The sequence below is a fragment of the Actibacterium sp. 188UL27-1 genome, assembly GCF_016901225.1.
Taxonomy (GTDB): domain Bacteria; phylum Pseudomonadota; class Alphaproteobacteria; order Rhodobacterales; family Rhodobacteraceae; genus 188UL27-1.
The window spans coordinates 561,569-602,505 of sequence record NZ_JAFEUL010000001.1; the positions used below are offsets into that span (position 1 = coordinate 561,569).

The following is a 40,937-nucleotide window of genomic DNA, read 5'->3' on the forward strand; positions in this document are numbered from 1 at the left end:
CTGGAATGTAGCGCCGCTTGGTCAGGACAAGGCCGGCGATGATCAGGGCATTGGGCAGCCAGATTACTGGCATCTGGGCGGTTACGGCATTAAAGGCGTGGCTGGCGATGCTGAATGCCAACACTATGGTGCAGATCAGCCCGATGCGCAGGGGTCGTTTCATCTTGCGCAGTTCAAGAACGCCCCAGTATCTGTCCTCGCAGTTCGGCAAGGTATGTCCCCCCAACGGCTGACCTGTTCGTGTTAGCCGGTTGCACAGCGCAGCGTGTTCCCAAACCCTTACCAATTGATTAACCGTTGGTGAGGTAAAACGAAACCGGCCCCGCGAAGGGGCCGGTCGGTCTTGGGATTAAGGGGTTGGTTGGGCGGGTGCCGGTGGCGGGGTCTTGTCAGATCCGAACCAGCGCCGCTTAGGCCGCTCGGGGCCGTACCAATCCTCGTTCCGGGTGGCGTACATCGTACCGGCCAAGGCTGCGAAGGCCAGACAGGTGCCCGCCAGCAAGGCGTAATCTGCGCTGCGCAGGATCAGGTACAGGACCGCATAGAGCACAGCCAGCATCGCCCCCAGGACAAAGACCCGCTTGCCAAGTTTCAGTGCAGTGGCCCCGAACATCACCAGAATACCGATCGTTGCGGCACTGGCCAGGGCATAGGCCGCGCCGAACCCGATCTGCTCTGCAAAGGCCACCATCATGAGCACGAACATCGACTGGGCCAACCCGATCAGAATGTATTGCACCGGGTGGGCCGGGCGCCGCGTGCGGTCCTCAACCAGCAGGACAGTCAGGAAAGTCAGCGCGATGTAAAGGATGCCATAGCGCCCGGCGCGATAGGCCTTTTGGTAGAAATCATTGGGCTGAAAGAACGCCACGCCAAAGGTCTGGGAGCGATCGATCCCGGTCGCTGCCTCCGTCCGCTGTACTTGCGGAATGGGACGCGCGAGGTGCGGGATGGACCAGTTGGCCTCAAACCCGGCCTCGGTGATGGTCGACCCGTTGGGCAGGAATGCCCCCGTAAAGCTGGGATGCGGCCAATCGCTGACCATATTGACGGTGGTGTCACGCCCGGCGGGCACGATGTGCAGCGACTGTGCCCCGTTAAAGCCCAGCGTCATGGCAAATGTGTCGCGCTGCCGCGGATCGCCGATCTCGGCCCGCACACCGCCTTGGCCATGGCCTGCCGGGGCCAGGGGTTCCAGGGCAAGCGTTTCCTTCCCGTGGGTCAACGCCGCTGTCCCGCGCAGGGATCGGTTGGAGCCAAGGCTCATCTGCAATTCGGCCTTTTCCCAGATGATCCGCTCCTTGCCCGTCAGGACGCTGGCGGCTTTGTCCGTGGGAAAGTCGAACGTCATCTGTGCCTCCGCCGCATAGACAGGCACTTCGAAAATACCCCGCTTGCGGATCTCTGACGTGCTGTCCAGCGATACGTTGAACTGACCGGGCTGCAGTTGGATGGCGGGGCGATTGACCACAACCGTCTCATCGACCCAATCCAATAGCCACTTTCCTTCGGCATCCATGACCTTCTCTCCGGTCTCGGGGTCCAGCCGGTGGCGCCGCTTGCGCTCTGTCACCTCTTCCTCGACCGGGATCACCAGGACAGGCCCGCCAATGGTCTGCGCGCCGCCCCACTCCTGGCTGACCGTCCGCACGGTATCGCGGCTATAGCTCGATCTGTCGTCAATCACCGCGCCCACGAAAAACAATGGGATGAACATCAGCAGGGCCAGCAACCCCACGATACAGAATTTTAGTCCGGCAGAGCGGGACATTGGCAAATCTCCTTTGCGTCAATTGATTGGGCAAAGGATTAAGGGCCGCTGGTGCAGATGCTCCGGTCAGGATGTGCAGGTTTTGTGCAGGTCAGGCCGCCTGGTTCAGCGTCTCGACCGGCAGGATCGTGGGCAGGTGTCGCGCAATCTCATCCCAGGTTTCGCCTTCATCGCGGCTGTCAAAGATCGATCCGCTATTTGTGCCAAAGTAGAGGCCTGCCTGCGCGTCGGTCGCCATGGCCTGCCTCAGAACCGTGAAGTAGCAGTTCTGCTCTGGCAACCCAGCCTGTTTTTTCTGCCAATGCGCGCCCCCGTCGCAGGATTTCCACACAGCGACAGAGGCATCGGGCGGATAGCGGCCCGCACTGTCGCCATTCAGTGGAATGGTCCAAATCATCTGTGGATCACGCGGGTTCAGCGCAATTGGAAAGCCAAAGGTCGACGGCAACCCGTCCGTGATATCATCCCAACTGCGCCCGACGTCGCGGCTGCGATACACGCTGTGGTGATCTTGTTGATAAAGCAGATGGCCTGGCCCCCGCGTGATGTTACGGACGCGATGTCCGGTCTCGCCATCACGCGGCGCGGCGGGATGGTCATGGTGCCCGCAAGCCCCGGCATAAAGCACCCTGTGGCCATAGCCCAATGATCAGACCTGGGCGATCTCCTCGTCGAACGGAGGCTTCGAGGCCTCCCACCCGATCATCTTGGCAAAGACCGGGTCAGTCGCGGTCCATTCATCGCGTTTACCCTTTGAGAGCTGCACCACATCCCAGGTGGCACCCCTAGTCGCCTTTTGGCCAAATCGCGCGGATCGGATCAGACATGGCGTTCCAGCATCATCTGCTTGATCGAGGCGATCGCCTTGGCGGGGTTCAGACCCTTGGGACAAGTCTTGGCGCAGTTCATGATCGTGTGGCAGCGATACAGCTTGAACGGATCTTCCAACTCATCCAATCGCTCACCCGTGGCCTCATCGCGTGAGTCGATCAACCAGCGATAGGCGTGCAATAACGCGGCCGGGCCGAGATACCGATCACCGTTCCACCAATAGCTGGGGCAGGAGGTCGAACAGGATGCACACATCACGCATTCATAAAGGCCATCCAGCTTCTGCCGGTCCTCGATGGATTGCTTCCATTCATGCTCGGGTCGTTGGGTCTTGGTCTCCAGCCAGGGCATGATACTGGCATGCTGGGCGTAAAAATGGGTCAGATCCGGGATCAGGTCCTTGATCACCGGCATATGGGGGAGGGGATAGATCTTCACATCGCCTTTGATCTCGGCCATCCCGTATAGGCAGGCCAGTGTGTTGATCCCGTCAATGTTCATGGCGCAGGACCCGCAGATCCCTTCGCGGCAGGACCGGCGAAAGGTCAGGGTCGGATCAATCTCGTTCTTGATCTTGATCAGTGCGTCCAGAACCATCGGCCCGCAGGTATCCAGATCCACGAAATAGGTATCGACCTGGGGGTTCTTTTCATCATCCGGGTTCCAGCGATAGATCTGGAACTTGCGCACATTGGTGGCACCATCCGGCTTGGGCCAGGTCTTTCCCGTTGTGATGCGGGAATTCTTGGGCAGGGTCAGTTGTACCATTGTGCGGCTCCTATCCTAAACGGCTGATCACGAGCGGGGTCAGCCCGTCATTCAGCAAACATGTCACGGTTTCTTGCCGGGTCGCGACCCGGACGATCAGATCGATATCCTCGGCCTCGGGGCCCGCGACACCAGCTCGGGCCAGTTGCAGGATCTCACCAGACGAGGCGTTGTCGATAATACAATCCGCCGCAGGCTCGACCGGGACACCTGGGAACCGCGTGGCGAGCACTGGGTAAACGGCTTGCTTGGCCTGCTGGCGCGCCACCTGATCGGCCACTCCGCCGGGGCCACAGCTTGTCATCAGCATACCGATAGTGACCACGGCGCACAGACCGCGCGCCGTGAGAGGGATGTTAACCAATGTCACCACCCTCGCCCCCGAAGGACCGGGCCACTGGCCGTGGAGCGATGCGCCAACCAAGATCGGGCCAAAAGGCCATCAAAATGCGGGAGGCGCAGGCGCATCTGTCAGTCAGCCAGCAGGCAATACAGGTTGCCGCGATAGAGGTACGGCGCATTGTCGACACAACCAACCTTTTTGATGGGCACAAACGTGAAACCGGCATTGGTCAGCTGGCGTGGCGGGACAGCGCTGTTGCCACCATTGCGGTTGGCGCAGTCATTCACGGCCGCGGCCCGCTCGGCCGAAACGCCGCGGCCTGGGTTCAACCGGGCATAGCTGACCCCGTTCACAAAGGCGGTTTGGGTGATCCCCTGGCTGTTGATACCAGCCCCCCGGGCGCAGGATTCCAGGACATCTTCAACAGTTGCGGCAGAGGCCGCGCTCGCCAAGGCGCCAAAGGCGCAGGCGATCAGTAAGGTCTTCTTCATCAGTATACTCGTGCTTTGGGTGCGATTTTTTTCAGATCGATCCCGCCTTCATTATGCCCGAGCAGCGGGTTGAGGTGAACCGGACGGTAATCCAGCTCAACTTGCCCATTAACATAGGCAAGCGTGTGTTTGCGCCAGTTTTCGTCATCCCGGTCGGGATAATCCTCATGCGCATGCGCCCCCCGGCTTTCCTTGCGCGCCTCGGCACTGACCACGGTGGCCAGGGCATTCGGCAGCAAGTTTGACAATTCCAGCGTCTCCATCAGATCGCTGTTCCAAATCATCGACCGGTCGGTCACGCCCACATCGTCGAAAAGCGCATCTACCTTCTGCACCCGCGCCACGCCCGATTTAAGGCTATCTTCTGACCGGAATACGGCAGCATCCTCTTGCATGGCCCGCTGCAGCGACAGGCGCAGGCTTGCGGTCGAGGTCGCCCCCTTGGCATGGCGCAGCGCATCGAACCGGCCCAATGCCTTGTCCAGGCTGGCCTTGTTCAGCCGCGGATTGGGCGCGTTGGGGTCCACGACCTCTCCCGCCTTGATCGCGGCGGCCCGGCCAAAGACCACCAGGTCGATCAGGGAGTTTGATCCCAACCGGTTCGCCCCGTGCACCGACGCACATCCTGCTTCGCCTACTGCCATCAGGCCGGGTGATATACGATCCGGGTTGTCCTGTGTGGGGGCCAGCACCTCACCCCAGTAATTGGTCGGAATGCCGCCCATATTATAGTGAACCGTCGGCAAGACCGGGATCGGCTCCTTGGTGACATCGACACCGGCAAAGATGCGCGCGCTTTCCGAAATGCCGGGCAGTCGGGTTTTCAACGTCTCGGGCGGCAGGTGGTTCAGGTGCAGATGGATGTGATCCTTCTCTGCACCAACCCCTTTGCCATTGCGGATCTCCATCGTCATGCAGCGGCTGACCACGTCACGGCTGGCGAGGTCCTTGTAGGTTGGCGCATAGCGTTCCATGAACCGCTCGCCCTCGGAATTGGTCAGGTAGCCGCCTTCGCCCCGTGCACCCTCGGTAATTAAGCAGCCTGCGCCGTAAATGCCGGTGGGGTGGAACTGGACAAACTCCATATCCTGCAGGGGAAGCCCGGCCCGGGCCACCATTCCGCCGCCATCGCCGGTGCAGGTATGGGCCGAGGTCGCGCTGAAATACGCCCGGCCATAACCGCCCGTGGCTAGCACCACCATCTTGGCATTGAACACGTGCAGTGTGCCGTCATCCAGTTTCCAAGCCAGAACGCCCTGGCACTGGCCATCCTCCGACATGATCAGATCGGTCGCGAAATATTCGATATAGAATTCGGCGTTGTTCTTTAGAGACTGCCCATAAAGCGTGTGCAAAATCGCGTGGCCGGTCCGGTCTGCCGCGGCACAGGTGCGCTGTACCGGGGGGCCTTCACCATATTGCGTGGTATGGCCGCCAAAGGGACGCTGGTAGATCTTGCCATCCTCTGTCCGGCTGAACGGCACGCCATAATGTTCCAGCTCATACACCGCCTTGGGTGCCTCACGCGCCAGATATTCCATCGCATCGGTATCACCCAGCCAGTCCGACCCCTTGACCGTGTCATACATATGCCACTGCCAGCTATCGGGGCCCATATTGCCCAGACTCGCGGCAATCCCGCCTTGGGCTGCCACGGTGTGGGACCGCGTCGGGAAAACCTTCGTCACGCAGGCCGTCTTCAGCCCCTGTTCCGCCATCCCCAATGTCGCGCGCAGACCGGCACCACCGGCCCCCACCACCACAACATCATATTCGTGGGTCTCATAATCGTAAGCAGCAGCCATGGGTTACGTCTCCATTTCGGGTGGCGTCTCGGCGCCGACAGATCTCAACTCAGGTAAAGTCAGCGATTACAGAGCCAGCTTGACCAGTGCGAACAGGCCCGTTGCCATGGCACCATAGCTGACACAGACCATCGCAATGATCAGCAGCTTGCGTGTCAGGCCATGGCTGTAATCCTCGATCAGCACCTGCACACCGCTGCGAAAATGCTGGAAACCGACGATGATCATCAACGCCGTAACAATTGCCGGGAACGGCCGGGCGAAATGTGCGACCACATTCGCATGGCTTTCGCCGACCATCGGGCCGAACGCGATCAGGAACAGCGGCACCAGCAGCAACAACGCATAAGAGCTGATCTGCATATGCCAATGATGTTCGGTTCCGGTCTTGGCCGATCCCAGCCCGACGGCGCGCTTGCGATCCGTTACATAAGCCATCCGTCGCTCCTACAGCAGAATTACGGTGAAAATCGTCAACAGGACCGACCCGCCAATGACGGCCCACCCCATCTTTTCGGCCATCTCGAACTCCAGCCCATGGCCCGCATCCCAGATCAGGTGCCGCAGCCCAGCCAGCGAATGATACCAAAGGGCCCAGATCGAACCCAGCATGATCAGTTTGCCTAGGATGGATGTCATGAACCAGTCGGCGGTCGCAAAATAATCCGGTCCCGTCGCCGCAGCCAGCAACCACCACACTACCATCAACGCCCCCAGCAGCAGTGCATTGCCGGTCAATCTGGTGAGGATCGATGTCATCGAGGTCAGTTGCGGGCGATAAATGCTCAGATGCGGTGACAGCGGGCGATTGCCCCGGTTCACATCGGCCATGGCGGCTCCTTCCGGCGATGGCGCAATGTTGCGCCGTATTGGCTGACACACTGATATCGCATTTTGTGGGGGAGTCACGCTGTCAGACAGCCCAAAACCGCGGTCTTTTGGCGCAATTTGATTGATCATGCATATTTGTGATCACGCCAAATTTTTTTGTGATCACGTTTTTGCCAAGATATCGCCGTGGCAGCTTTGCTCCGGTTCTATTGGCAAGACCCGGATGGCGACCCTATTTACGGTTCGTATTATTCTCGACCGATTATTCCGATCTTTAAGACCATTTTGACCCAGTTATCGACCGTTTTGGTCAATAGATCCGGATTGCCCATGTCCCGACTATGCGTCACCACCGATCAGATTTCGACCGCTCAAACCGGGATGCTGTCCCGCTTTGATGAGCGGATGGCCCGGCATCTATGGCCGTTCTACGGGGCACCGCGCTCTATCACGGGCCCGGCTTTTACCGAATTTGTTACCCAATTCCGGCAAGCGGCCCAGGCCCGCGGGTTTCGCCATGAGCGCCATCTCCTTGATCTGGTCGAGGCCTATATGCTGAATGGATGGGCGCTTGAACTGCAGCCAAAATTTGAACAGATCGTTGCGGCCCCCATGCTCACAGCAGAGGAAAAGGCCCGCCGGATCAGGCAGATTTTCGTATCAGCCCACCCGGATTACCAGCCCGAGGCACGGTCCGCATGAATGACTTCAGCACGATCCAGTCGCCGGATGCCCCGGTGCAGACCTGCCCGAACAACTGTGCCGAAGCGATGGCCATGGCCAACCAGGAGGTTGATCTGGTCCGGCGGATCGATGATCCGATCCAGCGCAATGTCGGCATCACCGAAGCCTACCGCGATCTGGGGGAGGCGATGCCCAACAACTGGTGGGTCCGTCTGGCGGGCTATGTGTCGACCCAAGGGGGATGTGCCATGCGCCGCACCCAGCAATGGGATGCGCAGAGTATCGGCCGCTTGATCGTCAACCCCGAACAGGCGATGGAGGCGCTGAAAGACGCCAATATCTCTATCTTTTCCAGCGTCTATCCCCCCAACAAGTTCATGCATGAATGCGGGTTCGAGCGGCTCAAGGAATGCGTCGATGCAGGCGAGATCGAGGTGGACGAGACATTGATGGCCGGGCTTGAAAAGCTTAACAATGGCGATTTGCAGGGGGCCGCCGACCTGCTGGCGCAGCATGAACAGGTCGAGGTCGTCCAGCCCGTCTATGACCGGCACGCCGAAACCTTTGACGATCTGGGCAATGCCGAGGCCATGATGCCCGGTGATCAGACCAGCATTCCCATCGCCTATGAATGCACGCGGGACAATCTCGTCCCCCTCGGTGATCTTGATATCGAAGATCCCTTTGATCGCGTGAGTTATTACCACCGCCTCATGGATCGCATGAAACAGATCGAGGGGTTGCCGTGACCCGCACCCTTGTCGGTCTTGCCGCCGTCGCGGTGGCCCTCGTGTTGATTTGGAGCACCATCGTCATGACCACTCCCACCCCCGAACGGCCTGTGATCACGGTCAAGACCCACATCCTGGACAGTGTTCACGATTACCTGCGCAACAACGATCTGGCGGCCAATGAACAGCGGTTTCGGGACCGCGCGACCCCCGACGACTTCCCGGCCGATTATATTGTGGCCCGTGCCGGTGACCGCCATACCGACGATCCCGGCGGTGTCATCCTGACCTATGATGCGGGGTCCTGCCCGATCACGCTGCCAGCCGGTCGGCAATTCGCATTCAGCTATATCGGTGGCTACCTCGACAATATCGATGCCATCTTCCCGTTGGAGCCGATGCCATGGGACGAGATGCAGGAGATGGTCGCCCAGGTCACCGCGCAATTCGATGCGGCGGGCTGGCGTGCCGACGGTGATCGCCCGGCCCTGACGCCTGAGCAGTTCCTAAAAGGCGGGCCCGGCACGAAATGGGCTCGCGTCGGACACTGGCGTGCCTGCGATGCGCCCTTCGTGACGGCCTATGTTCAGGTCCGGCATTATAACTCATCCGCGCCGGGCTCCTTCACGCCGCCCGCTGGCTTGACGGCGCCCTTGCCTGACGATGCGCCGGACCGGTTTCTGATGCGCATCTGGTTCTACATCAAGGACAAGCCCGAGGTGGAGGCCGAACTGACGGCCCTGCGCAACGCCCGCCGGGTGGATGCCTCGGGCAAGGCGACTCAGGCCTTACCGGTTTCGGTCTGGATCGATGATCCCAACTGGCGGCCCGAAGATTGGTCAGGCACCTATATCGATTAGGTGCCTCGGTTTCGTGGTCTGCTTTATGGCGGAAACTTTGCAACCGTCTGCTGGGGGAAACCGGATTGTGCCGGTATTTATCTGTATATCGGCTAACTTTGAGATAAATGCCTGCCCCTCGAAACCAGATTGAGCGTGCAGTGACCGACTGAAGCAAAAAGAAAAAACCAACAAGTTGGTTATTCATATCAATACGTCCGAGCGTGACTGCTTCGCCCCCCTTTTGTGATGATCTGGATACCAGTACCGCAAGGGAGATCCGCGGCTTCCTGGTGGAACATGGTGACAAAGGCTGAACGCCCGGATATCTGAAAAAGGTGAAAAAGCTTTGAAAAAAGCGGCTTGGGCCGCTGGCCCTCGGTATTTGGCACCGGGGGCCATTACGCTACCTGATGATGGGGGCGTCCGGCATTTGATAGTGCGAGACTGACTTCGCCGTCTCCCGGATCAGCTTTTCGCGCATCCGCTCGGCATATTCCTCGAACCCGTTCGCGGTCACCACAAAGGCTTCGGGGCCGACAATCACATTCTCCCAAAAATAGGCGGTCAGGTCCGGCTCGCTGCCTTCGATGACGAGGGCATTCACGGTGATATCGGCGCCCATCAAGACCTTATGCGTATCGACCGGCACGATCCCTTCGTTGGAACTGCCATCGCCGGAGACATCGATGATCCGCCGCTTGCAGTCCGGGACCGCGGCGAATGTGTCATGGGTAAAGGTCAACGCTTCGCCAATGGCGGTTGAAAAATTGCGCCACTTGCGGCTTGTGTCCCCGATGGTGACGGCAAGGGCCTCCAACTCGTCGAAATCCCGCACCCGGGTCCACGGCACCGACACGACCTGGCGGGAACTGCCCGTCCACTGGATCACCGTCACCGCCGCTTCGGCCTGGACCAGCGCCTCCGACACCACTCCGTCCCGCAGCCCCTCCGCCAACCCATCCATCTGGATCTGGTATTCCTCCGGACTGACCGAGCCCGACACATCCACCGCCAGCGCCAATGCCAGGTCACAGGCCAAAGCCATGCCCGGAGCAAACGCGGCAGTGGAGAGCAGGAAAGATCGCATTACGCAAGGTTAGCAGGAAGTGCGGCCCACACCACAAGGATCAATCACCGCTGCGATAAAATAATCGCGGGCGGCTGCAATCGCGAACCGCTTGCCGGACACTGGACCTTCCAAGACGACCTGGAACTGGTCGACCAAGCGGGCAACTTCGACAACATCCAACCGAACGGGACTGCGTCGGTCTCGAATGGCGCCCTTACCGTCGCGGGTAGCGGAACCCACTCCACGGGATACCGCGCCGCAGGCACCTATGACGGTCCCATGCCGAACGATAAATCCCATGTGGTTTGGCCGCAGCTCAACGGCCTTTACCATATCGCCGAAGCGGGCGCGGCCACCTCCCTTGACGGTCGACCGGTTCGACACGGTGGTTTTTTCCGAGATTGACCAAGGCGAGCGGTTTGTAGGCAGCCCTTTCGTCTGGCGCACAATAGCGGCAGACTGCCCGACAATCAGCCAGGGCCGGTCTTGCCAGAAACAACCACTGGGCAATTGCTGCAACTGGCATTTACCCATGATGACGTTGATGATGCGATAGTCGGCAACACGCAGATCGCATTTTACTGAAATGATATCCTGGCCGGTTCCTACATGACCGCCAACTCTAAAGCGTTCGATGACGCAAATGATGGAGAGGCCTTGTTCGGGGTCCGGTACAAAATCAACGGCAATCCCGTCGGCGCAATGAACGCCTCGGTCTTGGAAGCAAAGATTTTCGACACAACCCTAACCCAAGCGAAGATCAACGCCCTTGAGATGACGCCGGTCGCGCCCGTACCGCTGCTCGCCGGTTTGATCTTGCTGTTGGCGGGTCTTGGTACTGTTACCCTGCTGCGCCGCCGCCAAGGTTGATCAGAACTCTAGGGGAAATCCGAAAGGGGCCGCTATCTAGCGGTGCTGTCTCGTTTCCAGAACATGACCGGACCGTTCGGTGCGTATGCATGGTTTATGCATAGGATGTGCATGGATCATGTATGCGCGGTGCGGGCCCGTTTCAGACCGCGATCACCGCGGCATCAGCACCCAGTAATCAAGGTCCAGCAGAACGTCGGGCAGGTACTTTCCGTCCTCCCCCCGTAGTGTCATCGGCGTGCCCTTGGTCGCGACCAGCCGCAATCTCAGGGCACCGATGCTGGGACTCGCGGTCTCGGCTTTGTCCAAAACCTCCGACCAGGCACGGATCGTGTCCCCCGCAAAACAGGGGTTTGCATGGGCCCCGCCATTGATCGCCACGATCATCTGGGCGTTGGCCAAGCCGTTGAAAGACAACCCCCTTGCCATCGAGATCACGTGACCGCCATAGATCAATCGCTGCCCGTCATCGCGGTGGGTCGCGTCAAAATGCACCTTGGCCGTGTTCTGCCACAGGCGCGTGGCCATCATATGCTCGGCTTCCTCAACCGTCACGCCGTCCACATGGTCGACCATCTCGCCCACGGCATAGTCGCTCCAGCGGTGACTTTCTCCTGCCACGGCGTCATTATATTCCGTAAAATCAAGGCCCTGAGGAATGTTCAGATCCTCGGCCAGAACGGCATCAGAAAGCTCCGGAACGATCGGATCTGGGGCAGGGGTCGCCACATCGCCTTTGCGCACCATGACCCAACGAACATAGCTCAGCACCAGCTCGCCCCGTTGGTTGCGGCCCTCGGTCCGTACCCAGACTATGCCTGTCTTGCCATTTGAATTCTCTTTGATCCCAATGACTTCTGATGTGGATGACAGCGTATCGCCGGGGTAGACGGGCTGCAGAAACCGCCCCTCGGCATAGCCCAGATTGGCGACGGCATTGAGGGAGATATCAGGCACCGTCTTCCCAAACACCGTGTGAAACGTGATCAGGTCATCCAGCGGTGACCGGGGCAGCCCGCAATTGCGGGCGAATTCATCCGAACAGGCCATCGCGTGCCGCGCCGGATAAAGGGCATGATACAGCGCCCGCTCCCCCTCCGTCACCGTGCGGGGCACGGCATGGGGCAGGGTTTGGCCAATGGTGTAATCCTCGAAATAGTGGCCTGCGAAGGTCTTGCTCATCCGGATTTTCCTTGCTCACCCAAGGGCTTGTTTGGATCGTAGGGTTGGGTTGCACCCTTGGTGACCGCCTGCCCGCAGCGCATCACGCCGTTGCTGGCATCGAACGCATAGGTCGGATCACCATAAAGCTGCCAGCCGTCGTTTAGCGCCGCCGTAACCTTGTGACAAAAGGCCGAGGTGTCGTCTGCGGTCAGGAACCGGTAGAGCATCGGGTTATCCAAAAGGGTTCACCCCCAGCCAGATGTGGATGCCCGCAATCACCGCGTAGACCACGACCGAGATCACGGCGAGTTTGATGTCGCCCTTGGCCTCGCCCGGGGCGGGCCTGTCCCACGGTCCGGCGCGATTTATGAGGATCACCTCGCTCACCGCCCAAGCCAGCATGCCGCCGAACAGCAGGATCGAGGCCAGGTCCCCATTGACCAACAAATGCGCCAGCGCCCAGACCTTGACGCTGGCCAACATCGGGTGACGCATCTTGCCGCGCAGGCGGCCGGTCGTCGCGCTCATCCCGAACAGAATGACAGCGGCGATCATCAACAGGTTGTTGATATGCGTTAAGAAACCAGCAGGGTTCCAGACGATGATAAAATCCGCCCAGCGATAGCCAAAGATCATCAACAGCAGCCCGGCGACGATGCCCAGGGCCACCAGACCCTTGCCAGGATCGCCCAGCCGCGCCCGCGTATCAGGGGCCAGTCGTTTGAAGTAGTGGGCGCCGCTCCATGCAGCGATCCCAAGGATCAGGAAGATAAATCCCATCAGGTTGTCTCCGCCTCCAACGCGGCGATGGCCCGTGCCTTGGCCAGCGTCGCCTCTGCCGTCTCAATATGCAGATTTTCGACGATGGCGCCATCGACAACGGCGACCCCTTGGCCAGCTTGGCGGGCGTCTTCGAAAGCGGCGATCTGGCGCACGGCCAGGTCGATCTCAGCCTCGGTCGGGGCAAAGGCCGCGTTGGCGATGGCCACTTGCGCGGGGTGGATCAGCGTCTTTCCATCCATGCCCAGATCGCGGCCCTGTTCGCATTCGGCGCGCAACCCGTCATCATCCTTGAATGCGTTATACACACCGTCTATGCAGATGATCCCGGCGGCGCGCGCGGCCAGCAGGCAGGTTTGCAAGGCCGTCTGCAGCGGCAGACGATCCGCCCGGAAGCGACAGTTTAGATCCTTGGCCAAGTCGTTGGTGCCCATCACAAAACCAGCCATGCGCGGTGCGTTGGCCAGGGCAGCGGCATTCAGGATGCCGGCAGGTGTCTCCATCATCGCCCAGATCTGGGTGGCCGCGCAGTCCGGGTTTATGTCGAGCGTGGCGGCGACGGTGGCCACTTGCGCCACGGTCTCCACCTTGGGCAACAAGACGGCCTGCGGAGCGATGTCCATCACGGCATTTAGATCCGACGCGCCCCAGGATGTGTCCTGACCGTTCAGGCGGACGATCTGGGCCCGCCCACCATAGCCACCTTTGCCGAGTTCAGACACAAGCAGCGCGCGGGCATTGTCCTTTTCCTCAATAGCAACCGCATCTTCGAGGTCAAAGATGATCGCGTCCACTGAAAGGGTGCGCGCCTTGTCGAGGGCCCGTTCCTTTGAGCCGGGAATATACAGGGTGGACCGGTAGGGGCGGGCGTTTGCTGCCATGATTCTCTTCCTCGCGCGTTCCCCGCGGCTTCAACCATGGTCGCTGCCTCTGCGCAAGTTCATATCGCTGCAATGCGGCATTGCGCAATATTTGTGCGCCTTATCAAGGGCGCATGGGGGTTTGCAACACCTGCCGGGCGGGCCGTTAACCTCATTTAAGGTCTTAATGGGCACCATTTGTTCCAGTGTCGGGCTCTGACGGGCCATTCGGGCAAAACGTCCGGATTGAACATGAAACACACATGTCCGGCCGAGCAGATCCACGGGGCAAAGCTCCGAAACGGAAAGGAACGGACTATGAAAGAACTCTTCTTCATCACGGCCGGATTGATCCTTCTGGCCGTCAACGGGGCTCAGGCCCAAAGCTCGCGCAACTGTGCCGACCGCCAGAAGGTCGTGGAACGCCTGAACGATGGTTATGGCGAGACCCGGCAATCAATCGGCCTTGGGGCCAATAACGCGGTGGTTGAGGTTTTCGCCTCGTCTGAAACCGGCACCTGGACCATTACCGTAACAATGCCCACGGGCATGACCTGCCTGGTGGCAAGTGGTCGCTCTTACGAGACCCTGGAAGAAGAACTGTCGCCGGCCAGCGAAAACGACGCCTGACATGGGCTGGGACGGTTAGGTCAACGCGTCCCAGATCAATTTGCTGCCCGTGGTGATCAGCAAAACATAGGTGATGGCAAAAAAGATGCGCTCTGGCACCAGTTTGTGCGCATAAATTCCCAGATAGGCCCCCGCAACGGCAACCGGGGCCATCCAGACATCGATCAATAGTGTCTCGGCGGTGAAAACGCCCAAAATGGCATAGGGCACGAATTTCATGATGTTGATGCCCCAGAACGTGATGGCGGTCGTCGCCTGGTACATCGTTTTGGTCATGCCCTGGCCGATCAGGAACATCGCTACCGGCGGGCCCCCCGCATGGCTGACATAGCTGGTGAAACCAGCGGTCATCCCCGTGAACAGGCCCCAGCGCGGGCTGAACGCCATATCGGGGATGTTCAGCCAACCCCGGGCGCGGGCCAGCTGGTAGGCGACAAAAGCCAGGCTAAGCGCCCCGATCAGGATACGGAACACATCGGCATCGGCGACCTGTGACAAGTAGGCGCCAATGGCCACACCTGGCAGCCCGCCCAGGATCAGCACCTTGACCGAGGGCAGGTGCCACCGTTTCCAGAACGAATTCACGGTGACCACATCGACGAGCATCAAAAGCGGCAGCATGATGCCCAAAGCCACCAGAGGTTCGACGACCAGCGACAGAATCGGCGTGGCGGCGAAGGCAGCACCTGAGCCAAACCCGCCCTTTGAGATCCCGGCGAACAGAACCGCCGGAACCGCCACTGCCAACACGATCGGGTCAGGCATCATCATGTAAGTTTCCCTTGCATGCCGGACCGTTACCACTGCGTTTGTATTGGCTGTCCGGCGCGTCCACACCCGCGCTTGCTTGCACAGGTGCCGCCAAATGGCTAGTCACGCGGCGGAACACAACAATCCCGGGACCTTATTCACATGGCCAGATCCAAGATTGCCCTTATCGGCGCCGGTCAGATCGGTGGGACGCTCGCCCACCTTGCCGCTATGAAAGAGTTGGGCGATGTCGTCCTGTTCGACATTGCCGAGGGCACGCCCGAGGGCAAGGCGCTGGACATCGCCGAAAGCGGACCGTCAGAGGGCTTCGATGCCGCGCTGAAGGGCACGCAGGACTATGCCGACATTGCGGGCGCCGATGTGTGCATCGTGACTGCGGGCGTGCCGCGCAAACCGGGGATGAGCCGCGATGACCTGCTGGGCATCAACCTGAAGGTCATGAAGGCCGTGGGTGAAGGCATTCGCGACAATGCCCCCAATGCGTTTGTCATCTGCATCACCAACCCGCTGGACGCCATGGTTTGGGCGCTGCGGGAATTCTCGGGCCTGCCCCATGAAAAGGTCTGTGGCATGGCCGGTGTGTTGGACAGCGCTCGCTTCCGCCACTTCCTGAGCACGGAATTCGAGGTGTCGATGAAAGATGTCACCGCCTTTGTGCTGGGTGGCCATGGTGACACGATGGTGCCGCTGACGCGCTATTCGACTGTGGGGGGGATCCCGTTGCCGGATCTGGTCAACATGGGATGGACCACCCAGGACAAGCTGGACGCCATCGTGCAGCGGACCCGGGATGGCGGTGCAGAGATCGTCGGCCTGCTGAAGACAGGGTCCGCCTTTTATGCGCCTGCCACCTCCGCGATCGAGATGGCAGAGGCCTACCTCAAAGATCAAAAGCGCGTGCTGCCCTGCGCGGCCTATGTCGATGGCGCTCTGGGCCTGAAGGGCATGTATGTGGGCGTGCCAACCGTCATTGGTGCCGGCGGTGTCGAGCGTGTGATCGATATCAAGCTGACCAAGGACGAGCAGGAGATGTTCGACAATTCCGTCGGCGCGGTCAAAGGCCTGGTCGAGGCGTGCAAAGGCATCGATGACAGCCTGACCTGAGGCATCCGGTTTCGCCGGGATGTTTTCGGCGAAACCACGCCCTCAAGAGGGCACCATTACAGGTTGCGCGGTGCGGTGCCGGTTGTCTGATCCGGTCCGATGTCGCGGCCGATCTGGGCGGGTGTTCGGGCGCAATCTTGCGGCGAGCCCGGCTGATCATTTGCAAACTTCAAGGCATCAGCGCGGTAGCCGTCGGGCAGATTAACGGTAAGGTCGATACCGTCGCGCGCGTCGAAATGTGCAAAGCCGACTTCGCCATAGGCACCGACCCGGATACTCGCCGTTGCGGATATGTTGAGCCGTTTGGGCGTGCCTGTCAGCAGGATTTCCTGCGACCGCAGCAAGACGGAAAATCGACCGTTCTCTTCCAGTTTGAAATCGACAATGCCGTGCGTTGGACCCTTGCGAGTTCGGTTTTCCGTTTGATAAAGAGACATTTCCCATTCAATTGATGACATCTGATCACTGCCAGACCGGTCATCTGTGATCGATGACACACCGGGCGCAATCATCGCGCCGAGCCAGATGCCGGCTCCGTTAGAGCTCCATGGCGCGTATTCACCGGCCCAGGCCGATAGCGTACCCTTGATGGAGAGGCAGAACATCCCTTCAGGCAAGACCAAGCTCGGCGCCTCAGTGTCAAACTGAAGCGATATGGCAATCAGAACTCCCGATTCTACAGATTGCAGACCGCTGTGTTGCCTGGCATTTGCAAAAAGGCCCATTCTGCCGCTTGATATATCGGCTGTTACACGAACGACGTCGCGATGTCCCATGTTGGACAGGTAGGTCGCATTCGATCCGTCGGTTTCCCTGGTTTCGGTTTCTCTCGCCACATCATCGAGGTTGAACGTTTCGATGTAGAGGCTTGGTCCGGTGGTGATCTTCGCATATTGATCCACGACCCTCACCCTGACCTCTTGGGCATATGCTCTGGGCGTGATGGACGTGGCGCACAACATCGTAATGATCGTAATCCAACTTTGACCGAAAATAGATCGTGGCAATAGAATCATTCCTCTCATTGGGCTCATGTCGGGATGACCTAGCGGCGGATGATACCTGCGACGCAAGCGCGTTCGTGCATCCGCCCCTTTCCCCTGGGTCTAAAGAGGCGTATTGCGCATCTATGATGACAATCCGTTTGCAGGATGCCCAGGCACTTCCGTTCTGGCGCAGGCCGATCACGCTGTTGTTCTTGATGGCGGCAGCGATGCCGATTGCCTTTGCCACATGGTCAGCGCTGCTTAACAACTTTGTCATCGAGGTGGGTGGATTTAACGGCTCTCACAATGGTTGGCTGCACACCGTGCGGGAGATTCCGGGCTTTTTGGCCATCGGCGTCATCGCCATCCTGATGTTCATGCGCGAACAGGTGCTGGGCCTCGTCTCTTTGGTGCTGTTGGGGGCGGCGACGGCTGTGACGGCATGGTTCCCTTCCTTGGGCGGCATTCTGACGGTCACGATGCTCAGTTCCATCGGGTTCCACTATTACGAGACGGTGAACCAATCGCTCCAGCTGCAATGGATCGAAAAGGATCGCGCTCCGCAGATCCTGGGCTGGTTGGTCGCGGCGGGCTCGGCCGCCACTTTCGTGGTTTACGTGTTGATTGTGCTGACCTGGCAGGCGCTTGGGCTGAGCTTTAACTTGGTGTTCATGGCGTCCGGTCTGCTCTGTGCCGCGATCGCGATCTTTTGCATCATCGCCTATCCGCAGTTCGAGGCGCCACATCCCCAGCGCAAGGAATTTGTGCTCCGACGCCGCTATTGGTTGTACTACGCGCTACAGTTCATGTCGGGCGCGCGGCGGCAGATCTTTATCGTCTTTGCCGGGTTCATGATGGTCGAACAGTTCGGGTTCGAGGTGCATCAAGTGACCGCCCTTTTCCTGATCAACCTGGTTGCCAACATGATCTTTGCCCCGCTCATGGGCAAAGCGGTCGCGATCTTTGGAGAGCGGAACGCGCTGGCCTTTGAATATGTGGGGCTGACCCTGGTATTTCTTGCCTATGGGGGCATCTATTTTTTCGGCTGGGGCGTAGTCTTGGCGGCGACGCTGTATGTCGTTGATCATATTTTCTTTGCGCTGGCCCTGGCCTTGAAAACCTATTTTCAAAAGATCGCTGATCCCGGCGACATCGCACCAACAGCCGCCGTGGCCTTTACGATCAACCATATCGCTGCCGTCTTTCTGCCAGCGGCCCTGGGGTATCTGTGGCTCACCTCCCCGGGCGGCGTCTTTGCGCTGGCGGCGGGCATGGCGCTGATCTCTTTGATCCTGGCATTGATGATCCCGCGCAATCCGGAACCCGGGCATGAGACGGTGTTTCAGCCCGCGGCCGCTGTACCTGCGGAGTGATGGGGTGGAATGGGGCCAGTTGCGGACCTATCTACACGTTATGTCGATAAAAGGACCCCAGACATGTTCATGCTGAACCGCAAGAAGTTGGAAATGGTTGCCCTGCAAGATGCGTTGCCCGGGCGTGCAGAGCCGATCCCGACCGCGGAGACGCATTTTGTATCAGGTCGTCCCCTGACGGTCGATGTTCCCGACGGGCTGGAAGAAGCGATGTTTGGCATGGGCTGTTTCTGGGGTGTCGAACGCATGTTCTGGAAACTTGACGGTGTCTGGCTGACGATGGTGGGCTATGCTGCCGGACACACACCCAATCCGACATATAACGAGGTGTGCACTGGCAAAACTGGCCACAACGAGATTGTGCGCGTCGTCTTTGACCCTGCGGTCATCAGCTATGACGCCCTTCTGAAAGTGTTTTGGGAAGGTCATGACCCGACCCAAGGCATGCGTCAGGGCAATGATATGGGTACGCAATATCGCTCTGGCATCTATGTGTATTCCGAAGCGCAGAAACAGGCCGCCGTCCAGAGCAAGTCGGCCTTTGCCCCCGGTCTGTCGGCGGCAGGATATGGTGCGATCACGACCGAGATTATCGGGGCGCCGAAATTCTACTTCGCCGAAGACTACCACCAGCAATATCTCGCCAAGAACCCGCAAGGCTATTGCGGGATCGGCGGCACCGGCGTGACTTGTCCGATCGGAACCGGTGCAACCGTCGCGTAACCGTCGGTTTCGGGTTCAAAGCCCCCGGAAAACGCCGTAGGCCAGCGCATACTGCGACAGGAGTGTGCCATGCCGACCTTTACCGCCCTGACCACCGTACCTGGGGAGTTACCCGCCAGCGCGTTAGGTGAGGCCATGGAGGCGTTAGACCCGGCGCCCACCGGTGTTGGTGTGTTCCGGCTGGAGGATGGCAGCGGTCTTTGGGAGATTGGCGGGTATTTCACAGAGCCCCCGGACGAGGTTGCCCTGGCCCTGTTGGCCGTTGTGCATGGTGCGCGCCCGTTTGCCGTATCCGAATTGCCCGAAACCGATTGGGTGGCGAAAGTGCGCCGCGAACTGGCACCTGTGCCGGCCGGGCGGTTCCATGTCTATGGCAGTCATGATGCAGATAGCGTGCCCGCAGACAAGATTGGCCTGTTGATCGATGCGGCCATGGCTTTTGGCACCGGCCACCACGGCACCACGCTGGGATGTCTTGAAGCGTTTGACAGCGTGTTGAGCGATGGGGTCGCCACTTCCCGGGTTGCGGATATCGGATGTGGCACCGCCGTTCTGGCCATGGCGGCGGCAAAGGTTCTGCCGCGCGATGCCACCATCATCGCATCCGACATCGACACGGTCGCCGTGGAAGTGGCGCAGGCCAATCTTGTGGCCAACGGGGTTGCAGAACGCGTGACCTGCCTTGAGGCGGCGGGCTTCGGACATCCGGATTTGTTGGCGGCGGGGCCCTATGACCTCATTTTCGCGAATATTCTGAAGGGGCCGTTGATTGATCTGGCACCGGATCTGTGTGGTGCCCTGGCCCCCGGCGGCCATGCGATTCTTTCGGGTATTTTAAACCCGCAGGCCGATGAGGTCATCTTGGCCTATGCCAATCACGGCGCAAAAGTCAGCAAAACAAGGGAAATTGGTGAGTGGACGACGCTGGTATTGCAGCAATTCTGACACGAACGCCTCTTTTCCGCCGCAATTCATCTTTACCAATCTCGAGGTGGTGGGGAGACGGAATTACCGGAGCTGGACATGGCAGATCCTCAAATGAAAGAATTTTCCGGTCGGGTCCGGCGCATTGAGCGCACCCATCGGAGGGGGCGGGGTTTTGAAGCCGCCGGTACGGTTGGGCGGTCGTACTATACCCGAAAGAACCAAAAGCGAAATCGCACCCTGCTGCGCCCGATGCTGACGGTCGTGTTGCTGTTGGTGACCTTCAAGGCTGCGGTCTTTACCCTGCATGGTGAAGAGGCTTACCTCGAGCGCGTGGCTGCCCTGAAACAAGGTGGCGTCGTGTCTCAGGCAACCGGCCACTTGATGGTGGTGGATCCGTTCACTGAATTGATGGCGATCTGGTTCGAACCGATTTTCGGCTGATATCGAAGCCCTATGGGTGGCGATGCGTAACGAAAAATCTGGGCGAAATTTGACATCTAGACAAAATAAAAGAGCGTGGCCCGGTAGGTCACGCTCTTTTACTTATCAGACAACATCTTAGCGCAACGTGTCGATTTCGCTACGGCTCAGTCCGATATCGTCCAGTTCACGGTCCGACAGACCATGCAGTGCGGCGCGTGTGGCGCGGCGTTCAAGATAGGCCGCAACCTGGTTGCGAACGGTGTTCAAGGCAAAGCTGACGCGATCAGCAAAAGACTGACCGGAGGCGGCGCGGGTGGTTTCGATAAGGGCCATCTGGCATCTCCTATATGTTTTGAGAAGTTTTCAAACTGCTTGATATCTGAGCAGGTAGAGGGGGTGTATTGCCTGTACAACTGGCAAAAAGACATGCCCCATATGACGAGAGCGCATGGCTCTTCCCCGTGTTAACCAGTTGGAAACAAATGTGAAATTCTTGTGTCAGATATGTCGAAAACGGACCAGTCCATGACGATTTTGAACCTTGCGCCCCTGGAATTGTCTACACAGCGCTTGGCCTGTGTTCGCGTTTCGTGCTAGTTCGTCAAAAAATATAAAAAGGATAAAGGGGCACATCATGCGGGTCATCGGTATCGATCCGGGTTTGCGGCATATGGGATGGGGCATTATCGACGTCGCGGGCAGTCGTTTACGCCATGTCGCGAATGGCACATGCAAAACAGCGGGACGCGATCTTGCACCGAGGCTTGTCTCTCTTTTTGATCAGTTGACAGAAATCTTGCGCGTCCACGGGCCACAAACCGCGGCGGTCGAACAGACCTTTGTCAACAAGGATGCGGCGGGTACGCTAAAGCTGGGTCAGGCCCGCGCGATTGCCTTGCTTGTTCCGGCCCAGGCAGGGCTTGGCGTCGCGGAATATGCGCCGAATGCGGTGAAAAAGGCCGTTGTCGGCGTCGGCCATGCTGATAAGCGCCAGATCGACCACATGGTGAGGCTGCAGTTTCCGGGCATCGATCTCGACAGCGCCGATGCGGCTGATGCCTTGGCAATCGCCATCTGTCATGCCCATCACGCGCAATCCGCCGGCCGACTTGAGGCCGCCTTGCTGGCTGCGGAGACGCGCGCGTGATTGGGCGTCTGTCCGGGCAGTTGGCCTATCGCGGAACCGATCACATCATGATCGATGTGGGTGGGGTCGGATATCTGGTATTTGTCTCGGAACGGACACTGGCCCGGCTGCCCGCTGTGGGGGAGCCGGTTGCCTTGCATACCGATCTTTTGGTGCGAGAGGATCTGTTGCAGCTTTTCGGCTTTTCCACGCTGCACGAGAAAGAGTGGTATCGCCTTTTGATCGGGGTGCAGGGGATCGGGGCCAAGGCGGCGATGGCCATTCTTGGTGTCCTTGGGGCCGATGGAGTTGGGCGGGCGATTACCTTGGGCGACTGGTCTGCTGTCAAGGCGGCGCAGGGTGTCGGGCCCAAGATCGCCCAGCGGGTCGTCAATGAATTGAAAGAGAAAGCCCCCGCCATCATGGCGCTGGGGGCTGTGGCCGAAGCCGAGCCACCTGTGCGCCGATCAGAAGATATAGGTCGCCACCGGACGGATCCGGCGCCGGCCGCGCCAGATATCAGCCCGGCCAGTGTACAGGCTGACGCCCTTTCTGCACTGATCAATCTGGGCTACAGTCACGGCGAAGCCGCCCGTGCAATTGCCCGCGCCTTTGGCACAGCGCCGGAATTGGACTCCGCCGGTCTGATACGATCCGCATTGAAACTTCTGGCACCGAATGGGTGATGCTATGTCCGAACCGGACCCGACCCTGCGCCCAACCCCACAAACAGGGGATGCGGACCGGGCCTTGCGTCCGACCGAGCTGTCAGAGTTCGTGGGTCAGGCGGAGGCCCGGGCCAACCTGGCCGTTTTCATCCAAAGCGCCCGCCAACGGGGCGTCGCCATGGATCACACCTTATTCCACGGCCCCCCCGGACTTGGTAAAACCACGCTTGCGCAGATCATCGCGCGGGAATTGGGGGTCAATTTCCGGATGACCAGTGGCCCGGTCCTGGCCAAGGCGGGTGACCTTGCGGCGATCCTGACCAATCTGGAACCGCGGGACGTTCTGTTCATCGACGAGATCCATCGCCTGAATCCCGTTGTCGAAGAGGTGCTTTATCCCGCGATGGAAGATTTCGAGCTGGATCTGGTCATCGGGGAGGGGCCGGCTGCCCGAACCGTGCGGATCGAGTTGCAGCCGTTCACCCTTGTTGGGGCGACCACCCGGTTGGGTTTGTTGACAACGCCGCTGCGGGACCGGTTCGGTATTCCCACGCGGTTGCAATTTTATGAAGTGGCCGAATTGCATCAGATCGTTCTGCGTGGTGCGAGATTGTTACAGATCGATTGTGACGACGATGGCGCGCTGGAGATTGCCCGTCGTGCACGTGGGACGCCGCGGATTGCCGGTCGATTGCTGCGTCGCGTGGTTGATTTTGCGCTGGTCGAAGGGGATGGGCGGATCACGCAGGCCCTGGCGGACTCGGCTTTGATCCGGCTTGGCGTAGACGCTCTGGGGTTGGACGGTGCTGACCGCCGTTACATGACGCTGATGGCCAACAGTTATGCGGGTGGGCCGGTCGGGGTTGAGACCTTGTCCGCCGCCTTGTCAGAAAGTCGCGATGCCTTGGAAGAAGTGATCGAGCCCTATCTTTTGCAAACCGGTCTTGTACAGCGCACGCCGCGGGGTCGCCAGCTGAGCCAATCTGCCTGGCAACATCTGGGTCTGCCGCCGCCGGAACGACCCGGTCAGGACAGCCTATTCGGCGTGACGGAGTAGGCTAAGTGACGTCTTTGACATCGATGGGGGCGACGCCCGAGAGTGTCGCACAGCTTTTCACACGGGCCGACGGGTCGTATCTATGTGCCCGGTGGGGGCGCCCTTTGGTGCCGGTCGTTTTTGGGGTTGATGAACCGACACTGGCAATCGTCAAGGGCGCGTGCGAGGCCATCGTTGCCTTGGCCGGTCACAAGATGGCGGAAACCGATCCAGAAATCGGCGCGAACTTCATGCTCTTTTTCATCCGCGATTGGTCCGAGTTGCGGGATGTGCCTGGACTTGACCGCCTGATCCCGGATTTGAACGCTTTGCTGGACCGTTTGGAGGGCGCAGGCGCCAACCAATATCGCATCTTCCGATTTGACGCGGATGACGCGATCAAAGCCTGCTTTGCGTTCGTGGTGATGGATGACGACATGTCATCGGTTCCGGCGGAAACCCTTGCACTCACGCAGATCGTTCAAGCTGTTTTGCTCTGGTCCGATGTCGCGTTCACTAATACGTCGCCGTTGGCCCGCGCCGGTGATACCACGATCTTGCGCCCCGACATCGCCGCGGTCATTCGCGCCGCGTACGATCCCGTTCTGCCCGGTGCTACAACCGATAGTGGCCATGCCTATCGCCTTGCGGCGCGCCTCACGCGGGGATCTTGAAGCCGTGGTGGGTGTGAACCGGCGGACTGCCTGCGTTGATGCCTTAACCGGTGTTCACGAAGTCCCAGACCCTTGAGATGACGACAGACCCCTCGCCCACAGCAGAGGCCACGCGTTTGGTGGATCCCGCGCGCACGTCACCAACGGCGAATATACCGGGATGAGAGGTTTCGTAGGTGGAGGTCCCGCCGCCCTCACGCCCGGTTTTCACAAAGCCACGCTCGTCCAGGTCCACCAGACCTGAAAGCCACGCGGTGTTGGGGGCCGCGCCGACCATGACAAAAACCGCGCGGCAGGGGATGGACCACTCTTCATCACGGACACTGTTGCGGATCGTCGCCGTGGCCAGTTGGTCCGTGCCATCAAGGCCGCATAACTCGCTTTGATAATGGACGGTGATGGCCGGGTCAGCCGCGATCCGGCTGGACAGGTAGTCTGACATTGAGGCGGCCAGCGACGTGCCGCGCACCAGGATATGCACGTGTTTGGCTGAGCGGCTTAGGAACATCGCGGCCTGGCCGGCGGAGTTGCCGCCGCCGATCACCACGACCTCGCTCCCGCGGCAATACCGCGCCTCGATATCAGTGGCGGCGTAGTAGATGCCCGCGCCTTCGAAATCTTCCAGTCGGTGGAGCGGCAGGCGGCGATATTGGACGCCCGTGGCGACAATGATGGCCTTCGCCCCGATCTCGGTCCCGTCGTCAAGCTGAGCGCAGAAATGACCTGCGGGCAGCTTTTCAAGGGAGCGGACCCGGCGCGGCATGGCAAAACGGGTTCCGAACTTCATCGCCTGGATTTCGCCGCGCCAGACCAGGTCGGCGCCGGAAATACCGGTGGGAAAACCCATGTAGTTTTCGATCCTGCTGGAGGTTCCGGCTTGGCCACCGATGGTGATATCCTCGACCACCAGCGCCTTGAGCCCTTCGGCGCCTGCATAAACGGCGGCCGCAACACCGGCGGGGCCGCCACCGACGATCAGGACATCGACGATCTCATCGACGTCCAGGTCAAGGTCGAGGCCAAGCAGCTTGGCGACCTTGGCCGGGGTAGGGTCTTCGATCGCCTTCGCATCGCCAAAGACCACGGCGGGCCGGTCGAGGTGGATGGAACACTTTTCCGCTGCCTCTTCGGCCTCGTGTGACCCGATCTCCACCGATTGGAACGGGATCTTGTTGCGGGCGGCAAAGGCGGCAATCCGGCGGATGTCGCGGCTTTGGTCGCTGCCGATCAGCTTGAGGGAGCTATCACTTTCTTCGACCAGCCGACGGCGACGGGCAGCGAAGACAGAGATGACGATATCCGACATCTCCGGGATCTCCGACATCAGCCGCAGCATGGCGTCGCGGGCAACCTTGATCCCTTTTGTGGGTTGAGCGGTGCGCATTGGCAGGGTCCAGGCGCCACCGTTCAGGAACGCGATCTCTCCCATGAACTGGGTCGGGCCGAGGGTAAAGGGAACGCTGCGTTCACCGGTGATGGGGTCAAAGATCTCGATCTCGCCCTCTTCGAGATAGAAAAACCAATCCATCTTGTCGCCGGCCTTTGCCATGACATGGCCTGCCTCGAACGCGACCTCTTCGCCGATCCTGCGCAGGGCATCTACATGGCTGTCAAAAAGCGGTGTGCGCTGCATCTGGCGCAGGTCGCCTGCAATACTTTCCATAGGGCCCCCGAGGCGTTTTCGTCATCCACGTCCTGCGACATAGCGCGGGTTTGTCTGGGTGGCACGACTTGATTTCAAGCGGGTTCTGACAGGGGTGTCCGGCAGAAGCAGGACGCCTGGATCGGGACGGTCGCGCGCGCCAGGGCACGGTCAAGTTGTTGCTTAATATGAGGGCGTTCCACGCGCTCATCGCGCCGGTTCAGGCATTCGTGTAGACCATGGAGGCTCCATACATTACCCGGATGCTGGCAGGCGCGGCTCAGGGTGGTGTCAAGGCCCAGATCGGCCCGGTAGACGGCTTCGGCCGCCACGTGGTCGCCGCTGTCCATCAGCAGCGCACCCAAAGCATGGCGCGTCGGCTGCATCCACCCCCAAGGTTCGTCATAGGCCAACGTGTCATCCAGATGAACAGCCTGGCGAAGATGGGCGATGCCTGCCATGCGGTCTCCGGATTTATAGGCGATCTCCCCCAGCATCATGGATTGCGCAATGGCCAGGATGTCATGACAGGAATTGTTGAAAAGCATCCGGTCTTCGGGGATCGCCACGCGGGCCGACATGAAGGCATCCCGCTCAACCAGCGCCAGATCATGACACCCAAGGTTGGCGGCTGCGACTGCACGGGCATAACGCATCATGGCGGTGGTAAAACTGTAGAGCTCTGCGTCACGGGGCAGGGTTTGATCCAGAATCTCGTCCCACATTCCAAAGCGGATCAGGACATGCTGGCGCATGGGAATAAAGGCCTCAAACCAGTTGGCCATGGGGCGCAGGATCTCTTCAGGAAGCAGGGCAATCATCTGGTCGGCGGCCCGCAAGGCAGGCTCTGGCTGTCCCAGAAACATCGCCCCGTAGATGATGAAATTGAGGTTATGGCCGACATACAGGCGATAGAAATCGGCCCGCCCGGTCGCGTCCATGTACCGTTGATCGGCAGCATAGGCGAGCTGATTGCGGGCGATGACATTCTGGTAATCGCCGCACAGCACATCGATATGGGTGGCCATATGCAGCAAGTGGCCAGCATCCGGGACCAGCGTCGCAAGCCGGTCACCATGGGGCAGGGCGCATTCCGGTGTAGGCGACATTTCCATCAGGTGGATGTAAAGGTGTAAAAGGCCGGGATGATCCCATGCGCCGGGCAGGGTATCGAATGCCGTTTCCAGCACATTGCGTGCCTCCAGCGTGTCAGCACCCATGGCCGGTTCGCCGGTTTTCAGATCCCAGAGCTGCCATGGCGTTCGGTTCATCAGCGCTTCGGTAAACAAAGCACAGACATCCAGATGGTCGGGGTGCTTGCGATGTACATCGCGCATGGCGTTCGCATAGGCGTCGGCATAGGGCGCGAAATCATCAACCATGGGATCTTCGGGGAAGCGCTGTTGGAGGGCCGCAATCAGGTCGTGCTCCCACGCTTTCGCCTGCGCGGATCGGGCCTTGGCCAGGGCCGCCTTGGCGGTGGCGAGTGCCGCGGGTTTTTCTGCCTCGCCAAAGACGATCCACCCCTTGTTGTAATTCGGGCCAATGGCATAGGCGATGCCCCAATGGGCAAAGGCGCAGTCCGGGTCGGCGGCGAGTGCCCGTTCGAAACAGGTGATGGCCTCCTCATGGTGAAAACCATAGGTCCAGATCAGACCCCGATCGCACCAAAGTTGCGCCTGGTCGGATGTTGTCGAAACCGGACAGGTGGAATTACCGAGGTTGAAGTATGTCATGCGGCCCCCCAGCTAAATTTCAGAGGCAGAGTGCGGGAGCGCTGTGTCCGGTGCAATAAGGTGTTGGTATGATGTTTGATACGACCGTCCCGTTGGCGGATTTGGGCCAGAGGGCCCGTGATTTGGTAGTACAACCCTTGGCTGAGGGGCTGTGGCGTGTTCATCTTGGTTTTGTAAATGCCTATGCCATCGCGCTGGAGGATGGGATTGCGCTGGTCGATACCGGGCTGGTCATCCACGTGCCTTGGATTCTGCACAACATCCGGCCCCTGGGCCCGCTGCGGCACATCGTGTTAAGCCATGCCCATGTTGACCATGCAGGCGGCGCGCGACAGCTTTCCCAGTCGACCGGGGCAGAGGTTTGGGCAGGGCGCGCGGATGCTGCGATGTTGGAGCAGGGGCGCTGTTTGCGCGGGCATGAACCCTCGCCCTCGGTCAAAGGGTACGCCTTCACTTATGCCTTTGCACGGGTCCACGGGCCACGGATGCGGGCCTTGCCACGGGTCCATCCCCTTGATCACGGGGACGCGTTGCCTTTTGCGCCTCAGGTAAAGGTCATTGGGTTGCCCGGCCATTGCCTGGGCCAGATCGGATTGCGCTGGACGACGCCTGATGGCCTGCGGGCGCTCTTCATCGGCGATGCGCTGGGTCGTTTCCTCGAATTTGGGCACCCGATCCTTTACGAAGACCGGGCTGCTGGCATCGAGACGATCCGCCAAGTCGCTGCCTACGCCGCCGAAGCTGATATGGTTTTGCCAGGCCATGGTCGCCCGGACCAGAATGCGGCAGAAAACATTGCCCGATTTTCAGACCGGTTGACCGCATAGAGCGGAGTAATTTTTTTCCCTATCAAGCATTCCGGGTATCTTTTCCGGATGAGGAAAAATCCAAAAACTAGACTGGTCAAAACAAGTGCCCGGTGTTTGTTTCAAGTGCTTCTAATTTGCGCTTCAATCCAAAGTCATCAGCTTGGCTAAATAACGGTATCAAAGGAGATGATAGGAACTTGAAAGCGACGCTCAGCGCGCTGGTCTCAACGACGGGGGCAGCCGCAACGTTTTAACTTGAGGATCAATTCCTACAGGGCGGAACGCCTTGGAGTTTCGGGTACTATGACACTCACGGGGATCATACCTCGTTCACAACGTTAGGTATGGCCCTGGCAACCAGCAACGGCGTTGTTCATAGTTATGGAACCCTGAACGAACACAGCCGCATTGTTCAAAACACAAGTGGCCACGACGCGGTCGAGGGCACCAAGCCTTATGGTCAAAACCATGTGGTGTTACATTCCTTCGAGACCTTGGAAGGAGTTGTGATACGCTGGACTGCCGACTGTGTAATCTTTGCAGATATCAACGGCTTTTTCTTTCCTTAAGATGGCAGCCCATCGGCCACCAACACGAATGTATCCGTTGCAAAGTTCGGGATTGGTCCGGACGACTGGATCGTTAACGGAGCCAATGACATTGAGAAATTCAGCTTCTCATCGATCTCCTTGCAAGCCGATGACTATCTGGACTTCGTTGTGGGCGCCAACGGCGACCGGGGCAAACACTCCACGCGGCTTTCGGCCACGATGGAGACCAGTGCCGTCAGCCTTGCCGCCCATTTTGGCGGGCTCGGTGGTCTGGCGATGCCACGCCGCAAAGGATGATCGCAATATCTGTTACAAGCCTGGCCGCTGTAGGCCGGGCTTTATGCGTCTTTCCAATGCATTTCTGCGCCGAGAGCTGTGAGGTTTTCGACGAAATGCGGATGGGCGCGGCGGATCGGGTCGGCATTCAGGATGCTTGAGGTGCCTTCGACCTGCATCGCGACCAGCAGCAGGCCAACGATGACCCGGATGATATAGGGGGCCTCGACCTCCGCTGGGCGGAGCGTGTTGTTGCCAAAGACCACCAGGCGGTGCGGATCGGACAAATGCGCGCGGACCCCGAATTTGGCGAGTTCCCCGCTCCAGGAAAGCGCACCTTCATAGACCTTGTTCCAGAACATGACATCGCCGGTACAGCCCACGGCAACACCAATGGCCTGGGGCAGCAGATCCGCTGGGAAATAGGGCCAGGGGGCGGCCTCGATCTTGGGGATCATCTGCGCGGTCAGCGGCGGCGTCACCTCCCGTGTCCAGCCGGTCACCGTAACTTCGCCGCCGCCCAGTTCAAATTGCAAGCCGAGCTTGGCAAACTGATCAAGGATCAGGGGCATTTCCGATAGGATATCGGTTTCAACCGTCACACGCCCGCCGCTGACCCCACCAAGCGCCAGAAAGGTCGCAACCTCGTGGTGATCGTCGGGGACGCGCTGGGTGGTGCCGTTGAGGCCGTCGGCGCCCGTCACGGACAAGCGTGATGTACCTATCCCATCAATCTGCGCACCCATATCGGCCAGCATCTTGCAGACGGCCTGCACATGCGGCTCAGACGCCGCATTGGTCAGAACCGACGTTCCCTTGGCCGCGCTCGCAATCATCAAAAACGTCTCGGTCGCGGTGACGGAGGCATATTCCGCCCAGATCGACGCCGCACAGGGCCGCGCGCTCATTTCCAGCGACATGGTGCGGCCGCCCGAAACCTGCGCGCCGAACGTTTCCAAGAACCGGATATGCGGGTCAATCTCTCGGATGCCCAAGGCGCAACCTTTGGCGTCAATGTCGAATGCCAGTCGGCCCAAACGTTTCAGCGCGGGGGCCAGCAACAGGACGGCAGATCGGATACCAAGCGGCAATTCCGGCAGATCACCGGTCGTGCACACGCCGCCATGGTCCAGATCCAGGGTTCCGGCGGCCGCATCATAGCGCACGTCAGATCCAAGCTGTTCGAAATACGCGACCAATTTGCGCACATCCGTAATCTCGGGGACATTCGTCAATCGCACTGGCTCGGTCGTGAGCAGGGACGCGCAGATCATTGGTAGGACCGCGTTCTTGTTGCCAGACGGGCGGATGCGCCCGTTCAACGGCTTTGCGCCGTTCAGGATGAGGGTTGTCATCGTTCTGCTCTGCCTTGTTTGCTGCCCGGCCTTTGTTTTGCGCGTTGCGCCAATCGGTGCAACAGATGTCCGACGACACCGGAACGCAACGGAAAGCGGCAAAGCTCTGCCATGTTGCCTATGCCTTAACCCTTTCAACCCCTCTGCACCATGCCTATAAACACTGAAGTCTGCGGCGCGGGGGGACTCGGGGATCAGCGGATCAATGGGGTAAGGAACGCACAGGCATGTCCCTTTTTAACGGGTTGTTTTCGCAAGACATGGCGATCGACTTGGGCACGGCGAATACGCTGGTCTATGTCAAAGGTCGCGGTGTGATTTTGAACGAGCCATCGGTGGTGGCCTATCACAGCAAGGCAGGTCGCAAGGAAGTGCTGGCAGTTGGTGAGGATGCCAAGATGATGCTGGGGCGGACGCCAGGCAGTATCGAGGCTATTCGCCCCATGCGCGAAGGCGTGATCGCAGATTTTGACACCGCTGAAGAGATGATCAAGCATTTCATCCGGAAGGTGCATAAGCGCACGACCTTTACCAAACCCAAGATCATCGTCTGCGTGCCCCACGGCGCTACTCCAGTGGAAAAGCGTGCTATCCGCCAATCGGTGCTGAGCGCGGGCGCGCGCAAGGCCGGTCTGATTGCCGAACCCATCGCGGCAGCGATCGGGGCGGGGATGCCCATCACGGATCCTACGGGGTCGATGGTCGTGGATATCGGCGGCGGTACTACCGAGGTGGCGGTGCTGAGCCTTGGGGATATTGTCTATGCCCGGTCGGTTCGGGTGGGGGGCGACCGCATGGATGAGGCCATCATCAGTTATCTGCGTCGCCAGCAGAACATTCTGATCGGGGAAAGCACTGCGGAACGTATCAAAACCTCCATCGGGACGGCGCGCATGCCCGATGATGGCCGCGGCATGTCGGAATTGATCAAGGGCCGCGATCTGTTGAATGGGGTGCCCAAGGAAACTGAGGTCAGCCAGGCGATGGTGGCCGAGGCGCTGAACGAACCTGTGCAACAGATTTGCGAGGCTGTCATGACTGCGCTGGAAACGACGCCGCCTGACCTGGCAGCCGATATCGTGGATCGCGGAGTAATGCTGACAGGTGGCGGCGCATTGTTGGGCGAATTGGACCTGGCCTTGCGCGAACAGACGGGGCTTGCCATTTCGGTCGCCGATGAGGCGCTGAATTGTGTTGCCTTGGGCACCGGCAAGGCGTTGGAGTATGAAAAGCGCCTGCGCCACGTTATAGACTACGATAGTTAAACCGCTCTTCGGAGATCCGATTGGCCAACGACACCCGTGCCCAGATCGACTATGCCAGCCCGATCCGCCGCATCCTTGTGGGGGTCATGGTGGTGTTCTGTCTGGGGCTTTTTCTGTTGTGGCGCATCGACAGCCCGCGGGTGGAGCGGTTTCGCGCAGCCCTGATCGATCAGGTCATGCCGAGCTTTGAATGGGCATCCATTCCGGTGCAGAAGGCGTCAGGTATGGTCGACGATTTTCGCAGCTATCAGAGGATCTGGGAGCAAAACAAGGAACTGCGCCGCGAATTGCAGCAGATGAAGGCCTGGAAAGAGGCTGCGATCCAGTTGGAGCAGCAGAATGCCAAACTTCTGGCGCTGAACAACGTGCGGCTTGATCCAAAACTGACCTCGATTTCGGGTGTGGTGGTGGCCGATAGCGGCTCCCCGTTTCGGCAGTCGGTGCTGCTGAATATCGGGCGCAAAGACGGGATTATGGATGGTTGGGCCACGATGGATGGTCTGGGCGTTGTCGGGCGGATCAGCGGTGTGGGCGAGAATACCAGCCGGGTGTTGCTGCTGACCGACGCGGCCAGCCGCATTCCGATCACGATCCAGCCGTCGGGACAGCGCGCGATATTGGCCGGAGACAACACGACAGCCCCACATGTGGATTTCCTGGAAAACGCCGATCTGGTGCGACCCGGTGATCAGGTCGTCACGTCGGGCGATGGCGGGGTGTTTCCGTCTGGTCTGCTGGTTGGGCAGTTGACCCAAGGACGCGACCGGCGGCTGCGGGTCCGGCTCAGCGCTGACTATGAGCGGTTGGAATTTCTGCGGGTCATGCGCAGTCACGAGGCCGAGGTCATCAACGATGCCGGCGGGTTGATCGTGCCACCGCAACCTGTGCCCACGGCGGAAGCGCCCGCCACACCCGCACCGCAGGAGGCCGATGATGGTTGATCCGGTCGCCGCACGTCTGTGGTCCTATCGGGGAGTGTTCGTGGCGCTGATCGCAGTGCTCGCCTTTGTCCGCATCCTGCCCTTGAATACGGTGCCCGGCGGTTGGCCAGGACCGGATCTGATGTTGGCGCTGACCTTTGCCTGGATCCTGCGCCGCCCCTCATACGTGCCCGCGCCGTTGATAGTCGGCGTTTTTCTGTTCTGCGATCTTCTGTTTCAGCGTCCGCCGGGTCTATGGACTTTACTGGTTCTTGTGGGAACTGAATTCCTACGCGCACGTCAGGCTTTCAGCCGAGAGATCCCGTTGCTTCTGGAATGGGCCATGGTCTCGGCCGTGCTGGCTGTCATGATCGTGGCCGACCAATTGATTTTGTCCTTGTTCCTGTTGAACGCGCCCGCGGTTGGTCCGCAAGGCATCCAGGTCCTGTTTACGATTGCGGTTTATCCTTTGGTGGTTGCGTTTACTTCTTTCGTCTTGGGCATACGGAAAGCCTCCCCCGAAGAGGTGTCTGCCCTGGGAGCCCGACTATGAGACGCCCACAGCGCGAAATCGAGGAAAGCGCCAGCCGCATCACCCGGCGTGGCCTGCTTTTGGGCGGGGCCACTGGCGCGTTCATGGCCGTTCTGGCCGGGCGGATGCGCTACATGCAAGTCGAGGAGGCCGACAAGTTCCGCCTGTTGGCCGAAGATAACCGGATCAGGTACGATCTTATCCCGCCCAATCGGGGGCTGATCTTTGACAGGGTCGGAACGCCCATTGCGACGAACGAACAGACCTATCGCGTGGTGTTGATGCCTGAGGATGTCGAGGATCTGGACCATACTTTTGCGCTGTTACAACGGCTGATCCCCCTCACGGCGGAGGATATCACAGATGTTCGCAAGGAGATCCGCCGCGCGGCACCCGGTGCCCCTGTCACCGTGGCCGACCGACTGAGTTGGGAGGATATTGCAGAGGTTGCTGTCAATGGCCCCACCCTGCCTGGTGTGCATCCAGAAGTGGGCTTGTCGCGCGTTTATCCGCGCCAAGGCGATTTCGCCCATGTCGTGGGATATGTGGGCCCGGTCAGCGACTATTACCTGAGCAAGATCGAAAACCCGGATCCCCTTTTGCTGACGCCGCGCTTTCAGGTGGGCCGGGTCGGGGTCGAGGAAAAGCAAGAAGCCGTTCTGCGCGGTCGTGCCGGCAATAAGCAGGTCGAAGTCAATGCCCGCGGTCGCGTCATGCGTGAGTTGGAGCGGGCCGATGGTGATGCTGGCCGCGACGTGCAGTTGACAGTTGACGCCAAGCTACAACGCTTTGTCCAGGCCCGGCTGGCTCCTGAAAGTGCCAGTGCCGTGGTCATGGACGTGGACACCGGCGATCTGTTGGCCATCGCTTCGGCCCCGTCCTTTGACCCAAACAAGTTTGTCCGCGGGATCAGTCAGGCTGATTACAACGCCTTGACCGCCGATGACCATCGCCCGCTGGCCAACAAGTCAGTGCAGGGTCTTTACCCACCGGGATCCACATTCAAGATGGTCTCTGCCCTGGCCGCTCTGGAAGCGGGTGTCGTGACAGCGGGCGAGACGTTCTATTGCCCCGGTCACAAGGAGGTCGGTGGGCGGCGTTTTCATTGCTGGAAACGGGGTGGACATGGTTGGGTCGATCTTCATACTTCGCTGAAACGTTCCTGCGACGTCTACTACTACGAATTGGCCGAACGTGCCGGGATCGAACGGATAAGCGCCATGGCCCGCCGCCTTGGCCTGGGGGAAAAGTTCGATATCCCGATGTCTGCGGTGGCCCAAGGTCTTACCCCAACGAAATCGTGGAAGGCGCAGCGGCATAAACAGGATTGGGTGGTCGGCGACAGCCTCAATGCCTCCATCGGGCAGGGTTTCGTGCTGACCTCACCCCTGCAATTGGCGGTGATGACGGCGCGGTTGGCCACGGGCCAGGGGATCGCGCCGCGACTTGTCAAATCCATCGACGGTGTCGAACAACCCGTGATCAATGGTGGCCCATTGGGTCTGGGCCCCACGACCATGACCCAGATCCGCAAGGCCATGTATGCGGTGACCAACCACCAGGGTGGGACGGCCTATAGCAGCCGGATTATCGCAGAAGGGATGCGCATGGCGGGCAAAACGGGGACCAGCCAGGTCAGGTCCGTTGTGGTCCGCAACGAAGACGTCCCCTGGGAAGAACGCGACCACGCCCTGTTCGTGGCCTACGCCCCCTTTGACCGCCCTAAATACGCTGTTTCGGTGGTCATCGAGCATGGCGGTGGTGGTTCTCGTGCCGCCGCACCTGTCGCGCGCGATATCATGTTGCAGGCGTTGTATGGTGAATTGCCGCCGTTGGAGGCTTATCCCAAAAAGCAGCATTGGGAGATTGAGCAACGCCAAAAGAACCTGCCCCTTGGCCTTGGCGAAGGTGGCCCAGGTATCAGCGACCGGGCCTGAGGCAGCGCCATGAGCTTTCTGGAATATAACCTCAAGACGGTGCCGTCCGGTCTGTCCAAGGTGTTGTACCTGAACTGGGCGATTATCCTTCTGCTGACGACCATCGCATCGGTCGGGTTCTTGATGCTGTATTCCGTGGCAGGGGGCGATATGGGCCGTTGGGCTGAACCGCAGATGAAGCGTTTCGCCGTTGGCCTGGTCGGTATGATCGTGGTTGCGATGGTGCCGATTTACGTTTGGCGCAACACGGCGGCACTGGCCTATGTCATGTCCATCGGACTGCTTGTGGTGGTCGAACTTTTTGGCAGCACCGGCGGCGGGGCACAACGCTGGATTGACCTGGGCTTCATGCGATTGCAGCCCTCGGAGGTGATGAAAATCACGCTTGTGATGCTGTTGGCTGCTTATTACGACTGGTTGGACCTCAAGAAAACCAGCCGTCTGATCTGGGTGCTGATCCCCGTCATGCTCACCCTTTTGCCGACCTTTCTGGTCCTGCGCCAACCAGACCTCGGCACGGCCTTGTTGTTGGTTGCAGGTGGTGGTTTGGTCATGTTCGCCGCCGGGGTCCATTGGCTTTACTTCGCAGCTGTGGTGGCCACCGGGGCTGGCGCCGTGACCGCCGTGTTTCAAAGTCGCGGTACGGCATGGCAGCTTTTGGCGGATTACCAATACAACCGGATCGATACCTTCATCAGTCCGGGCGATGATCCGCTGGGGGCAGGCTACCACATCACCCAGTCAAAAATCGCCTTGGGCTCGGGCGGGTGGACGGGCAAGGGATTCATGCAAGGCACGCAATCGCGCCTCAATTTCCTACCTGAAAAGCACACCGACTTTATCTTTACCACGCTGGCAGAAGAATTTGGCTTCATCGGTGCCTTCTCTCTTTTGGTTCTCTATGGACTATTGATCCTGTTTTGCGTGGTCTCTGCCTTGCAGAACAAGGATCGGTTTTCGGCTCTGCTCATCCTCGGCGTTGCAATGACGTTTTTTTTGTTCTTTGCGGTTAACATGTCGATGGTGATGGGGCTGGCCCCGGTTGTGGGCGTCCCGCTGCCGCTGGTCAGCTATGGTGGATCGGCAATGTTGGTCTTGCTCTTGGCGTTTGGATTGGTGCAATCAGCCCATGTGCACAGGCCGCGGGGACGGGTATGACCATCAACATCATGTTTTCGGCGGGAGCCGCACGGTGGGCGGAATATGAAACGCACCTGCGACTTTCCTTGGAAGATATGGGGTTGGACTACCGGCTGGATCTGGATCTGGGCCCCCCGGATGCGGTCGACTATGTGATCTATGCCCCCAATAGTGCGCTACAGGACTTCACTCCCTACATACGCTGCAAGGCTGTTTTAAACCTTTGGGCCGGGGTGGAGGAGGTCGTGGATAACCCGACCCTCACCCAGCCCCTCGCGCGGATGGTCGATGATGGTCTGACCCAGGGAATGGTTGAATGGGTGACCGGCCATGTGCTGCGCCATCATCTGGGTATGGATGCCCAGATCCGCAAGGAAGGCGACTGGAACGCCTTGCGCATTGTACCACCGCTTGCCAGTCAACGGCGGGTCACCATCCTAGGGTTGGGTGCCCTTGGTGCGACGGTTGGGCAGGCACTGGCGGGTCTTGGCTTTGATGTGGTGGGGTGGAGCAGGTCGGCCAAACATGTCTCCGGCGTGACGTGTCTGTTCGGGACGGATGGGTTGCAAGAGGCTTTGTCTGGCGGGCAGATCCTAGTTCTGCTGCTGCCCCAAACCTCAAAAACCGAAAACCTTTTGGATGCGACGCGACTGGCCCAGATGCCGAAAGGCGCCGTTGTCATCAATCCTGGTCGTGGTCCATTGATCAACGATGAGGCCCTGCTTGCCGCTTTGGATAGCGACCATCTTGACCACGCCACGCTTGACGTTTTTTGGGTGGAGCCTTTGCCGAATGACCACGTCTTCTGGACGCATCCAAAAGTGACCGTTACGCCCCATATCGCATCGGAAACCCGGGCCAACACGGCGTCGCATGTCATTGCGGAAAATATCCGCCGGGGTGAAGCCGGCGAGCCATTCCTGCATCTGGTCGACCGACAGACCGGCTATTAAAGACCGCTCCCTATCCGCTCTCACTGCATGCGGGCACTGTTGGCATGGTCTCAAATTACTGCGCTTTCAGGCGTTGCGCGATTTGTTTCGTGCTCAGGACCATTGTCGCCTCTGTCGGTGAATGGCCTCCTGCTTTTCCATATCACGACAAGCCCCTTTTTCCGAAGTCCCATGGTAAACCACGCGTGGATGATCGGCGCGTCCTGAGTGAAATTATTTTCATCAATCGCAATGACTTGCTTTGGCACGATGCACCTGCAGAATACAAGCCGCACAAAACACTCTACAACCGTTGGAAGCGGTGGAGGTCAGTGGCAAACGCTCGTGGTTCGAGTGCCGCCACGGACAGGGCGTCTTTGCCCGGATGATGATGGGTCTGGCTGTCGATCACGGCGAAGAGAAAACCGTCATGACTGATGTGACCTCTCTCAAAGCACATCGCAAGGCTTCCAGTATGGGCGTGAAAAGCGGGCGTGGACGCCTGATTGGTCGCACCAGGGGCGGCATGAACACAAAGCTGCACGCCATCTGTGATAGATGAGCCAGGTTAGCAACATCGATCCGAGCGACAATGGCGCATGACGTCCCTTTGAACCTGTTCATCACTGCGGGTCCCCCTGTCGGCAGATTTGGCTTTGCCGAATAGCCTGCCTGGCAAAGGGTCGGCGACTGAATCGGAGCGCAGGTATTGGTGAGTAGCCTACCGAAAGTGGACTGATTTCTCGGAGATCGCGGCTATGATGCCGATTGGTTCAGAGAAGCGTTGCCAGACTAGGGGATACGCGCCTGCGTCCCGGGCCGCAAACAGCGGAAGACACCGGTAAAGTATGACAAGCGACAAATCGGGTAGAAATCATGTTCGGCATGCTGAAAGACTGGCGGCGCGTCGCTACTCGATATGGAGTTGGAGTTCCCCCGGTTTCGTGGACACTTTTTCACTGATGAAGGAGCGTTTTCCATGCCGAGAACGAGGAACCCTTACCCGACGGGATTCAGGGAACAATTGGTTGCGCTGGCGCGAGCTAGTCGCAGTGTTGAAAGTCTGGCGCGGGAATATGAGCGCTGTGCTGCGACAATCCATGATTGGGTCAAACAGGCCGGTGTCGATGATGATGAACGTGATGACCGCCTGACCAGCACAGAAATGGAAGAACTGCGCCAGTTGCGCAAAGACGTCAGGCAGCTTCGGCAAGAGCGGGACATCTTATCAAAGGCCGCGGCTTGGTTTGCACACAACGACGTGACATCGCGGAGGTCTTCGAAATCATGACCGCAAACCAAGCCGAGTATTCTGTCCAAGTGATGTCGCGTACCTTGGGCGTATCCCGCAGCGGTTTCTACGCCCATCACAGCCGCCCGCCCAGTGCCCGACAGGCTGCCGATGATGCGCTCACCGACCGGATCGTCACCATCCACGAGGTATCGAAGGAAACCTATGGTGCGCCACGCATTCATGCTGAACTGGCGGATGAAGGTGTGCATGTTGGTCGCAAGCGCATTGAACGCCTCATGAAAGCCAAAGGCTTGAGGGGCGTCAGCCGCCGCAAGTTCGTTGTCACTACAGAACGCGATCCACGCGCCCGGTCAGCCAGTGATCTGGTGGACCGAAACTTCTATGCGGATTAGCTCTGTTGCGCAAATTGCCAGATGGCCGAGGTTCCCCTTTTCCCGAACGGACTTATCCCGCGGCCTCTGTGACAGGGATGCCGAGCGCGGTGTAGCCGTTCAGAACGGCGATACGGACCTGAAGCTCGACGACCTGTCGGTCGAAGTCCCGTGCCATGAGGCGCTGCCCCAGCAGTTTCACACAGTGCCTCTTCGTTTCGACGCGGCTTCGGCGGTCGTATCCGCTCCATCGTCGCCAGAGGGCACGACCGAGGTATTTCAATGCCCGCAGTGCTTCGTTTCGTGCGACCGCGCCGGCGGTGACTGTCTTCCACTGTTTGGCGTTCTTGCGGGGCGGAATGACAGCGTGGGCGTCACGGTCAGCGATGGCATCGTGGCATTTGCGCGGTGAAGGGCGTCTCGGAATTGATCCGGAGGATCAATTCAGCCCTGAACGGGCAGAGCCCCGGGTCGTAGGCACCGTCGGCGGTGACGCTGCCGATCTGCTCGTGCGCCGGAATCTGTTTGAGCAGGTCGGGTAACACCGGCGCATCGCCGATGTGGCTACCTGTGATCTCCACGGCCCGAACCTCCAGCGTTTCCTCATCAATCCCCAGATGGATCTTGCGCCAGACGCGCCGTTTCGGGCCGCCATGCTTGCGTGTGTGCCACTCGCCTTCGCCCTCAACCTTGATCTCAGTGCTGTCGATCAGCAGGTGCAGCGGCCCCTTGGACCCGCGATACGGTATGTTCACAGCCAGGGTCTTCTGGCGGCGGGACAGGGTGCTGAAGTCAGGCACCGTCCAGTCGAGGCCAACCAGCTGCAGCAGGCTCTCGACGAAGCCGGTCGTCTGCCTGAGCGCCATGCCGAATATCACCTTCATCGAAAGGCACATCTGGATGGCGGCATCGCTATAGGTCTGCTGGCGGCCACGCCTGCCTGTCGGCAAGGCATCCCAGCTCATCTCGGGGTCGAACCAGATCGTCAGCGAGCCACGGCGCTTGAGCGCTTCGTTATAGGCCGGCCAGTTCCTGGTCCTGTAGATCGGGGGGGTAGGTCTGCTCCATGCAGCCCAGCTACCACGCTGGATTCACGTGATGAATCCTCCATAGCATTTGTGCAACAGAGTCATTGGGTTGGAAAAGCCCGGTCGCATTCGAACGCAAGGTGGCCTAAACGAGCACCAGGAGCGGCACGAAAACGCGACAGGTCCAAACCCTGTCGCGGCGTCCCCCTTTAGCGCCCGCTGCCTGGTGGTGGTCGCGGATGACGGGACTGTCGATCATTTGCAGGGCGTCCGGAACAGCTCCGCCATGGTTCAGGGCTTCGAGAATGTCCTCCCACAGCCCCGCCAGCGTCTAGCGCCGGAACGGCCTGTAAACGCTTGACCATTTGCCGAACTCTTCGAGCAGGTCCCGCCAAGGCGATCCGGTGCGCGCAATCCAGAATATCCGGTCCAGAACACTGCGATGATTGGAGGGTTTGCGCCCGTTCCGGGCATGTGCAGCAAGGATGACGTGTTCAAAGAACGCCCATTCGTCGTCCGTCATCAAGTCTCGTGCCAAGCCGGTCTCCATCGCAGATACCAGCGTGAAGCATGCCGACGATACAGTGTGAACCCCTGTTGTCAACACAACCTAACGGAGTTCTTGATGACACCCGCCGCGTCGGCACTTGAGACTCTTGTGGTCCCCAAGCTGCCTGTTAGCATTACAAATCAACCGAAAGATCCCAGAGCAAACCGGCCCCTATCAACGGGAAAGATCACTTTCACAAAAAGCCATAACAATCGGTTGACGCATTGGAGATCGTGACCTGCTCCCCTTAGAGTCCGCTAATTTAGGTTAGCTCTGTTCAGGTTTTGGTCTTCCTTTGACCGGTTAGCATATTCGGCTGGCGTCATACCAGCGAGGCTTGTGTGCGGACGGTGGTTG

At 59.5% G+C, this 40,937-nt stretch carries 45 protein-coding genes and 3 pseudogenes (1 of these 48 cut by a window edge); 25 read left to right on the forward strand and 23 right to left on the reverse strand.

The genetic code is table 11. The annotated features are described in order from the left end of the window. From IU397_RS02870 to sdhC, 9 genes are all read right to left on the reverse strand, one after another. Positions 1-163: the beginning of a sensor histidine kinase gene (locus IU397_RS02870; RefSeq protein ID WP_204410434.1), read on the reverse strand. Its footprint begins 1,421 nt before the window's first position; only the first 163 of its 1,584 coding nucleotides appear in the window; the start codon lies at positions 161-163; the stop codon falls past the left edge of the window. A 186-nt stretch (positions 164-349) separates the two neighbouring features. Then, entirely contained in the window at positions 350-1,771 is a 1,422-nt protein-coding gene (gene creD, locus IU397_RS02875; RefSeq protein ID WP_204410436.1) for a cell envelope integrity protein CreD, read from the reverse strand. A 91-nt stretch (positions 1,772-1,862) separates the two neighbouring features. Then, entirely contained in the window at positions 1,863-2,417 is a 555-nt protein-coding gene (locus IU397_RS02880; protein ID WP_204410438.1) for a hypothetical protein, read from the reverse strand. A 173-nt stretch (positions 2,418-2,590) separates the two neighbouring features. After that, positions 2,591-3,370, reverse strand: coding sequence for a succinate dehydrogenase iron-sulfur subunit (locus IU397_RS02885; protein WP_204410440.1), 780 nt, complete (start codon positions 3,368-3,370; stop codon positions 2,591-2,593). 10 nt (positions 3,371-3,380) lie between these two features. After that, on the reverse strand, positions 3,381-3,740 hold the full coding sequence (locus IU397_RS02890; RefSeq protein WP_204410443.1) for a hypothetical protein: 360 nt from the start codon (positions 3,738-3,740) through the stop codon (positions 3,381-3,383). A gap of 101 nt (positions 3,741-3,841) precedes the next feature. Next, on the reverse strand, positions 3,842-4,204 hold the full coding sequence (locus IU397_RS02895) for a hypothetical protein (protein ID WP_204410445.1): 363 nt from the start codon (positions 4,202-4,204) through the stop codon (positions 3,842-3,844). Then, entirely contained in the window at positions 4,204-6,009 is a 1,806-nt protein-coding gene (gene sdhA, locus IU397_RS02900) for a succinate dehydrogenase flavoprotein subunit (RefSeq protein WP_204410447.1), read from the reverse strand. The genes IU397_RS02895 and sdhA overlap by 1 nt, the downstream gene beginning before the upstream one ends. A gap of 66 nt (positions 6,010-6,075) precedes the next feature. Continuing rightward, positions 6,076-6,447: a succinate dehydrogenase, hydrophobic membrane anchor protein gene (sdhD, locus tag IU397_RS02905; RefSeq protein WP_204410450.1), complete on the reverse strand. Its 372-nt coding sequence runs from the start codon at positions 6,445-6,447 to the stop codon at positions 6,076-6,078. A gap of 9 nt (positions 6,448-6,456) precedes the next feature. Then, entirely contained in the window at positions 6,457-6,840 is a 384-nt protein-coding gene (gene sdhC / locus IU397_RS02910) for a succinate dehydrogenase, cytochrome b556 subunit (protein WP_204410452.1), read from the reverse strand. 330 nt (positions 6,841-7,170) lie between these two features. Here sdhC and IU397_RS02915 point away from each other — a divergent pair, with 330 nt between their 5' ends. From IU397_RS02915 to IU397_RS02925, 3 genes are read left to right on the forward strand one after another with little or no spacing between them, the layout of a single operon-like run. Next, positions 7,171-7,542, forward strand: coding sequence for a hypothetical protein (locus tag IU397_RS02915; protein WP_204410455.1), 372 nt, complete (start codon positions 7,171-7,173; stop codon positions 7,540-7,542). Then, complete coding sequence (locus tag IU397_RS02920) at positions 7,539-8,273, forward strand: hypothetical protein (protein ID WP_204410457.1); 735 nt, start codon at positions 7,539-7,541, stop codon at positions 8,271-8,273. The genes IU397_RS02915 and IU397_RS02920 overlap by 4 nt, the downstream gene beginning before the upstream one ends. Continuing rightward, complete coding sequence (locus IU397_RS02925; RefSeq protein ID WP_204410459.1) at positions 8,270-9,115, forward strand: hypothetical protein; 846 nt, start codon at positions 8,270-8,272, stop codon at positions 9,113-9,115. The genes IU397_RS02920 and IU397_RS02925 overlap by 4 nt, the downstream gene beginning before the upstream one ends. A 385-nt stretch (positions 9,116-9,500) precedes the next feature. Here IU397_RS02925 and IU397_RS02930 read toward each other — a convergent pair whose 3' ends face one another. Beyond that, positions 9,501-10,184, reverse strand: coding sequence for a DUF1194 domain-containing protein (locus IU397_RS02930; RefSeq protein WP_204410461.1), 684 nt, complete (start codon positions 10,182-10,184; stop codon positions 9,501-9,503). Positions 10,185-10,193: 9 nt separating this feature from the next. Beyond that, a complete protein-coding gene (locus IU397_RS02935) occupies positions 10,194-10,700 on the reverse strand; it encodes a hypothetical protein (protein WP_204410464.1) in 507 nt (168 codons plus the stop codon). Positions 10,701-10,775: 75 nt separating this feature from the next. On the opposite strand from IU397_RS02935, the gene IU397_RS02940 reads away from it, so the two are divergent. Further along, on the forward strand, positions 10,776-11,036 hold the full coding sequence (locus tag IU397_RS02940) for a hypothetical protein (protein WP_204410466.1): 261 nt from the start codon (positions 10,776-10,778) through the stop codon (positions 11,034-11,036). A 153-nt stretch (positions 11,037-11,189) separates the two neighbouring features. On the opposite strand, the gene IU397_RS02945 is transcribed toward IU397_RS02940, so the two are convergent. Genes IU397_RS02945 through IU397_RS02960 form a run of 4 tightly spaced genes read right to left on the reverse strand, consistent with a single transcriptional unit; the run spans position 11,190 to position 13,861 of the window. Then, positions 11,190-12,218, reverse strand: coding sequence for a MaoC family dehydratase (locus IU397_RS02945; RefSeq protein WP_204410468.1), 1,029 nt, complete (start codon positions 12,216-12,218; stop codon positions 11,190-11,192). Next, the gene (locus tag IU397_RS02950) at positions 12,215-12,427 is read right to left on the reverse strand and encodes a DUF1737 domain-containing protein (protein ID WP_204410470.1); all 213 of its coding nucleotides are present in this window, start codon (positions 12,425-12,427) and stop codon (positions 12,215-12,217) included. Before IU397_RS02950 ends, IU397_RS02945 begins: the two co-directional genes overlap by 4 nt. 4 nt (positions 12,428-12,431) lie before the next feature. After that, complete coding sequence (locus IU397_RS02955) at positions 12,432-12,980, reverse strand: NnrU family protein (RefSeq protein WP_204410472.1); 549 nt, start codon at positions 12,978-12,980, stop codon at positions 12,432-12,434. Next, a complete protein-coding gene (locus tag IU397_RS02960) occupies positions 12,980-13,861 on the reverse strand; it encodes a CoA ester lyase (protein ID WP_204410474.1) in 882 nt (293 codons plus the stop codon). Before IU397_RS02960 ends, IU397_RS02955 begins: the two co-directional genes overlap by 1 nt. Positions 13,862-14,158: 297 nt before the next feature. Here IU397_RS02960 and IU397_RS02965 point away from each other — a divergent pair, with 297 nt between their 5' ends. Further along, positions 14,159-14,470, forward strand: coding sequence for a hypothetical protein (locus IU397_RS02965; protein ID WP_204410477.1), 312 nt, complete (start codon positions 14,159-14,161; stop codon positions 14,468-14,470). Between the two features lie 15 nt (positions 14,471-14,485). On the opposite strand, the gene IU397_RS02970 is transcribed toward IU397_RS02965, so the two are convergent. Beyond that, positions 14,486-15,241, reverse strand: a complete 756-nt coding sequence (locus IU397_RS02970) for a sulfite exporter TauE/SafE family protein (protein WP_204410479.1) — start codon at positions 15,239-15,241, stop codon at positions 14,486-14,488. Between the two features lie 141 nt (positions 15,242-15,382). Here IU397_RS02970 and mdh point away from each other — a divergent pair, with 141 nt between their 5' ends. Further along, a complete protein-coding gene (mdh, locus tag IU397_RS02975; protein ID WP_204410481.1) occupies positions 15,383-16,345 on the forward strand; it encodes a malate dehydrogenase in 963 nt (320 codons plus the stop codon). 56 nt (positions 16,346-16,401) lie between these two features. Here the strand turns inward: mdh and IU397_RS02980 are convergent, their stop codons facing one another. Next, entirely contained in the window at positions 16,402-17,247 is an 846-nt protein-coding gene (locus tag IU397_RS02980) for a hypothetical protein (RefSeq protein ID WP_204410483.1), read from the reverse strand. Positions 17,248-17,474: 227 nt separating this feature from the next. On the opposite strand from IU397_RS02980, the gene IU397_RS02985 reads away from it, so the two are divergent. The 4 genes from IU397_RS02985 (at position 17,475) to IU397_RS03000 (ending at position 20,795) form a co-directional block, all read left to right on the forward strand. Continuing rightward, positions 17,475-18,704, forward strand: a complete 1,230-nt coding sequence (locus tag IU397_RS02985; protein WP_204410485.1) for an MFS transporter — start codon at positions 17,475-17,477, stop codon at positions 18,702-18,704. 63 nt (positions 18,705-18,767) lie between these two features. Further along, complete coding sequence (gene msrA, locus IU397_RS02990) at positions 18,768-19,427, forward strand: peptide-methionine (S)-S-oxide reductase MsrA (protein ID WP_204410488.1); 660 nt, start codon at positions 18,768-18,770, stop codon at positions 19,425-19,427. 69 nt (positions 19,428-19,496) lie between these two features. Further along, complete coding sequence (locus tag IU397_RS02995; protein ID WP_204410490.1) at positions 19,497-20,372, forward strand: 50S ribosomal protein L11 methyltransferase; 876 nt, start codon at positions 19,497-19,499, stop codon at positions 20,370-20,372. 78 nt (positions 20,373-20,450) lie between these two features. Then, a complete protein-coding gene (locus IU397_RS03000) occupies positions 20,451-20,795 on the forward strand; it encodes a hypothetical protein (protein WP_204410492.1) in 345 nt (114 codons plus the stop codon). Positions 20,796-20,912: 117 nt separating this feature from the next. Here the strand turns inward: IU397_RS03000 and IU397_RS03005 are convergent, their stop codons facing one another. Further along, positions 20,913-21,110, reverse strand: a complete 198-nt coding sequence (locus IU397_RS03005) for a DUF1127 domain-containing protein (protein WP_204410494.1) — start codon at positions 21,108-21,110, stop codon at positions 20,913-20,915. Positions 21,111-21,411: 301 nt separating this feature from the next. Here IU397_RS03005 and ruvC point away from each other — a divergent pair, with 301 nt between their 5' ends. Genes ruvC through IU397_RS03025 form a run of 4 tightly spaced genes read left to right on the forward strand, consistent with a single transcriptional unit; the run spans position 21,412 to position 24,281 of the window. Further along, positions 21,412-21,924: a crossover junction endodeoxyribonuclease RuvC gene (gene ruvC, locus IU397_RS03010; protein ID WP_204410497.1), complete on the forward strand. Its 513-nt coding sequence runs from the start codon at positions 21,412-21,414 to the stop codon at positions 21,922-21,924. Further along, positions 21,921-22,589, forward strand: a complete 669-nt coding sequence (gene ruvA, locus IU397_RS03015) for a Holliday junction branch migration protein RuvA (protein ID WP_204410499.1) — start codon at positions 21,921-21,923, stop codon at positions 22,587-22,589. The genes ruvC and ruvA overlap by 4 nt, the downstream gene beginning before the upstream one ends. Before the next feature lie 4 nt (positions 22,590-22,593). Next, positions 22,594-23,628, forward strand: a complete 1,035-nt coding sequence (ruvB, locus tag IU397_RS03020; RefSeq protein WP_204410501.1) for a Holliday junction branch migration DNA helicase RuvB — start codon at positions 22,594-22,596, stop codon at positions 23,626-23,628. Between the two features lie 23 nt (positions 23,629-23,651). Beyond that, positions 23,652-24,281, forward strand: a complete 630-nt coding sequence (locus tag IU397_RS03025) for a hypothetical protein (RefSeq protein ID WP_204410610.1) — start codon at positions 23,652-23,654, stop codon at positions 24,279-24,281. A 43-nt stretch (positions 24,282-24,324) separates the two neighbouring features. Here IU397_RS03025 and IU397_RS03030 read toward each other — a convergent pair whose 3' ends face one another. Next, on the reverse strand, positions 24,325-25,944 hold the full coding sequence (locus IU397_RS03030; protein WP_204410504.1) for an FAD-dependent oxidoreductase: 1,620 nt from the start codon (positions 25,942-25,944) through the stop codon (positions 24,325-24,327). A gap of 74 nt (positions 25,945-26,018) precedes the next feature. Beyond that, positions 26,019-27,659 carry a hypothetical protein gene (locus tag IU397_RS03035; RefSeq protein ID WP_204410506.1) on the reverse strand — a complete coding sequence of 547 codons (1,641 nt, stop codon included), beginning with the start codon at positions 27,657-27,659 and terminating at the stop codon, positions 26,019-26,021. A 71-nt stretch (positions 27,660-27,730) separates the two neighbouring features. Between IU397_RS03035 and IU397_RS03040 the strand changes: the two genes are divergently transcribed. Together IU397_RS03040 and IU397_RS03045 are read left to right on the forward strand one after the other, a co-directional pair. Further along, positions 27,731-28,486, forward strand: a complete 756-nt coding sequence (locus IU397_RS03040) for an MBL fold metallo-hydrolase (RefSeq protein ID WP_204410508.1) — start codon at positions 27,731-27,733, stop codon at positions 28,484-28,486. A 671-nt stretch (positions 28,487-29,157) separates the two neighbouring features. After that, positions 29,158-29,316, forward strand: coding sequence for a hypothetical protein (locus IU397_RS03045; protein WP_204410510.1), 159 nt, complete (start codon positions 29,158-29,160; stop codon positions 29,314-29,316). Positions 29,317-29,357: 41 nt separating this feature from the next. On the opposite strand, the gene IU397_RS03050 is transcribed toward IU397_RS03045, so the two are convergent. Then, the gene (locus IU397_RS03050; protein ID WP_204410512.1) at positions 29,358-30,650 is read right to left on the reverse strand and encodes a UDP-N-acetylglucosamine 1-carboxyvinyltransferase; all 1,293 of its coding nucleotides are present in this window, start codon (positions 30,648-30,650) and stop codon (positions 29,358-29,360) included. A gap of 227 nt (positions 30,651-30,877) precedes the next feature. On the opposite strand from IU397_RS03050, the gene IU397_RS03055 reads away from it, so the two are divergent. From IU397_RS03055 to IU397_RS03095, 9 genes and pseudogenes are all read left to right on the forward strand, one after another. Beyond that, positions 30,878-31,915 carry a rod shape-determining protein gene (locus tag IU397_RS03055; protein WP_204410515.1) on the forward strand — a complete coding sequence of 346 codons (1,038 nt, stop codon included), beginning with the start codon at positions 30,878-30,880 and terminating at the stop codon, positions 31,913-31,915. A 20-nt stretch (positions 31,916-31,935) separates the two neighbouring features. Then, positions 31,936-32,856 (forward strand): rod shape-determining protein MreC, encoded by a 921-nt coding sequence (gene mreC / locus IU397_RS03060; RefSeq protein ID WP_204410517.1) that lies wholly within the window; start codon positions 31,936-31,938, stop codon positions 32,854-32,856. Beyond that, entirely contained in the window at positions 32,849-33,388 is a 540-nt protein-coding gene (locus IU397_RS03065; RefSeq protein WP_204410519.1) for a rod shape-determining protein MreD, read from the forward strand. Before mreC ends, IU397_RS03065 begins: the two co-directional genes overlap by 8 nt. Beyond that, entirely contained in the window at positions 33,385-35,304 is a 1,920-nt protein-coding gene (mrdA, locus tag IU397_RS03070) for a penicillin-binding protein 2 (protein WP_204410521.1), read from the forward strand. Before IU397_RS03065 ends, mrdA begins: the two co-directional genes overlap by 4 nt. 9 nt (positions 35,305-35,313) lie before the next feature. Continuing rightward, entirely contained in the window at positions 35,314-36,462 is a 1,149-nt protein-coding gene (gene rodA, locus IU397_RS03075) for a rod shape-determining protein RodA (RefSeq protein ID WP_204410523.1), read from the forward strand. Then, entirely contained in the window at positions 36,459-37,397 is a 939-nt protein-coding gene (locus tag IU397_RS03080; protein WP_204410524.1) for a glyoxylate/hydroxypyruvate reductase A, read from the forward strand. The genes rodA and IU397_RS03080 overlap by 4 nt, the downstream gene beginning before the upstream one ends. 101 nt (positions 37,398-37,498) lie before the next feature. Further along, a pseudogene (locus IU397_RS03085) lies at positions 37,499-38,297 on the forward strand (transposase); the annotation flags it as partial. A gap of 58 nt (positions 38,298-38,355) precedes the next feature. Then, positions 38,356-38,667 carry a transposase gene (locus IU397_RS03090; RefSeq protein WP_204410527.1) on the forward strand — a complete coding sequence of 104 codons (312 nt, stop codon included), beginning with the start codon at positions 38,356-38,358 and terminating at the stop codon, positions 38,665-38,667. After that, on the forward strand, positions 38,664-39,023 hold the full coding sequence (locus IU397_RS03095; protein ID WP_204410529.1) for an IS3 family transposase: 360 nt from the start codon (positions 38,664-38,666) through the stop codon (positions 39,021-39,023). The genes IU397_RS03090 and IU397_RS03095 overlap by 4 nt, the downstream gene beginning before the upstream one ends. A gap of 52 nt (positions 39,024-39,075) precedes the next feature. On the opposite strand, the pseudogene IU397_RS03100 reads toward IU397_RS03095, so the two are convergent. Both IU397_RS03100 and IU397_RS03105 read right to left on the reverse strand, forming a co-directional pair. Continuing rightward, positions 39,076-40,093, reverse strand: a pseudogene (locus tag IU397_RS03100) (IS5 family transposase). Between the two features lie 139 nt (positions 40,094-40,232). Further along, positions 40,233-40,580: pseudogene (locus IU397_RS03105) on the reverse strand (transposase); the annotation flags it as partial. Positions 40,581-40,937: the final 357 nt, after the last annotated feature.

Coding starts and splice junctions, on each gene's coding strand:
- IU397_RS02940 (WP_204410466.1), top strand. CDS start 10,776: ATGACCGCCAACTCTAAAGCGTTCGATGACGCAAATGATGGAGAGGCC.
- IU397_RS02895 (WP_204410445.1), bottom strand. CDS start 4,204: ATGAAGAAGACCTTACTGATCGCCTGCGCCTTTGGCGCCTTGGCGAGC.
- rodA (WP_204410523.1), top strand. CDS start 35,314: ATGAGCTTTCTGGAATATAACCTCAAGACGGTGCCGTCCGGTCTGTCC.
- IU397_RS03035 (WP_204410506.1), bottom strand. CDS start 27,659: ATGACATACTTCAACCTCGGTAATTCCACCTGTCCGGTTTCGACAACA.
- IU397_RS02960 (WP_204410474.1), bottom strand. CDS start 13,861: ATGGCAGCAAACGCCCGCCCCTACCGGTCCACCCTGTATATTCCCGGC.
- mrdA (WP_204410521.1), top strand. CDS start 33,385: ATGAGACGCCCACAGCGCGAAATCGAGGAAAGCGCCAGCCGCATCACC.
- IU397_RS02995 (WP_204410490.1), top strand. CDS start 19,497: ATGCCGACCTTTACCGCCCTGACCACCGTACCTGGGGAGTTACCCGCC.
- IU397_RS03080 (WP_204410524.1), top strand. CDS start 36,459: ATGACCATCAACATCATGTTTTCGGCGGGAGCCGCACGGTGGGCGGAA.
- IU397_RS02985 (WP_204410485.1), top strand. CDS start 17,475: ATGATGACAATCCGTTTGCAGGATGCCCAGGCACTTCCGTTCTGGCGC.
- IU397_RS03050 (WP_204410512.1), bottom strand. CDS start 30,650: ATGACAACCCTCATCCTGAACGGCGCAAAGCCGTTGAACGGGCGCATC.
- IU397_RS03090 (WP_204410527.1), top strand. CDS start 38,356: ATGCCGAGAACGAGGAACCCTTACCCGACGGGATTCAGGGAACAATTG.
- sdhC (WP_204410452.1), bottom strand. CDS start 6,840: ATGGCCGATGTGAACCGGGGCAATCGCCCGCTGTCACCGCATCTGAGC.
- IU397_RS03055 (WP_204410515.1), top strand. CDS start 30,878: ATGTCCCTTTTTAACGGGTTGTTTTCGCAAGACATGGCGATCGACTTG.
- creD (WP_204410436.1), bottom strand. CDS start 1,771: ATGTCCCGCTCTGCCGGACTAAAATTCTGTATCGTGGGGTTGCTGGCC.
- ruvC (WP_204410497.1), top strand. CDS start 21,412: ATGCGGGTCATCGGTATCGATCCGGGTTTGCGGCATATGGGATGGGGC.
- IU397_RS03065 (WP_204410519.1), top strand. CDS start 32,849: ATGGTTGATCCGGTCGCCGCACGTCTGTGGTCCTATCGGGGAGTGTTC.
- IU397_RS03040 (WP_204410508.1), top strand. CDS start 27,731: ATGTTTGATACGACCGTCCCGTTGGCGGATTTGGGCCAGAGGGCCCGT.
- IU397_RS03095 (WP_204410529.1), top strand. CDS start 38,664: ATGACCGCAAACCAAGCCGAGTATTCTGTCCAAGTGATGTCGCGTACC.
- IU397_RS02915 (WP_204410455.1), top strand. CDS start 7,171: ATGTCCCGACTATGCGTCACCACCGATCAGATTTCGACCGCTCAAACC.
- IU397_RS02885 (WP_204410440.1), bottom strand. CDS start 3,370: ATGGTACAACTGACCCTGCCCAAGAATTCCCGCATCACAACGGGAAAG.
- sdhD (WP_204410450.1), bottom strand. CDS start 6,447: ATGGCTTATGTAACGGATCGCAAGCGCGCCGTCGGGCTGGGATCGGCC.
- IU397_RS02970 (WP_204410479.1), bottom strand. CDS start 15,241: ATGATGATGCCTGACCCGATCGTGTTGGCAGTGGCGGTTCCGGCGGTT.
- ruvB (WP_204410501.1), top strand. CDS start 22,594: ATGTCCGAACCGGACCCGACCCTGCGCCCAACCCCACAAACAGGGGAT.
- IU397_RS02950 (WP_204410470.1), bottom strand. CDS start 12,427: ATGCTCTACCGGTTCCTGACCGCAGACGACACCTCGGCCTTTTGTCAC.
- msrA (WP_204410488.1), top strand. CDS start 18,768: ATGTTCATGCTGAACCGCAAGAAGTTGGAAATGGTTGCCCTGCAAGAT.
- IU397_RS03005 (WP_204410494.1), bottom strand. CDS start 21,110: ATGGCCCTTATCGAAACCACCCGCGCCGCCTCCGGTCAGTCTTTTGCT.
- IU397_RS02935 (WP_204410464.1), bottom strand. CDS start 10,700: ATGGGTAAATGCCAGTTGCAGCAATTGCCCAGTGGTTGTTTCTGGCAA.
- IU397_RS02945 (WP_204410468.1), bottom strand. CDS start 12,218: ATGAGCAAGACCTTCGCAGGCCACTATTTCGAGGATTACACCATTGGC.
- IU397_RS02965 (WP_204410477.1), top strand. CDS start 14,159: ATGAAAGAACTCTTCTTCATCACGGCCGGATTGATCCTTCTGGCCGTC.
- IU397_RS02930 (WP_204410461.1), bottom strand. CDS start 10,184: ATGCGATCTTTCCTGCTCTCCACTGCCGCGTTTGCTCCGGGCATGGCT.
- sdhA (WP_204410447.1), bottom strand. CDS start 6,009: ATGGCTGCTGCTTACGATTATGAGACCCACGAATATGATGTTGTGGTG.
- IU397_RS02920 (WP_204410457.1), top strand. CDS start 7,539: ATGAATGACTTCAGCACGATCCAGTCGCCGGATGCCCCGGTGCAGACC.
- IU397_RS03000 (WP_204410492.1), top strand. CDS start 20,451: ATGGCAGATCCTCAAATGAAAGAATTTTCCGGTCGGGTCCGGCGCATT.
- IU397_RS03030 (WP_204410504.1), bottom strand. CDS start 25,944: ATGGAAAGTATTGCAGGCGACCTGCGCCAGATGCAGCGCACACCGCTT.
- IU397_RS03025 (WP_204410610.1), top strand. CDS start 23,652: ATGGGGGCGACGCCCGAGAGTGTCGCACAGCTTTTCACACGGGCCGAC.
- IU397_RS02955 (WP_204410472.1), bottom strand. CDS start 12,980: ATGGGATTTATCTTCCTGATCCTTGGGATCGCTGCATGGAGCGGCGCC.
- mdh (WP_204410481.1), top strand. CDS start 15,383: ATGGCCAGATCCAAGATTGCCCTTATCGGCGCCGGTCAGATCGGTGGG.